The sequence below is a fragment of the Nostoc sp. genome (genome assembly GCF_036917155.1).
Classification (GTDB): Bacteria; Cyanobacteriota; Cyanobacteriia; order Cyanobacteriales; family Nostocaceae; genus Nostoc.
The window spans coordinates 1-57,671 of sequence record NZ_JBALDZ010000014.1; the positions used below are offsets into that span (position 1 = coordinate 1).

Here is a 57,671-nt window from a genome sequence, read left to right on the forward strand (position 1 = left end):
TTGTTCATCAATTCATCAAAAAGATGGATATAGTTATGGTTTTTAAAGACGTGACGGCGAATAAATTCGCCTGCCCCTTGCCCCCACGGATGAATTCGGGGGCTTCCACGGGGCGAGGTGTTTGGTGATTATTCAATGAATTTCATCGATTTACGAGATTTATTGCAAAAATTCAGATTTAGGGGAGCATCCCAATGCAAGCAAATTTATCAATATGATAGATTGTCATTGCGTATTCTTTCGGAGAACCCTTTGGCGCAGCCTCTCGTAGAGAAGGGCTAAACTAAATTGCAAAATACTTCTCTAAACCTGATCAATCTAGTTTAGTTTAAGGTTGACCTATAAGTGCGAACTTTACGGTTCAAAGCTTGTAGTGGTTGATAGATGGTTCCCAAGTAGCAAAACCTGCTCGAATTGTAGCAGTAAAAAAGAAACACTTTCCTTGAGTGAGAGAGTGTTTGAATGTGAGCATTGCGGTTTGGTGATTGATCGTGACTTAAATGCCGCAGTGAATTTGTCAAGAGTCGCCAGTTAGGTGATGCTAGCCTATGGACTGGTGAGTGCCGACACCGCCAGAGTGAAGTAGGAAGTAAACGCTAAAGCTGTCTACAATCTTTCTCGCAAGAGTTTGGTTTTGTCAAAACGGTATGAAGCAAAGCGGAATAAAGCGATCGCAAAGTCTAGATGTTGTGATCGCAACTCTTGAAGACGCTACGAGAACACTCCATTTCATTACGTACTGGCATGGCAAGCAAAAAAATTGTGCATTAGACGTAGGTTGGGTGGAGCGGAGCGCAACCCAACAGATATCAGGATGTTGGGTTACGCCAAGCCTCCAACGCCACTTGCTACAACGCTCTTAACCCGCGCAACGCAGTGGCTCCCCAACCGACAATTTTTTTGCAACATTTTAGCCTTAACACGCCAATTTCTTTGCATTCTTCTCTTTGGAATGCTTCTCTAAGAGAGGCTTTGGGTAGCCTGCTTCCAGATAAAAGTATGTCTATATTTCTCTTAAAGTATGAACGAGTTACTTACTGCAATTACTACAGGGGCGATTACGTTCATTGCCACTAATATTGATGATATTGTCATTCTATTGTTGTTTTTTTCCCAAATAAATCCTAACTTTCGACCCCGGCATATAGTTGCTGGTCAATTTCTAGGTTTTACAGTTCTGTTAATTTTGAGTCTTCCTGGTTTATTTGGTGGGTTAGTATTCTCAAAAAGCTGGATTGGATTACTTGGTTTACTACCAATGTCTATAGGTATCAGTAGCTTAGTGAACCGGGAAGAAGATTCATCAAAAGAAGTTATAGATACAACGGAAGCAGATGAAGAGTCAACAATTACTAGTTTTTTTTCTCCCCAAGTTTATAGTGTGGCAGCTGTGACAATTGCCAATGGTAGCGATAATATTAGCGTCTATGTTCCTTTATTTGCTAGCTGCAACTTAGAGAGCTTTTTGGTAATTATCGGATTATTTTTTCTCTTGTTAGGAGTTTGGTGCTACACCGCATACAAATTAACTAACAACAGAGTCATAGCTGAGATATTGACTCACTACGTTAATAATATTGTGCCTTTTGTTCTTATCGGATTAGGCGCTTTTATTGTATTAAAAAGTGAAGCTTTAAGTCCAATAAAGCTAGCTGCTAGTAGTGTCTGTTTGATGATTTTAGTGAAAAATCATGAAAGTGCCGATGAAATTCGCGAAAATTCTAGTAGTTGACCAAGCCAGTTTTAGATTTTGATTTAGATCTTGCACCTAGCCCTAGCGATTAGAAATCGCGGCTATACAAACTCTCTTCCGCCTATCGCGCTTGCACTGCGCTTCTCTACGAGAGGCTTCTCTACGAGAGGCTTTGCCAACGCCAACGCGCACCACGCAAACTAACGCAAAACCAAGGCTTTTCAACCTGCGGAGGCAGGTAAAGTCGCGGCTACACGAGACTTCTAGTCGCTTGGTGCAAGATATAAGAATCTAAAATCCAAAATCGGTATGGAGAATTAAACTTTACTCAACCACTCATTCTCTTCTGGGTCTTTGAACAATGAAGTACTGAGGTAGCGTTCGCCGAAGCTAGGTTGTATCATGACAATTAGGCGACCTGCATTTTCTGGTCGTTGTGCCACTTGAATAGCCGCGTATAAAGCAGCGCCAGTAGAAATCCCCGATAGCAATCCTTCTTCTTTGGCGAGGCGACGGCTATAAGCGATCGCTTGTTCATCAGCTACCTGAATCACTTCATCTACTAGTTCTGGACGGTAAATTGCTGGGACAAATCCCGCGCCGATACCCTGAATTTTGTGAGGCCCTGATTTACCACCTGTTAATACCGGACTGCTGCTTGGTTCAACTGCGATCGCTTGAAAACTCGGCTTCCGTCCTTTAATAACTTCTGCAACTCCCGTAATCGTCCCACCAGTACCCACTCCCGCCACGAGAATATCTACTTCTCCATCGGTGTCATTCCAAATTTCTTCGGCTGTAGTTTCGGCGTGAACTTTCGGGTTAGCCGGGTTGCGGAACTGCTGCAACATATAAGCATTGGGCGTTTGAGCTACAAGCTGCTCTGCATGAGCGATCGCTCCTCGCATCCCTTCTACCCCTGGCGTTAACTCTAATTGAGCGCCATAAGCTTTGAGCATAGAGCGTCTTTCGTGGCTCATTGTGTCAGGCATCGTTAGAATGAGATGATAACCCTTAGCGGCTGCCACCATCGCCAGCGCAATTCCTGTATTTCCAGAAGTCGGCTCAACCAAAACAGTTTTTCCGGGGTGAATCAAGCCTGCTTCTTCTGCCGCTTCCACCATACTCGCGCCAATCCGGTCTTTCACAGAAGATGCTGGATTCATGCTTTCTAGCTTCACCACAATTCGAGCAACCGCTCCTGAAGCTTGGGGAATCTTATTTAATTGAACTAAAGGAGTTCGACCGATTAACTCTGTGATATCTTTCGCTATCCGCATGGGGGTACTCCGTCGTGTCTAAATATAATACATTGGACTCTGTTGGGCGCGAGTTTCTCTTTCGTCGCACAAGTTTTGGAGTGTATAACGACCCAAAACTTCTATTGAGGCAGCATTAGCTTGCTCCCAAACTTCATAAACCAGAGTCTTTTCCAGAGTCGGAGAGTCAGAGGTATCTTTCTCTTTCCGCTCACCTTCTACCAGAGTGACAATTTCAAGTATTGTAATCTGCCAAGGTTCACGAACTAAAACGAAACCTCCTTTAGAACCGCGTTGACTCTGCACTACACCCGCACGCCGGAGGTTGGTCAAAATTTGTTCCAGATAGCGCTCAGGTATAGGTTGCTTGGCAGTGATCTCGCTCATGGTTAAAGGAAGTTTTTTTCCGTGGTGGCTTGCCAGTTCTAAGAGTGCCAGCAGTGCGTATTCCACTTTGGAAGACAGATCCAAGAGAGCGTAGTTTTGGCTATTCAAGACTGTACTCAATATACTACGGTGATTTGAGGGACTTATCGCAGTTTATGCGAAATTAATTTTTTTCAACTGTGGAATGTGATAGCATCCCACTTGTTACCCACAAAAACACTATACTCTATCGACTTACCGTAGATTATGATCTGACACAATTCCCATAAATTACTTGAATCTTTTTGTGGGAATCATCCTGAGTTTCTGTTTTCAGAACCTCACCTACCAACAAAAATCTCAACAGAGTATGCTACTAACTGATTTGCGAACCATTTTTGAGCGTGACCCAGCAGCCCGTAACTGGCTAGAAGTATTGTTCTGTTACCCTGGACTCCAAGCCTTAATATGCCATCGATTGGCACACTGGCTATATAAAATTGGCATTCCCTTTATACCAAGATTCATCTCTCATCTTAGTAGGTTTTTAACCGGAATTGAAATTCATCCTGGGGCATTAATTGGCCAGGGAGTGTTTATTGACCACGGGATGGGAGTAGTGATTGGCGAGACTGCGATCGTGGGTGACTATGCTCTGATTTATCAAGGTGTCACCCTTGGCGGCACTGGGAAAGAAAGCGGCAAACGCCATCCTACTTTAGGCTCTCATGTGGTTGTGGGAGCGGGTGCGAAGGTATTGGGAAATATTCAAATTGGCGATCGCGTCCGTATCGGAGCCGGTTCAGTAGTGCTACGAGATGTCCCCAGTAACACTACTGTAGTTGGGATTCCAGGGCGCGTGACTCGTCAGAACAACTTAAATAGCAATGTTCTGGATCATGATAAAGTCCGCGACGTAGAAGCTGAAGTCATCCGCGCTTTATTTGAACGCGTCAAGTCTCTAGAGAAACAGTTCGAGCAGTTGTCAGATCAATCAAGTTTGGCCCCAACTGAACTTGATGAAAAATCAATCAACAAACCTAAGAGTAAAAATTCTGATGGGATGATTGAAGATTTTCTCGATGGTGCGGGAATTTAATTTAGGGAATTGGGAATTGGGAATGGGGCATTGGGCAAATAACTCCTAACTCCTAACTCCTAACTCCCTTCTTTAAAATACCCAGATGTTCTTAGAACCTGATATAAATATAATACTACGGCTAGTTTATCGGGGAATAGTGTTATAATATGGTGTCTTTGTACACAAGCTTCTCTAGTTCAAGCAGTAATAATACTAAGCAAATTTTTGCCCGTAGGTCATTTCTGCCAGAGCATCAAAACGGCCTTTGGAAGATTGAAACGGGTTTTGTCAGGACTTTTACTTATCTGGAAGATGGTACAACCGTCGCTCTGGGATTGTGGGGCCCTGGAGATATCGTTGGTAGAACTTTGTCAAAATTAGAACCTTATCAGATGGAATGCTTAACTAAAGTAGAGGCGACAGTCTTACCTTTAGAAGAGTGGACTGAACTAACAGAAACTCTACTTGCCCATATCCAACAGGCTCAAGAATTGATGATCATTCGTAGCCATAAAAAAGTGGATACTATGCTCATCAAGCTATTAGCATGGTTATCTAAAAAGTTTGGTTCGGAAGTTGAGAAGGGACGTTTAATAGATATGCGTCTGACTCATGAAGACCTGGCAGAAATGCTCGGTTCAACTCGTGTGACTATCACTCGTGTTCTTGGGCAGTTTGAGCAAGAGGGCTTGATTGATCGTCTCTCCCTACATCGAATTGTCCTAAAAGAAGAAGAAATTTGGTACTACGAAATTTAGATTATTTCAGTAACACCAGCTATCGCCGTCAGCATTGGGCTTGCCTACAATTCTAAGATTTAGAGATTCCAGGTAAGCTAAACCGCTAGAAATTTGTGGTACTGTTCCCCGCAGTTCAATGTCAAAGCATCCTTCGCCATCTGTATTTGGTTGTAGCATAGCCTTGGTAATATTAACTACTAAACCGTAAGTAGAAATTAACTGCGAAATTACGGGCGCTTGCAGATAGTTTTTGGGAATATGTATTCGCAGACGAATCTGAGTGACTTGGCTTTTTTCATAAACTGAAGAAACCAGTGATAATCTGTTTTGGGAATTGGTTTTTTGGTTATTTCGTGCTGCCATTGGATAATGATGATTTTTTTAATTAGCGTAGGCGTAGCCCGTCGTAGACATCGCTACCGAGACAAATTCAGCCAAATTGTCCTTCAATTACGAATTAAGAACTACGAATTATTAACTTAGCGATCGCTATAAACGCTAGACAAATCCACCCAAATCGGTAGTCCCAGTTTTTCTAAATAACTCAGGCTAGAGTAAAGTTGCTTTGTTCTCCCCCACAAATCCAAGTCAAACCAGCCGTCATCTTCGGTATCGGGTTGAAGTATGGCACTGGTAATATTGACTGTTAGTCCATAACGAGAAACTAACTCAGAAATCACTGGTTCTTCGTAATAAGATTTTAAGACGCACAGTTGCAAGCGCAATCGATTGGTTTGACCCAGAGAAATCCATTGCTGGAATTGTTGTTGCCATTGATTTGTCAGCCATGCAGAATCTTTGAGACTCAGTTTGCTAGCTGGATTTGGGAAAGGTAAAGAGTGCTGATTGGGTTGAATTTGGTTAGCGATGGCTAGTTGCAGCAAATTCACTCCCAATCCTTGCAAGTAAGATAGGCTATTTGTCAGTTTTTGAGGATTTCCTGAAAGTTCTAAATCAAACCAGCCATCGCTGTCACTGTCGGATGTCAGGGATGCAGCTTTGATATTGACAGTTAAACCATAACGAGACACCAGTCGAGAAATTACAGGTTGCCTGTGATACCGTTGAGGCACAAGGATTCGACTGTGGACTGAAGCGGGTTCTAAAGATTTACTCTCAGACATCAGATTAATTCCCAATCGCGATACCTACAGTGGGCTACGCCTACGCAATTTTTGGGTTCGGCAGAAAATCTTGCTGATGCTGTACCTGGTTGAATGTCAGTCTCATCAAGATTTTCATATTTCTGGTTTTGACAAAAAACGGTAAATCTATCGGTTTAGCGCATTTAATTATTATGTAAAGGAGATTCTCACAAAGACCACAAAAAGACAATGAGTAAATTTACGTAAATTATGCTCACTTCATGTAGATTAATACCAATTTGAAAAATAATCGCGACAGATGGTTTCACACAACCCAGACACAGAGAGCGATTCCCAATCTAAAATCTAAAATTCAAAATGGTATAACTTGAGATTAAAGCGGTAGTACATAAATCAATATGGTTCAGTTAATACCAATTCTGTATGAAGATGCACATAACCCGGATTTCTCACCACATCTCTCAAAACCTTGTGCTCTTGAGCAGAGGGGCAGAGGGGCAGAGGGGATTGAACTTGGCACATTGAACTCTCCCCTGCTCCCCTGCACCTCTGCATTTCAAGCTTGTGAGAAATGCGGGATAATAATACCCCCCTGTAGTCCCCCCAAGGCATCGGGGGGACGGCAATAGCCGGGGGGTGAATTATATGCAGCTTCACAAAAAAACGGTATAAGGGTTATTGGTGTAGATAATTGGTCTTTGAAGACGCGGATAAATCGCGTCTCTACATCAGGGTTTTGTTGCTCATTCTGAACTGTATTAGTACATAAATTTGACATATCACTAACACAAAACTGACATAAACTAAATTAAACCTTTTGGAAAAGCCAGCAGTCTAAATTTATAAATCAGTTAAATTACTGAAAACGAACTCACAAAGAATTTAACTGACTTAATCCAGATAGTTGAACAAAGGAAAAGTAGTTATGAAACGGATGCTTGCAGGTGTATTAGTTGCTTTACCACTGTTCATTGCTGCTATGCCAAAACAGGCATCAGCATTAGTAATCGAGCTTGGTGGGCATCATCATCAAAGGTGGATTCCTGGGCATTGGGAGAGAATACATCACCAGGAGGTATGGATTCGCGGTCACTATGAACGTTAGGAATAAGAATTAAATAACATAAGACTTCTTGCAGAAGTGGGGAAAAGGGTAAGGGGTAAAGGTATGAAATTTTCCCTTACCTTTTAACCTTTAACCTTTCCCCAACATCTTGCAAAAGTTACTTTTGCAAGATGTCTATACAATTTATGTCCCTGGTTTACCTCACCCTCAATCCCTCTCCTTATACTGAACCACTATTAATCTCTTGTGTCCTTTGGGAACATGAAGGACATCATTTACCCCAACTAGATGCACTAGTTGGGGTGATTTTTTTGTGGTAGTGATAGGCGCAAGTACCGAGTTGCTGTGAATCAGCAGCAAAATACAACTTAACAGTGCAGTTGTCTATCTGTAAGCAATGCAATCATAACAATAATGATAATCATTCTTTAATAATCTTGTCTCTTGCTTTTCTTGGAATAATTTATTCTTTGGAAGTCCCTCAATGCCTTATATAGTCCTAGTGCAAAATATTCACCAACTATTTGAAGCTGCAAGATGACCTGGAAAGGCTTGATTTTCCTCTGCAAACAACGGCTCTTTTGATTTTGATGTAGCAATTTTTCAAACCCACACAGTATAGGGGTTTTCAGAGCATCTTGCCGGACATTACACAGTTCTCGGTTAAATGCCTAATATTCCTACGCTGTCAAAAGCTGCGGCAATCGCTCCCAGCTTTTTCTGCTTCTCATTAGAAGGATTTCGACGAAATAGAGTTTTCGCAATACTCTCAATAACTGAACGGCTATCACTGAAACCAGATTGTTTCCCTGCACCTTTCGCCTAAAGCTGTTATCGGATAGTCTTCACACGAGGTAGCTTGGACACTAATTCTCCCGTATGAGCATCAATTACATAGTCTACCATTTCTTGCATCGATTCAAATACTTGACAAACGTTAGTTTTATCAATTTGATTTTCGACTAAGTATACTAGCCGCCATTGTCCGGCTTGAGGTTTGTTTTCTTTATCTTGAGACTGTGTGGAGTCAAAGTAATAGTAAAGAGTGGATTTGAAAACCGATTTTTTCAAGTCACGCTTGGTCATTTTCTGAATTAAGTCTTTAAGTTCATTAGACTTAATCTTGGGGTTCTCATCAATATCAATGGGAATGCCAATGGCTGAGTTGATTGCAAGTAATTCGTTCTCCTCGTCAATTTCCACATTTACCTGAGCACCATACACAGGAATATCTTTATATTTCTGGTGGAATTTAATTGTATGTGTATTAGCTAGCTTCCAAGTTTCAATAGCTACACTTTCCAACTTAGTCTCGTGAGTTGACACTTTAGATGACAAAGAATCAGATTGAACAAAACCTCGTCGAGACTCATCTTCCCATCCCAATACAGCTATTAATAACCAGTCTGCTACTTCCTTAAACTTATATACCAAATCATCTGTAACTCCAGCTTTTCCAGACTCTTTAATTTTTCCAGATTTTCTAGCTATCTCAGCCTCTTTGGCTATCTTGGAGACATCGGCTTTTTTTAACGCCTGAGCAAGCCGATGATGTTTCATGCTTCCGTCTTCGGAATGAAAAGTCAAGATACTCATACCATTCCTCTGGGTCAAACTAGAATTGTGGTTATTTTGTAAAGGGTTATGCACTTATTAATTTTTTTGTTAACTACGAACTAAGGCAACATGTAAAAATAAGTTGTACAAATTTGATTTGGAATGGTTTGCCAAATATTAGCTTTCACATAAAAATTGTTCAAATTATTTTTACATGCTGCCCTAATAGTGTTTGGTCCAAAAATATAAGATGTACAATTAGTACAAATAATTTATACAAGTATTATAATATCTGAGTACAATCTATATGTCAATCTACATACAATTTGTACAGTGTGACTAATGAAAAAATAACCGCTCAGATCACTAAAATCTATTGCGACAAAGCTGTAAAACTTTGTAAGACTAATAATCTTAGATAAATAGGTATTATGCAAGCTGATGTATTTCATTTTTTAAAACTCCCTAATGTAGCTTGTTATTAATCCAATAATTACTAAAAAGCGTGTACAACATGTACAATTATAATTACCTGCAAATATAATAACTGTACAATTTGTACAAAAAAACTAATCTGGTTAGAAACAGACTATACAGAACCAAGGCTTAAGGTATGCAGAAGCAGAATAATCACTCTGAAAGCGAGAAAAGCTCACCTAACTCTGAATCATGGGAAAGTAAAGATTCTTTAAGTTGTCAGCACCGTCGTTCTGGCGATCCATACAGAGCTACAAGGGTGTATAAATATTTACTTGATCATTTAACCGATCTAGGCATAAATGAAAAGGAGGATATTGTTAAGCCTAATGAAAGTAGTATTGCTAATCAATGGAATCAGAAAAATAATCGGATTTTTATTAGACGTGTTTTACGCTCAGTACTTCCTGAATACTATATTGAAAAAGAAAGAATTTCTGTAGTTCCAGGACTAACTCTTGGAAAGTTGGTAGAAATTTTAGAGGGAATTCAAGAATACCGGGCTGCAAAAAGATTGGAAACACCAAAATCCAAAATATCACGAATCTTAACTAGAGCAGAAAAATTAAGGGTATTTCGTATATTTTATCAATTAACTTTGGAAGAGAGGGAAGTATTAAAGCTTCCCATACATCCCGGTGAAGCTATACTACAAGAATTTTTATCAACTGTTACAGATCCTAACAAAGGTTTAAAAACGGAAGATACTATACTTTTTTACAAACAAATCACGGGTATCTTTTATAATTCCTTCAATAAATTAGACTTAAAAAATACATTAAATATACCTTTCTCAGCCAGAGATATAATTCAGAATAATATTGAGATTCTCCTAGAAGAACTTTATCAAGGGATAGATGCAGATTTAAAAGGAGAAAAAATTAAAGAGCTTGTCAGTAAAGTTTACTGTCAAATCAGTCGGATTGAATTACAATCCGGCTTGAGACAATATAAATCTATGTTTAAAAATGAAATTATTCCTGATGATGTCCAAGAGAATATTAGTCTATTACCTCATAATTTTATAGAGCATTTAACTCGCTGTATTGTAGAGAATGAAGCACTAAGTGACGATTTTCCTATTCATTTAAAGCATTTGGAAATTGAAAAAATACATCCATTGCCGCTTTATTTGAAAACAGAAGAGCAGAAGTTCGGTTTACTCAATCCACTCTTGTTAGAAGATGAAGAAGATGAGGAAGATGTTGTAGCTTTAAAAAATCAATTTGCCTACAAAATAAGAGTACATTTTTATATAAAGATTCCAGATAATTATCAAGCTTGGATTACAGGGAAATATCATCAAATTAGTTTTTTTAATCAAAATGAAAATAAATTAGAATTTTTTGAGGAAATTTCTGGTATTGGCAGTCCTATCCATAATATTGTTGCGGCAATCAATAGAGTCTTTTAGCATAGTTTAAATTAAGGTAACTTTGCTGAATAAATTAAGTTGTTAGTAAGGACTTTAGAAGAATAGACAAATTTAAGGCATATCGTTGAACTAAAAATCGAACGTGTCTTTATATCTGAGAGGATGTTTGAAAAGTGGTTGGCTATGATTTTAATTACTTCTATATCCCCCTAGTACCGCAAGGTGGAAGTCAAAAGTCAAAAGTCAAAATGAATACAGCGTAAGAGTTTCGTTGATTTGAAATGGGTGGTTTATTTACGCCGTGCTGTACTAGTCCCACTTAAAAAGGGAACCAGAATCAAAGTCCTCCAATTTACCGGGGGATTTAGGGGGATATAAAACATTTTTCTACCGACAAGAAGACTTTTCAAACAACCTCTAAGAGCGTAAACCTCCCTTACCAATCACTTGCTTTATTATCATCCCAGACTTCTAATTCCAAGTTGCGGAGATAGGTTAACCCGCTCTGAATTTGTGCATCTGTTCCTTGTAGTTCAAGGTCAAACCAACCATCACCGACAGCATTGGCTCCCAAAATTGCTGCCGTGATATTCACAGTCAGTCCATAGTCAGACACCAGGCGAGAAATGACAGGTTCCTGGTGATAATCTTTTGGAATTCTGAGTCGAATCCGTTTATTGGTAAGTGTATTATCAGTAGTCATATCTGAATTATTTCAATCCCTGATTGGGATTGGTACAGAACTACCCTTAATCCTAATGGTAATTTCCTAATAGGTACTAGGTAGGTTGTACCATGTCCCATAATTTGCTTGTATCCTATCCAAAGGATAACTATAATCTCTGGATTTTTCTATTCAACCTCTTTAATGCGGGTTTTCCGTTCCAGAATTTCCTTCAGCACTAGGGTTACGACTGCTAGCAACGCTAACAGTACAGCCGCAGAGAAAGCAGCTTCAGTTTCGTATTGTTTGTAAGCGTCTTCTACAAATAGTGGTAGGCTTTGGGTTTGGTCAGCAATGTTGCCAGATACTACTGAAACTGCTCCGAATTCACCCATTGCTCTAGCATTGGTCAAAATTAAACCGTAGAGTAAGCCCCAACGGATGCTAGGTAGGGTGACGCGCAAAAATATCTGCCAATCTTTTGCACCTAGAGTTCTAGCAGCTTCTTCTTGATCCTTACCAAACTCTTCTAAAACAGGAATCACTTCCCGCGCCACAAAGGGCATACTCACGAAGGCTGTAGCCAATACCATACCTGGAAAGGCAAAGACAATCTTGATATCATGGGCTTGGAGCCAAGGGCCAAACCAGCCATTGCGTCCGTAAAGTAGCACAATCATCAATCCTGCAACTACCGGCGAAATCGAAAAGGGTAGGTCAATAATGCTCAAAACTATGGCGCGTCCAGGAAATTTATGACGAGCGATCGCCCAAGCTGCACATAAACCAAATACTGTATTTAAAGGTAGAGAAATCACAGCCAGCAATAGCGTTAACCAAGCTGCATGGAGAAAAGCTGGCCGCGTCAAGTTGGACAGGAATGGCCCAACACCCTTGCTAAAGGCTTGGACAAATACGTTAATTGCCGGGATATATTGAACTAGGGCTAAATAGGCGATCGCTATCCCAATCAAAACTATTGGTATCCAACTATTCTGCTCTTTAGATTTGGCTGTAGATTGAAAACTTGGCTTATCTAGTGTCATATCGCCTTGCCCATGCTTGTAAGAAATTAATTGCCAATAGTAGTACCAACGAAATTGATAGTAGAACTATGCCAATTACTGTTGCACCAGAATAGTCATATTGCTCTAATCGTTGGAAAATCAGTACAGGTGCGATCAAATCTTGGAAGGGCGTATTGGAAGAGATAATTACAGTCGAACCATACTCTCCAACTGCACGGGAAAAACCCAAGGCAATACCAGTCAAAATTGTGGGAAATAAAGGTGGCAAAATCACTTTCCAGAATGTCTGCCATTGAGAAGCACCTAGACACCAGGAGGCTTCTTCAATTTCATGTTCCATTTCTTGAAGTACGGGTTGCACAGTTCTCACGATAAAAGGTAGTGAGATAAAGATCATTGCTACCGCTACTCCTGTGCGAGTAAAGGAGACCTTAATTCCCAGTGGAGCTAGTAGTGAACCTATCCAACCGTTATCGCTGTAAACTGTTGCCAAGGTTAACCCTGCTACCGAAGTTGGTAATGCAAAGGGTAAATCTACTGTGGCGTCAATCAAGCGCTTTAAGGGAAAGTCGTAGCGGACTAGAACCCAAGCAATCAAAGTTCCAAATACGCCATTGAGTAAGGCAGCAAATATTGCTGTGAAAAAAGTGACGTTGTAGGTTGCTAATGCGATATCACTGGTGGCGATCGCCCAAAATCTCGCCGGAGTTTCCGTACTTGCTTTCAGGAACATGGCAGCTATGGGGATAAACAACATCACAGTCAAGTAAACAATGGTGATTCGCCAAGTCCAAGGAACCTGCCCCAATCTCTTCCAGAATGGCGTTTTGCGTTCAACTTCCACAGATGAAGATACAGTCACGTCGCTTCGCTCCGAATTCAAAATTCAAAATTCAAAAAAAGTTTTTTGTCAGTATTCGTAATTCGTAATTATTACCGCACAACAGTTCGCACAGCATGTTGTAAGCAAGTAGTTGCTCTGTCCTTCAATTACGAATTACGAATTACGTTAGCGTAGTGGGGCGTTCGCTTTTAGCGTCTGTCTGCGATACGATGCGCGAACGCAGAGAAGCCCATTACGAATTACTTTTTCTTGGCTTGAATTTGATCAAAAATCGCTCCATCTGCGAAGAACTTCTTATTGATTCCATCCCAACCGCCGAAGTCTGCAACTGTACCCAAAGTTTTCACCTTCGGAAATTTGTCTGCAACTTCCTTACTTAGGGTCAAAGTATCATCCACTGGTCGGAATCCTAATTTTGCAAACTCTTGTTGAGCCTCTGGAGTATAGAGATATTTGACAAAACCTTCGGCAACTTCACGCGTACCGTGCTTATCAACATTTTTGTCTACCACTGCGATGGGATTATCGATAGAGATATTGACATCAGGGATAATTGCAGTCAATTTTTCACCCTTTTGTTCTGCCAAGATAATCTCATTTTCATAGTTAATCAGGGCATCACCTTGACCCTGTTTGAAAAATGCATCAGTAGCCTCACGAGCATCTTTAGTCAACAAGGGTACATTTCTGTACACTTTGGTAACAAACTCAGTTGCTTTCGCATCATCTCCACCAGTTTTAATCACTGAATTCCAAAGAGCTAGGAAATTCCAGCGAGCAACCCCTGATGTTTTTGGATCGGCGGTAATTAGTTTTATACCGTCTTTAGATAAATCTTGCCAGATCTTGATATTTTTAGGATTTCCTGGACGGGTGACTAATGCTGCTACCGATTTGGAGACAATACCATTGTTGGGAACTTTTTTCTCCCATCCTGGTTGAATCAATCCAGCTTTCTCAATCTTTGAGGTATCTCCAGCTAGAGCCAAGTGAACAACATCTGCTTCTAAACCGTCGATAACAGCGCGAGTTTGGGAACCAGAACCGCCATAGCTTTGCTTGAAGACGACAGTTTGATTATGATCTTTCTTCCACTGTTCTATAAACTTAGGAATAATTGCTTCGTGAGCTGCTTTGGTGACAGCAAAGGAAACTAGAGTTAATTCAACATTATCTTTGCTTGCAGCCACAGGAGTAACATTAACATTAGGGGTTTCAGAGGAAGAAGTATTCCCAGTTCCTCCACCAGAGCAGGCAGCAAGGGCTACACTCAATACAGTCCCTACCAAAAAGAGTGATACAAAGCCTTTGAGCGAATTGAGTCTGAAGCGATACGTTGTATGTTCAGCATAGATGCGTTGGCGAAGCCTCTCGTTCGCGCAGCGTCTCCGATAGGAGAAGAAGAGAAGCAGATTGTCGTAAGACATCGCTTGTAATTTTTTCAGTGAGCGTTGCCATAAACTCATTCCATTTCCTCCACGTAATCTACAGATAATTGATTGGAATACAGTTATACACTGTTTATAATACTGGATGATTCCATGTATCTAGTTCTAAACACTAAAAAACCCCATATTCTTTATCAAGAATCTGAAAGTCCCAATCCTAAAACGCAAATCCAGATGTCCCGTACATACACAATTAAAGTTCGCGATCGCGCCACTGGCAAAACATACACCCTAGAAGTGCCAGAAGACCGCTACATCCTGCATACTGGCGAAAAACAAGGGGTAGAACTACCATTTTCCTGCCGCAACGGGGCATGCACCGCTTGTGCTGTGAGAGTGTTGTCAGGAGAAATTTATCAACCAGAGGCGATCGGCTTATCGCCAGATTTACGTCGCCAAGGTTATGCCTTGCTGTGTGTGAGTTATCCCCGTTCTGACTTGGAAGTGGAGACACAAGACGAAGATGAAGTCTACGAACTCCAATTTGGACGCTATTTTGCTAGGGGGAGAATTAAAGCGGGTTTACCCTTAGATGAGGAATAAACAATTCAAAATCACCGAATTTCTGATGCCTTTACATTTTGGTGGCTGGGTGCGAAAAATAGCTATTTTGGGTTGCTTATTGCTCTTGGTGAGTTGCCAAGCTAAAAACCAACTGCCGAACAGTGAAGCCCAGGTGAAAGTAGCACGGGTAGTTAGTGGGCAAAGCTTGGAAGTTTTAGGCATGGCTGAACAACCAAATTTGATTTCCCAAGTGCGGTTAGTTGGTATTGATGCTCCAGATTTGCGACAGCGCCCTTGGGGGGAAGCAGCAAAAGAACAGTTAGAGAATCTAATTGGTGGTGTAGAACAATTGGTAACGCTGGAGTTTGATTTAGAAGCAAAAGACAAAATCGGACGAACTCTAGCTTATGTGTGGAAAAATAATGTGTTGTTAAATGAAGAACTAGTCAAACAAGGGAATGCAATGTTTGTGGGGCGATCGCCCAACCACAAGTATGATCAGCGTTTAGAACGTGCCCAACAATGGGCGAGACTCATGGGCCAAGGAATCTGGAACCCAGAAAAACCCATGCGCCTCACTCCCCCCGAGTTTCGCCGCCAAAATCTTTGAAGATTGGGGACTGGGGAGCAAGGAAGAAGAGTTTTCCCTCCACACCTCTGCCCTTTTTACCTAATGACTAATGACTAATCTACAAATTTTTCTAGATATTGCTACAGAAGCAGCCTTAGCTGCTGGTGCTATTTTGCAAGGTTACTTGGGTAAGTTAGAAGACGCAATTATTGAAAAAGGACGCCCTGGTGATTTAGTCACCGCTGCTGATAAAGCCTCAGAGGAGTTGATTTTAGAAATTTTGCGTCGCCATTTTCCCCAGCACTCTATTCTTGCTGAAGAATCAGGGAAATTAGGTAATCAAGAAAATGAATACCTCTGGGCAATAGATCCTCTAGATGGCACAACCAACTACGCTCATCAATATCCATTTTTTGCTGTTTCCATCGGGTTGTTAATTAATGGTGTTCCCCAAGTTGGTGTCATTTATGACCCCTTTCATAATGAGCTATTCAGTGCTGCTGCTGGCTTAGGAGCAACGCGTAACCGTCAGCCCATCAAGGTTTCAGCAACATCTGAACTGGGTAAAAGCCTACTAGTAACAGGATTTGCCTACGATCGCCGTGAAACCTCTGATAACAACTACGCAGAATTTAGTCACCTCACCCATCTTACTCAAGGAGTCAGACGTAGCGGTTCCGCATCGCTAGATTTGGCGTATGTTGCCTGTGGACGTGTTGATGGTTACTGGGAACGGGGACTTTCCCCTTGGGATATTGCCGCTGGAATAATTTTGGTACAAGAAACTGGGGGCAAAGTCACCGCCTACGATGGCACTGCCGTCAAAATTGAGTCAGGTAGAATTCTCGCCACAAATGGTTATATTCACGACTCCCTCAGTAGCGAACTTTTACGAGTTCCACCACTGTCAGCCTGGGTGTAGTAGGTGGGGGCTTTCCCTCCGACTTTGGGTAAACTAAGAGGAATCGAACTGCTCCTTTGGTGTAAAACCTCTATATGTCTTTTAAAATAGACCGCGGACTATTTAAATATGATTTCATAGATCATCACGCAGTATTGTGCGTTCCAGTTGATGCGGATGTCAAAGAGATTCGCAAACGCTATCTCCAAGTCGCTCGCCGTTTGCATCCAGACAGTAGCTTTACTGAAACGGCTGCTCAAAAACAGCTAGGTAACGAATTGTTATCAAAGCTGGTTAACCCAGCTTACGAAAAACTTGTCGGCGATCGCACCCGCACTGAATATATTCTAATTTTGTCGCAAATTGGCAAGCGCCTCGTACAAGAGTCTACTTCGATAACTCTAAACACTGACTTGGCTAAACAGCTAGTTGAGGCGGCTAATACCGATCATTTCTATAAAACTGCGATCGCGAAACTAGCCCAAACCCAATATGATTCTTTAGACCAAGCGCTGCAAGTCATTGCCCAAGCTAGCGAGTTGAATTTAGTGTATTTAATGCGGAGTGTGAGCAAATCACCCACAGCACCGCCACCGGCTCAACCCAAAGTCCAATCATCTACGCCTCAGCCAAATACACCAAAAAATCCCTTACCAGCGCCAGCACCAGCGCCAGCAAAAGATGGCTTGGTTGTAGAACAGTATGTTCGTCGCGCTCAATCTTTGATTGAGAAAAACCAGTTTGCCCAAGCCAAAGTAGAGTTGCAAGAGGCCCTAAAGCTAGAACCTAAAAATAGTCGCTGCCATAGCTTAATTGCAATGGTGTATTTGAAGCAAAATCAGCTAAAAATGGCAAAAATCCACTTTGACAATGCTTTAAAATTAGACCCCAGTGACGAAACGGCTCTGCAATGGAAACCTAAAATAGATAAGGCTTTAGGACAACAAATTAGCGATCATAAGGTGACTTCATCCCCCAATAATGGAGATAAGCAACCAGATAAATCTGGTAGTGGTGGTTTGTTCGGTGGTTTGTTTGGTGGGAAGAAAAAATAATGGTGTATCAACCAGCAGCGGGAGCCAGGGATTTATTACCCTTGGATGTGGAGAAAAAACGCTGGATTGAAGAGCGGTTACAACAGGTGTTTCATCGTTGGGGATATCACAGGATTATCACCTCGACTTTAGAGCGGATGGATACCCTAATGGCAGGGGAAGCAATTCAGCGTCAGATGGTGATTCAACTACAACAAAATAGCGAAGATGATGAGTTAGGGCTACGTCCAGAATTAACAGCCTCTATTGCTCGTACTGTTGTCACTCGGATGGCAGGTCTGCGTTATCCACAACGGTTGTACTACAATGCCAATGTGTTTCGCCGCACTTGGGAAAGTAGACACAATCGCCAACAAGAGTTTTATCAAGCTGGGGTGGAGTTGCTAGGTGCTGGCGGATTGCTAGCAAACGCCGAAGTCCTGCTGTTAGTAGCAGATTGTTTAGAAGCACTGGGTTTGCAGGGATGGCATTTAATTTTAGGTGAGGCGGGAATTACGCGATCGCTCCTGAGTGCCTTTCCTGACAATCTCCAAGATCAAGTTCGCAGTGCGATCGCTCATCTTGATCGCATTGCCATAGATAATTTACCCCTCAGCGATAAACTCCGCGATCGTGCCCAAATCATCCTGGATTTACGCGGGCCAAGTGCAGATGTGTTGCAAAAAGTCAGTAGTTTGGATCTTGATGAAGAACAGCGAGAGGCAGTGAATAACCTTAAATCCCTAGTAGAATTACTAGAATCCGAGAAAAAACTACCGTTAATCCTCGATCTCAGCCTGATCCAAACTATAGATTACTACACTGGTATCGTCTTTGAGGTTGTCAACGATACCGAATCCCAAGCCAGAGTTTTAGGGCGTGGTGGTCGCTATGACCAGCTTTTGGGGCTATATCATCCTCAAGGAGAAAACATTCCCGGAATTGGTTTTGGACTGAATATCGAAGATTTATACCAGGTTTTGTTATCTACTCAGCAATTACCACAGGTAACTCCAGCGAGTGACTGGTTAGTAGCACCAGAGACAGCCAGTGCTAACGCCGCCGCTTTTGCCTACGCGCAAAAACTCAGAGATTCCACTGATTTGGTGCGGGTAGAAATTGATTTAGGAGGAAGGGATGCTGATGCTATTCGCCAATATGCAGGCGATCGCAGCATAGCTCAAATTGCCTGGATCAAAGCTGATGGCTCACCAAAAATAGAACCATTGCTTTAGTGGGCATTGGGCATGGGGCATGGGGCATCGGTTATTCTTCTTGTCTCCCCCTGCTCCCTGCCCCCTTGCTTCTTCCCCAGTCCCCAATCCCCAGTCCCCTGCTAGGCTAGAAATAGCCGATACAGAAAAGAGGGAATCGAGAACATGCCGCACACAATTGTTACAGAAGTCTGTGAAGGCGTTGCTGACTGCGTAGATGCCTGTCCAGTAGCTTGTATTCATGATGGCCCAGGTAAAAATGCCAAGGGAACTGATTGGTACTGGATTGACTTTGCCACTTGCATCGACTGTGGTATATGTCTCCAAGTTTGCCCAGTAGAAGGGGCGATTCTTGCAGAAGAACGACCAGAGTTGCAAAAAACCCCACAATAGTCCATAGTCAACAGTCAATAGTTATGTTTGACTGTTGACCAATGACAAATGACCAATGACCAATGACAAATGACTATTTACTAGATGTTCAAAATGTTCACGCTGGATACATCAAAGATGTAGATATCCTGCAAGGTGTGAATTTTCAGGTTGCACCAGGGGAATTGGTGACAGTGATTGGCCCCAACGGTGCGGGGAAATCTACTTTAGCAAAAGCAATTTTTGGGCTTTTGATTCCCCACACAGGCACAATTACCTTCAAAGGTGAAAATATCGTGGGGCTAAAGTCCAATCAAATTGTCCAACGAGGAATGTGCTACGTACCACAAATCGCCAATGTCTTCCCCTCCCTCAGTGTTGAAGAGAACTTGGAGATGGGTGCTTTTGTGCTTAATGTTCCCCTGAAGCCAATTAAAGATAAAATATTTACCATGTTCCCCAGACTAAGCGATCGCCGTCGTCAACGCGCTGGTACTCTCTCTGGAGGAGAGCGTCAGATGTTAGCGATGGGCAAAGCTTTGATGTTGGAACCTGGTTTGCTGATTTTAGATGAACCATCTGCTGCTTTGTCGCCGATTTTGGTGACACAAGTGTTTGAGCAGATTAAACAAATTAATCAGGCTGGTACTGCGATCGTATTAGTAGAACAAAATGCCCGTAAGGCTTTAGAGATGGCTAATCGTGGATATGTATTAGAGTCGGGACGTGATGCGATCTCCGGCCCTGGTGAAGAATTGTTGAATGACCCGAAAGTGGGTGAGCTATATCTGGGAGCGGGTAAGAGACATTAATTCTTTTTAATCACTCTTGCCCCATTCAACATAACACCAGTTTAATATAGGAGCTTCACTAGGCGATAGCGATGCCTAGCTTAGGCTGTGCCTACGCTATTCTATAACTAATATAAATCCTGCCACTGCCGCGACCGTCGTTTTCGATGCTCAAAGAATTCTCCCCAATAATCCTTGCGTTTCTAATCACATCTACAGCTAGTCAAAAGACAAAACAGGACATTCATTCAGAAAAAATTGACCAAAACGTAAATTACTCCCATTTGCCAAAACCCTCATTAGCAATTTGTAATTATGTTGAGTGCTTTTGGCAATTTGGCATCCAAAATTTTTTTGTTGCAGTTTTAATTGATATATCAGCAGGGTTACAGGGACATTGAGAAAATTCTACAAGGGATTAATTCCCATCTCAAAATCCCACCCAATGGCCAGTTGTTGACGCTGACGCTCTCCGAACCACCTTAAGGTGGATGCAGCGCCAACGTCACCGCTTCACTACAACTGGCTAGAAATCAAACAGAAAACACATAGTACAAATGGACTTATACCATTTCAGGAAATACCTGATATGGATGTAGGGGCCTACAGCCGATTCATTCTGTTGTAAATATTTTTGGCGGAGATATTAACATACCCAAGCGATCGCTACCATTTATTTAATCTGTAATTGTCTTAATTTATTATTTGCTGATAGTAGTAATTCTTGAGCTTTCAAATAGGTTGTTGTGCCATTTTGTACCTTTTCTAATTGATGAATAATACTTTGCAATTGGCTCAATACACGATTGCGCTCCCCATCATGAGCATCCGTAGGAATTGAAGCCAACAAGCTTTCGATTTCTCGTTGCGCTGCCTCCAAAGCCTCCACGGCATCTGTCTCGGCTTGCCGTCTAACCTTAACTTGACCTAAATTAGCCTCATAAATTGCTAATAACTTCTGTGCCTCGGTATAACCTGCTACATCTTTTGAAGGAATTTCCTTCAACCGTTCAATTGCCTCTATCCACAAATTTTCTATCTGTCGCCATTCAGTAACAGTGTGCGGCGGATTTTGACCAGCTTTAGCAGCTTGCCAAGAAAATTGTCGCGCTGCGGTGATTAAGGCACTGATGCGATCGTTCCCCGCTGCCAATCCAACAACTTCCTGAAACTCACGCTTATAATTATCTAGTTGATTTTGTATAGTTTTTCCTGCCAGAGTTTGACCAGGAATCTGCTCAAATTGATTCAGGGCCGTTTGCCAAGCAGCGATTGCAGTCTGTTTATCAATTGCTGTTGTCGCCCGTTCATATTGCTGTTTTGCATTCAAGAAGGTCTGCATATTATCGGTAAGTAACGACTGAGCATTCTTTTCTTGAAAAACCTGAGCTTCTAGCTGCCCAACTTTACTCCGAAATGCATTAAAACCATAGATACTGAATCGCGAGTCATACCACCAATATCTATACTGTGGCCAATCGTTGACAAAGGAAGTTGGTAACTGATCTAAATGTTTTTGTGTTTCTTGTAGCTTCTGTTCTCCCAAAGCCAAATCAGCGGGACTGGTAGCTTTTTCAATCAATTGTTCAGCTTGCTCAACTGATACCAACGCCTGCCGATAGTGATTATCCATGCTGATGTAGCTGGGTAGCAACAAAAAAGGTGCATGGAGCATCACCGGACGGCGAATCACTGGGTAAGGCTGGTTCGCCACCCAAATTACACCACTGGGAATGCCTATAAGTATTGCTATCCAAATAAGTCTATTACCTATACCCCGCTTGGCTTTACGATGTAGTTGCTGAGGGGATATTTTGAGAACCCGCCTCTCTAACTCCATTTCATGCTCTAATTCAGCAAGGTTTTTAGGGGTTGATGATGTCGCAGGTTGCTTTTGCACTAAAGGTTGTGAACTGGGAGCAGACGGAATTATCCCAGAGCTATTTGGAGCATTTTTACGTAGTAAATTCCAGTTTATTTTGTTTAAAAAAGCCATATCTATAGCCAGTACTCTGTTAAGTATTCCCAAAAATACAGGAAATACAAACAATAGAGGGTTTTACCCGCATTTCTCACAAGCTCCCCTGCTCCCTTCGCGGGTGAAGTAATGAGTAATGAGTAATGAGTAAAGAATCTTACTTATTACTTATTACTCATTACTTATTTAATTAATGAGATGTGGTGAGAAATCCAGGTTTAGCTTTTGACAGAAATTATACTTTTTCGTCACTAGATGATGATGTATTAGAAAAACTATCCTATTTCTGGCTAACCCTAGCTTTCAATTTGACAAATAATATGGAATTTACTTGACGCATATAACAGTCAATCTGTATGGTAGATAGGTTTTAAAATCTGCTCTAACGTGAAGATTAAATGACTCTTAAATCGTGTAATAAGGTACTCCTACATCTTGCTTAAGTCTGATATCTTCTTGGGAACAGCTTTGTTGTTGTCAGGTAGATTGATGAGTCGAATTAATGGATTTTTAGGGCGGCGTGATTTCTTAAAATTCGCCAGTGTGGTAGGTATTGCAGCTACTAGTTTTGGTGATAGCTTTTGGAATTCAGAGCAAACTGCTGTTGCTGATATTCACCCAGTTAACCCTAATCAAATCAGTCCAGATGAAGCCGTCAGACGCTTGCTGGATGGTAATCAAAGATTTATTCAGCAAAAACGTCAATATCCCGATCAATCACTAGAACGTCTACGATTAGTTGCTAAAGCTCAGTATCCCTTTGCGGCTATATTGGGCTGTGCAGATTCTAGAGTACCTGCGGAAATCGTCTTCGATCAAGGGCTTGGAGATTTATTTGTCGTGCGAGTTGCTGGTAATGTCGTCAGTGACACGGTAATAGGTAGTCTGGAATATTCTACAGCAGTATTAGGTTCGCAGTTGATTGTGGTTTTGGGTCATCGAAGATGCGGTGCAGTAGCAGAAGCAATCAAAAACGAACCACTTCCTGGCAGAATTGGTTTAATTATTGAGGGCATCAAACCATCTGTAGAAAGGGTAAAGTTCAGCACAGGTGATAATATGCAGGATGTGGTTATAGCCAATATTCAGTATCAAACTGAAAAATTGCAAGAAAGCTCAACTATTTTAGCTGAATTTCTCCGTGACGGTAAACTAAAAATTGTTGGTGCTTGTTACGATATTGACACTGGTAAAGTCAACATTATTACTTGAATATCTCACAGCTTTTAAGATTTTCATAATTTTATAAAAAATCTTAGTATAAAATTATTTTTATTGATAATCTTGGAAATTAATTAAATTCATTGCTTGATTTATAAGTTTATATTGGTTCTTTAGCTGGTAATCTTGCCATGATTGACACCTCGCATCAAGCAATTGCTCCAGAAACTCAAGTCTGGCAATGGATAATGCGAGTGCTTGGATTGATTGCCACTGTTGCTGTGACTGTGTATGTCACAAAAATTGCTCAGAAAGAATTAGTTCAAAGTGTGGCAATAGAAGAAATAACAATTCATGAAAAAACTAACAATAATTCAGATATTTAAAAGTATTGATACCAGAAACTTGCAGAATTTTTTTAGCTTCAGTGTATTAATATTACTGATATTGGCGACTGCTTTTTCGTTAAACACAGACCCAGCTTTGGCACAAGAATCTGCAAATCTAAATTTTTTCAATCCCCAAGCAATTTTAAAAGATGCTTTGCACTGGATTGATAGCCTGGGTGCGGTGGGAGCCATAGCTTTTATTGGTTTTTATGTTATTGCTACCGTTGCTTTTTTCCCTGGTTCTATTCTTACCTTAGGATCTGGTGTAATTTTTGGTGCCGTTTGGGGTTCTCTCTACGTGTTTATTGGTGCAACTCTTGGTGCTACCGCTGCTTTTCTTGTGGGACGTTATTTAGCAAGAAGTTGGGTTGCTCAGAAAATCGCAGATAACAAAAAATTTGCCGCCATTGACCAAGCGGTTAGTAAAGAAGGATTAAAAATTGTCCTGTTAACGCGACTTTCCCCCATATTTCCTTTCAATTTGCTGAACTATGCCTTTGGCATTACAGGAGTTTCACTTCCAGATTACTTTATCGGCTCCTTGGGTATGATTCCTGGAACCATCATGTATGTTTATATTGGTTCCCTTGCAGGTAATCTTGCCATGATTGGTACTGAAGCTCAACCTAGCAACCCTACTTTACAATGGGCAATTCGCATTTTTGGTTTGATTGCAACAGTCACCGTGACGGTTTATGTAACCCGCATTGCACGCAAAGCTTTAGAAGAGGAATTGTAGAGGTGGACAGCTCCCTTATATCCTGTCTTCTGCCTCCTATTGTAAATTATTGGTTGCTGAAACGTTTATACACGAAAGCTGCAATTGTATCTGTCAATTCCCAAACGGACAAAACAATTCAAAGGCTGTATTCCTTATTAAACAAGCATAAAAAATAAAAGACTGAGCCGCCTAAATTGATTGGGATTCTTAATTTTAAAAGAGGTTTTGCCAATGACCAATTCAGATTTAGAAAGAGTCACAATTCGCCCAGTAGATGAGTATAATCAAAAGTTGCTGTCTTACGTCCATCCACCAAATTGGGTTAATCCTCAACCCACCGATGTTTACGATTTGGTAGTAATTGGTGCTGGTACGGCGGGATTAGTGGTGGCGGCGGGTGCAGCAGGTCTGGATTTGGGTTTAAAGGTGGCGTTGATTGAAAAGCATCTCATGGGTGGGGATTGCTTAAATGTTGGTTGCGTACCATCTAAAACTATTATTCGTTCTGCTCGCGTCGTTGGCGAAATCTTGAATGCCAAAAACTTAGGAGTTAATATTCCCCAACATAATATTGATGTTGATTTTTCCAAAGTTATGGCAAGGATGCGGCGGGTAAGAGCTGATATCAGCCATAATGACTCGGCGGAGCGGTTTCAAAACTTGGGTGTCGATGTCTTTTTGGGTAGCGGTCGATTTGCGAGTAAAAATACCGTGGAAGTTGGCGACAAAACCCTCAAGTTTAAAAAAGCTGTAATTGCTACTGGTGCAAGAGCTGCACAACTGTCGATTCCGGGAATTGAACAGGCGGGTTATCTGACAAATGAGACGGTTTTTTCCTTGATTCAACGGCCGGAACATTTGGCGGTGATTGGTGGCGGCCCCATTGGTTGCGAATTGGCGCAAGCTTTCCGGCGTTTGGGTTGTGAGGTGGTGCTTTTCCATAGTGGTTCTCATCTTCTCAATAAGGAAGACGCTGAGGCTGCTAAAATTCTCCAAAAGGTTTTGATTAGCGAAGGAATTCGGGTAGTACTGAATTCCAAGTTGGAAGAAGTGGTAACTGTCACCGAGGGAAAACGGCTTTACTTTTCTACCAATGGTCATCGAGATTCGGTGACAGTCGATGAAATTTTAGTCGGTGCGGGGCGATCGCCAAATGTGGAAGGTTTGAATTTAGAATCAGTAGGGGTGGAATACGACAAGCGCCAAGGTGTAAAGGTAAATGATTATCTCCAGACAAGCAATCCTAAAATTTATGCAGCTGGCGATATCTGTATGAACTGGAAGTTTACCCATGCTGCTGATGCAGCAGCGCGGATTGTAATTAAAAATACCCTGTTTTCTCCCTTTGGCTTGGGACGCTCGAAACTCAGTAGTCTGGTGATGCCTTGGGTAACTTATACTGACCCAGAAATTGCTCACGTAGGGTTGTATGAACATGAGGCGCAAAAATTGGGTATTGAGGTGACAACAATTCAGATACCTTTTAGTAGTGTAGACCGAGCGATCGCAGATGATGAAGAGTCAGGATTTCTCAAAATCCACCATAAAAAGGGTTCTGATGAAATTATCGGTGCAACTATTGTTGCCAGTCACGCGGGTGAGATGATCTCAGAGGTGACTACGGCAATTGTAAATAAAATCGGTTTGAGTAAATTAAGCAGTGTAATTCATCCTTATCCCACTCAAGCTGAAGCTATTAAAAAAGCAGCTGACGCTTATCGTCGAACACTCCTGAGATCAAATACAAAAAAATTGTTGGGATTTTTGACAAAGTTATCTTAAGCAAAATCAGTGAACAGTTATGCGACTGTTCACTGATACAGCAGTTTTCAACTAGATGAGGCATAAACCCGCATTTCTCACAAGTTTGAAATGCAGATGGGCAGAGGGGCGGAGGGGCGGAGGGGCGGAGGGGATTGAACTTGGCACATTGAACTCTCCCCTGCTCCCCTGCTCCCCTGCACAGGCTTTGAGCATTGGTGAGAAATCCGGGATAAAGTACAGGATTGAACGCACCCCATCTAAATCAGAGATTATAGATGGGGATTCTTGCGCTATGCAGCCTCTAGACTACGTAGCGTTCCCAGAGTTACTTCCTTCTTTCTACCTCCTGCCTCCTGCCCTCCTTCAGGTCATCACTAAACAGGTCGGAAGCGATCAATCTCGCCTCCGGTCAAGTTTGCATAGTACAAATTGCCATCGGGCCCAGTGGTGATTTGTGTAGGCAGCCCTAGATTAGGTCTATCTGTTTGGGAAGCAAATCGCTTAACTGAGACAACCTTGCCCTGACTATCTAATATCAAAGCATCGATAGTTCCTTGACTGAAATCACCAACAAATAAAGCACCTTGATAGATTGAGGGGAAAGTATTACCTGTGTAAAAATCACCCACGAGGATCGAATTAGAACCAAAATGTTTGTAAGTGTACAGTGGTGCTGTCGCAGCTGTGCCAGGATTGTATAAGTTTTGCGCGGCAGTAGGTAAGGAAGCGTAGGCTGGTTGTTTCAGGCTGACAGTATTACCATTTGCATCAAGGCCACCTTCATAGAATGGCCAGCCAAAGTTAGCTCCTGGTTTTCCGACATTTACCTCTTCCCAAGTAGAGAAGCCAACATCACCAATGTAGGGGGTATTGGTTCTTTTATCAATTGTGAAACGGAAGGGGTTACGCAGACCTAAGTCATAAACTTTGGAACTATTGCTATTGGGGTCGTTGGTTTCGTTGTAGAAAGGATTACTTGATAAGCCTTGACCAGTAATCGGGTCAATCCGCAGAATCTTACCGGACAAATTATTCTTATCCTGGACGCGAATTGCTCGGGGGTCTATCCCATTGTAGGAAGTACCATCTCCTACGCTAACAAACAGAGAACCATCAGTACCAAAGCGCACAGAACCAATTGAGTGAGATTCACTATCATTGGCTATAAAATTCTGGACATTTTGGACTTTATCAAGATTATTGAGATAATCCTGCAAGCTGGTAAAGGGCTTACCAGTAACTTTGTTGATAATTCCTGATGGTGCATAGCCAAGTGAGACATCTGTGCTATTTCCATCTGGATGGCTGATATTCGCCCAAGTACCATTTGTGCCTAGTAGCACAAATTCGCTGCCAGCAATAGCAGTAGTGTAACCAGTGTTGGGATCAGCTGTCACGCGACTTAGCCGTGCAGTACGATTCCCATTCTGGTCAGGATCGTCCAATGTGCTATTGGGATTGTTTTTAGCATTGTTTGGATTGGTTTCTGGTGGATCGTAGGTATACAACAGATAAACATAGTTGTTACCGTTTGGACTTTGACCAAAACCTGGGTTTACGGCAATGCCTAACAGACCGCGATCGCGCGTATCATTTACCTCTCCAGAAATATTGATAAATGGTGTTGCTAATAAAGTGCCGTTTTTCACAACTCGCACTGTCCCATCTTTCTGGGCAACGAACAGGGTATTGCCGTCAGGTGACCAGTCAAAAGCTGTAGGTTGATTCAAACCAGAAGCTACTGTATCTAAAGCAAAGTTACCAGAGTCATTATCAATAATAGTGATAGTTGACTGTGGATTAGTTAGCTGCACTCCAACTGCATTACTGTATCTCAAAGAAAATGTTTCATTTGATTCCCCAACGTTGTCATCAATAATGGGGATAACAATGGTCTTGGTAGTTTGTCCGACTGCAAAACTTAAGGTTCCAGATACAGCCCGGTAGTCAGTTCCAACTTTAGCAGTTCCATCTAGGGTTGTGTAGTCTACACTAGCGACCCCCGTAGCGTTACCTCGTGTAGCTGTCACCGTCGCAGAACCACCACCCTCATTAACTACTGGCTGGGAGAAGTCGATACTAGAGCGATCGTTGTCTTGAATCGTAATTCCGATAGTTCTTTGAACTCCTAGTGTTGCCCCCACTGCCTGATCGATGACAAAACTAAAGGTTTCATCTGGTTCCGGTAAGGAATCGTCAATAATCGGAATAGACACCTGTGTGCTGCTTTGTCCTGGTGCAAAAATAAGCGTTCCGGCGCTTTCCACACCTTCACTTCCGTAGTCAACTCCTGCTGTGGCAGTACCAGCTATAGTTGCATACTTGATTGAAGATGTGCCGCTTAAATCACCATTCCTGAGTAGAGTCACGGTAACACTACCACTGCCCTCATTCACAGTCGCGGAAGATGATCCTAATGTGATAGCGGTCTGAATAGCTGATGAATACAGTTGAGACTGAGGAATAATTTGCTTGGTTTGAGAGGCGCTTGACCAAGCCAGTTGGGAAAGGGCATAGTATTGATTTTCGTAGTATTCAAGTTTAATATCGTACTTCTGACCTGCAACCAGTGCAATTGAGCCAGTGGATTCTGTGGCTGATTGATCGACAAACTGATTGATGATTTGTTGACCATTCACCCACAACCGCACACCATCATCAGCAGTGGTGTAAAAATTGTAAGTTTCGCTGTACTCGGCTTGTACCTGACCTGTCCAACGCGCTGAGAAGGTATCTACACCGATGGATGGATCTGGAGAACCACTACCCCAGTTAAAGTTCACCGTCGCATCTGTGCGGGTTTGCTTCAGGTTGGTGAAGTCGATGTTGTCGTAGTACTGTCCTTGGAGTCCGTTGCCGTTACCAATTATAGGAGATGAAGGTGTAGGAGATGGAGGTGTGCTGGCACTACTATACAGTTGAGACTGAGGAATAATTTGCTTGGTTTGAGAGGCGCTTGACCAAGCCAGTTGGGAAAGGGCATAGTATTGATTTTCGTAGTATTCAAGTTTAATATCGTACTTCTGACCTGCAACCAGTGCAATTGAGCCAGTGGATTCTGTGGCTGATTGATCGACAAACTGATTGATGATTTGTTGACCATTCACCCACAACCGCACACCATCATCAGCAGTGGTGTAAAAATTGTAAGTTTCGCTGTACTCGGCTTGTACCTGACCTGTCCAACGCGCTGAGAAGGTATCTACACCGATGGATGGATCTGGAGAACCACTACCCCAGTTAAAGTTCACCGTCGCATCTGTGCGGGTTTGCTTCAGGTTGGTGAAGTCGATGTTGTCGTAGTACTGTCCTTGGAGTCCGTTGCCGTTACCAATTATAGGAGATGAAGGTGTAGGAGATGGAGGTGTGCTGGCACTACTATACAGTTGAGACTGAGGAATAATTTGCTTGGTTTGAGAGGCGCTTGACCAAGCCAGTTGGGAAAGGGCATAGTATTGATTTTCGTAGTATTCAAGTTTAATATCGTACTTCTGACCTGCAACCAGTGCAATTGAGCCAGTGGATTCTGTGGCTGATTGATCGACAAACTGATTGATGATTTGTTGACCATTCACCCACAACCGCACACCATCATCAGCGGTGGTGTAGAAATTGTAAGTTTCGCTGTACTTGGCTTCTACCTGACCTGTCCAACGCACTGAGAAAGTATCTGCACCGATGGACGGATCTGGAGAACCACTACCCCAGTTAAAGTTCACCGTCGCATCTGTGCGGGTCTGCTTTAGGTTGGTGAAGTCGATGTTGTCGTAGTACTGTCCTGTCAACCCATTTCCCTGGGATAGCACGCTGGCGCTAGCCCGGGAGACAAGACTAGGTGATGGATCTAGAGGAGATGTTGTAGCAGCAGTTTTTGTGGTTGCAGTTGTTGTAGTTGTTAATAGTTGATTGTTTAATTCACTCATTGAGATATATGCCTCACAATAGTTCTAAAACTAATCCCATAATTAATGCTTTGGGATTAGTTTTATGTTTAATGCTTTCAACAAAAAATGTGTATTGAGCATAGCTTAAGTATATTTATAAGAAAATCCTTATCTGCCTATTGATACACTTGTCTATATTGATACTATTTGACTCAACTGTTAATACAAATTATTGATTATGTATATTCTCCTGTGTTCATTTGCTTTACTAATTTGCTGCCTATTTGTATTAACACTAAAATAAAATAGTGTGACGCTAAAATATATCTTCCTATATCTTTACCTATTTTCAGATAAAGAAAATGTAGAAAAACGCGTATAGCAAAGATTAAAAAAGACTATCAAAAGGGCTTATTAGTCCTTACTAATCTCTGTTTTCTTTCGACAAATTTCTGAATTTTGGTGAATTTAATCAAAAATTATAAATTACCATTCTCTAAAGCTTCTAATCTTAATGATGTGCAGGTGCATAAAGTTTGAGACAAAGCAACATTTGATTAAGATAGATACATACTTAATTAGTTAAAAGTAATAATTTTACTTGTTCCACTTAAGTATTATTCTTGGATTAATCAACTACACATTTGACACTATATCTCGGTATTATGTCTATCTTTTTTGTGAATTTTTGTTTAAAAATTTACATTAGTATGTCCTTTTTTAAAGGAATATCAAAGTTTTGATGATCTTTAAATGAAAATTGCCAACTACAGGATAATCTCATACTTTTTATCCAGATGGTTATTAATTATATGAAAATTGCATAAAGAAAATTTTTTATATTTAAAGATTTTAAAAAGGTATTATTTATATATGCTTCATCTTGACTGTCAATTCATATCTTGGTTACAAGAAACAGCAAAGATATAGTTTACTTTTTAAGTAACTCTGTTGTAGGTAGACTATCCAGCAAATAGCCATGCGATAGCTTCTCTACGAAAGGGCTACGGCAAGAAGATGCTCTGCGATCGCTAGACGAAAGAAATTATCTGCGTCCGAAACCTTTACTGTCGCGTTATATTACAAAAGGTTTCAATTTATTTCAAATTTTAACAATTCAAAAATAAAAATTACAAGTACAACGTTGCCCATTCCCATCTTTCCCCTAGACTAGAGGCAGCAACCTAGTTCAAACTGGCTGAAGAAAGGGGACTTTGACTGAGACAAACAATTTAAACTCTAAGGACTCGTGTTTGATTTTTTAAATATTACGTAGGGTGCTAGAGGCATAACACACCATCTGAAGGCTTTGGTACGTTACGCTACTACACATATTCAGTACAAGTTACTGTAAAAGGGGTTCGGAAATATCGAGGGCTGATGTTGAGTTTCACTATGTACCCCTACGGGGATCTTGCTACCACTCAACCTACAAATGATTAAATTCCATACTCTTTTGTGGTGGACTGTACTTAGTACGATCGCTACTGTTTGGGCTTATTTTCTGTAAGGACGATTAGAAGTAGCGATCGCCCTCTTCACTAATGACCAGTGACCAATGACTAATCCTGGATTTCTCACAAGCGAGAAATTGAGGGGTGTGGGGGGTGTGGGGAGAATGAGGAGGAATTGAGAATGGGCGCTTCATATCGAGCACTTTGTGCAACGCAGCACCTCCCCACCCTATTAGTGAGAAATTCGGGTAATGACTAACTTTTACAATTCTGATTCCGTCTTTGGAGCAATAATTTCGCCAGTACCCAATTCTAGTATCAAGTCCTGTTCAGTAATCAATCCACTGAGTTCTTTCACTTGTAAATTCATTTCTTCACAAGCTTGTCTGAGTTCTTGTGCAAATTTGTTGAGGTCTTGACCATAGCCACATTGATAAGCAGCAGTTTCAATTCCTTGCTTGGCATTTGCTCTAGCACAATCTACTAATTCTGTGCCATGCAGTGGTGTAAGAGATGCCATATACGTAGTTATTATTTCTTAAATGTACGCTGTTAGATAGATTATCAATATTTCAACATTGACTCATCCCTCCAATGGAAGACGAGGAGGGTAGAGTTAAGAATTAATAAGTAAAAACTTATGACTCCAAATTCTAGCAATTTTAATTTTTTGATTTAAAATTTTGGATTAAAAGAAAAATCCAAAATCCAAAATTAAATAATTCCTAGCTATTCTACTTACCCATTGATAACTTCTCCACCATTAACATGTAGCACTTGTCCAGAGATATAAGAAGCATCGTCAGAGGCTAAAAATACGTAGCTGGGAGCAACTTCTTCTGGTTGTCCGGCTCGTTGCATTGGTACTTGCTTTCCAAAATTCTCAACTTTCTCTTCAGGAAAAGTTGAGGGAATTAAAGGTGTCCAAATTGGCCCTGGCGCGACAGCATTAACGCGAATTCCTTTTGACACTAAATTTTGTGATAGGGAACGAGTAAAGGCAACGATCGCACCTTTTGTAGAGGAATAATCTAGGAGATGTGGGCTACCTTTGTAAGCTGTTACCGATGTTGTATTGATAATAGAACTGCCCGCTTGTAAATGCTTGAGTGCAGCTTTAGTCATGAAAAACATCGAGAATATATTAGTGCGGAAAGTTCGCTCTAGTTGTTTTTCGGTGATTTCTTCGATACTTTCTTTCGGATGTTGTTCGGCGGCGTTGTTGACGAGAATATCGAGTTTGCCAAACTCACCAACTATTTGCTGTATGGCTTGCTGACAAAAAGTTTCATCGCCAATATCACCTGCAATGGTTACTGCGCGACGCCCTTGCTGTTCTACCAAATGTTTTGTTTCTTTGGCATCGTCGTGTTCGTTGAGATAAAAGATCGCCACATCTGCACCTTCTTTAGCAAATGCGATCGCAACAGCACGACCAATACCACTATCTCCACCCGTAATCAATGCTACTTTATCTTGTAACTTGCCACTACCCCGATACTGAGCATCATCTGCTTTGGGTTTTGGTATCATTTTTGATTCAGTACCCGGTGCTTCTTGTTGCTGTGGCGGTTGCAATTTTTTCTCTTTTTGCTCTTTTGATTTAGCCATAGTTTTTGTCTTGGTAATTGAATATTGAATTGGGTGCTGTTAATGGGTCATTCTCTCCCATTCACCATTTCAAAACTAAACCTTGAATCGAAAATTCAACCCAAGGTTTAGTTTTTGCTTTGACTCTCACTAGCAATTTGTAATTTTAGGCATTTATATCCTGGATGTTTGCCAAACTTACTTATTTCTAGCAACTGTATGCAGCTTACATGACAATGAAAAATAAGTACACAACTCTGATGTTATGAAAAGCTTATCTTTTCCATCTGCTTTCAAGTTAACCATTATGTTGCTGTAATCTATCGCTCCCTAGAGGTAAAGTAAACTGCAATTAGCTCAACCTTAAGACTGAAAATAAATTAAATAAGTGGTGGCTCTGCGGGTTGCTAGAGTTTGATTTATCCTTGCAGATTTTCTGAAATTTATTGCAAAACTAACTGAATCTTGACACGACAACTCTACATCTTCCAAAAGCTTGCGTGGTGCGCTACATTGAGATCATTAGAGGGCAGGGGTTATTTATGGCAACACTAAATATTTCCGAGTTAGAACAGGTTGAAAAGTTTCGCCACTTACAATTAACCCTGCGCGATCGCTGGAAAACTAGCGAGCTATTTGATAATAGTGAAGCAGACATTTTAATTATTCCCTCCATCAGTCTTGACCAGCGCGAACTCCAAAAGATCGAAGGCTGCGAACATTATGAAGAAAGATTACTATTTTCCTTAATTCGATTGCGGAATCCCCGAACTCGGCTGATTTATATAACATCAGTACCGTTGCATCCGAGTATCATTGATTATTATCTGCAACTGTTGCCAGGAATTCCCTTTTCTCATGCTCGCAATCGCTTGCTGTTACTTTCTACTTACGATTCTTCCCTTAAGCCTCTCAGCCAAAAGATTTTAGAACGCCCCCGCTTACTAGAGCGGATTCATCAATCTTTGAGGCTAGACAAATCATTTATGATCTGCTACAACTCTTCGCACTGGGAAGGCGAATTGTCTTTAAAATTAGGTGTACCACTGTATGCTGCTGCACCAGATTTACAGATTTGGGGGACAAAAAGTGGTAGTCGGCAAATCTTCGCCCAAAGTGGAGTACCACATCCAGATGGCAGCGAAAAAGTTTGGAACCACACGAGTTTGACAAAGGCTACCGTTGATTTGTGGGAACGACAACCGACATTACAACGGGTAGTAGTAAAACTCAACGAAGGTATTTCTGGAGAGGGAAACGCCTTGCTGGATCTTAGACCGATTGAGAATTTAGCACCAAGAAAAGCTACTCATGCTGAAAGGATAGCAGCAATTAGCGATCGCTTCTCAACAATGCGCTTTCAAGCAAAACAAGAGACTTGGGATAATTTTTCGGGGAGAATCCCGGAATTAGGGGCAATTTCTGAAGCATTTGTAGAAGGAAAAATTAAGCGATCGCCCAGCGTCCAAGGACGGATCACACCCACAGGTGAAGTAGAAATCCTTTCAACCCACGACCAAATTCTCGGAGGACCAGATGGTCAGATTTATCTTGGTTGTCGCTTTCCCGCTGATGAAAGATATCGATTGCAATTACAGCAATTGGGACTACAAGTTGGCAGAAAGTTAGCAGAGAAAGGCACTTTAGAGCGATTTGGTGTAGATTTTATCGCCGTTGACAAGGGTAACGGAGAGTGGGATATTCAGGCGATCGAAATCAACCTACGTAAAGGCGGTACAACTCATCCATTCATGACCCTGAAATTATTAACGAACGGACGCTATGACCTTTCCACAGGTTTATTTTATAGTCAGCAAGGTCGTCCCAAATACTACATTGCTACTGACAACCTGCAAAAAGAACGCTATCAGGGATTATTACCCAATGATTTGATGGATATCATTGCTCACCACAGACTGCACTTTGACAGCGGTACAGAAACGGGCACAGTGTTTCATCTTATGGGTTGCCTTTCGCAGTTTGGCAAGTTGGGATTAACCAGCATTGGTGATTCCCCGCAACAAGCACAAGACATCTATAACAAAGTTATCAAAGTTCTAGATGAAGAAACCCGTAGCGAAAATCATGATTTTTCCGCGTTTTCAGATTATTCCTTTCCCGTGGTTTGGGATGAATTGTAGTTAAGGATTGGGGACTGGGCAAGAAATTTCTTTAAAGCCTCTCTCCGGGACCTTAGCGTAGCTTGTTTCTCAGTTCGCGTAGAGTACCGAGGGAAGGAGTACTCTTTCCTTCAGTACATCCTGATATATGTTGGGTTGCGCTCCGCTCCGCTCCACCCAACCTACGTCTAATCCCGCATTTCTCACAAGGAGAGAAGGGATTGAACTTGGCAGATTGAACTCTCCCCTGCTCCCCTCACGGGCGAAGTAATAAGTAATAAGTAAGATTCATTACTCATTACTCATTACTTATTTAATTATTGAGATGTGGTGAGAAATCCGGGTAATGCACTATTTTAAGCTTTCATACCCTACGTGTATTTTAACAATCAGGAGTGCTATATACAATCAAGCTGCGTAACAGCTTATGAGCAAGATGCTTAAATTACTAATGCTTGCAATTAGACATAAAATCATAAAATAAACTTTACCTCTTATAAGGCTTTTTAATAGTAGTTTTTATCTTCAAAAAATCTAGTCTAATAGAAAATTTTTCTACAAATTAATACTCAAAAGCTGTTGCTTTTTAAAGCCGCCTCCAGCTATAAATAAAGTGAAATATTTAGATAAAAGACTTTCAGTTATTTATCTAGTGATGCGATATTTAGGACTATAGAATAGAGATATGCAAAATACAGATATAATTGTCATTGGTAGCGGTATTGGTGGTTTGAGTTGTGCTGCTCTTTTGGCACGGTATGGCTTTAATGTAATAGTCTGCGAAAGCCACTCTATCCCTGGTGGCGCCGCCCATAGCTTTGAGCGCAACGGTTTCAAATTTGACTCTGGCCCATCCCTCTACTCTGGACTTTCTTACAGCCCCTCTGCCAACCCTTTGAGACAAGTGCTAGATGCCATTGGTTCTGAACTACCATGCGTAACCTACGATACTTGGGGTTGTTGTCTACCAGAAGGTGATTTTGACACGTCAGTTGGTGCCGAACAATTTTGTGAAGTACTGATGAAATTCCGTGGTCATAATGCTGTAACTGAATGGCAGAAACTCCAACGTGTGATGGAACCATTTGCTAGTGCAGCAACTTCCATACCACCAGTGGCATTACGCTTTGATCTTGGTGCAGCTAGAACTGTCGGCCCCTTTGCCCCATCTTTGGTAAAACATCTGGCAGATATTATCAAGTTGACGGGCCCCTTCAGCCGGATTATGGATGGTGTTGTTAAAGACCCATTTACTCGAAACTGGCTCAATTTGCTATGCTTTTTGCTTTCTGGATTGTCCGCAGATGGTACTAGTGCCGCAGAGGTAGCATTTATGTTTGCTGATTGGTATCGACCAGATGCAGTACTTGAATATCCCATTGGTGGTAGTGGTGCTTTAGTTGACACCCTTGTACAAGGGCTAGAGCGTCACGGAGGGAAGCTGATATTGGGCGCTCATGTGGAGCAAGTGCTGGTAGAAGGCGATCGCGCCGTGGGTGTGCGTCTGCGCGATCGCCAAGAAATTCGGGCAAATAGGGCAGTGATTTCTAATGCTTCGGTTTGGGACACACTGAAGCTACTACCAGAAAAGGCAATACCCAAACAGTACTGCACAAAACGACAGGCAACGCCTGAGTGTGATAGCTTTATGCATCTACATCTAGGCATTGATGCTCAAGGATTACAGTCAAATTTGCGGTGTCATTACATCGTCGTTAATAACTGGGAATTGGGCGTGAGCGCACCTCAAAATGTTGTAGTAATATCAATCCCGTCAATTCTCGATCCATCCCTAGCACCACCAGGTAAACATGTGATTCATGTGTATACTCCTGGTAATGAGCCGTATGCTATCTGGCAGGGAATGGATAGAAGAAAGCAGGAATATGCCGAACAAAAGCGATCGCGTGCAGAATTAATGTGGCAAGCTTTAGAACGGATCATTCCAGATATTCGCTCTCGTTGCGAAGTCACACTTATTGGTACACCTCTAACCCATGAACGTTTTCTGCGCCGTCATCAAGGTTCCTACGGCCCAGCAATTCCGGCTGGTTCTGGCATGTTTCCTGGCCCTGGCACACCTCTAGCAGGACTGATGTGCTGTGGAGATTCGACATTTCCCGGTATTGGTTTACCAGCAGTCGCCGCCAGTGGAATGATTGCTGCCAATACCCTTGCACCTGTTCATAAGCATTTGGCTATGCTTCAGGATATCAAGTATATTTAATTTTTCTAGCATGAAATCGCTCAATTGTACCTGAGAGCCGAGTAAAGCCGTCCTCATCATTGAAGGTAAAGTGGTGATTAATGGTGGATCTGGCAATGAAAACCTTGTTGGCGGATTTGGCAACGATGCACATCTGAATAAATCCAAAATTACTAATCCTTACTCAGGCTCGATCGCACCGCCCAGGCATGAGAAAATCAGATAATACAATCGCAATACAAGCGATGAGCCAGGGAAGGAAAAAAGATGTCGGAGAATTTGAGAAGCCAAATTGTGACGCAAGGGGTGCAGCGATCGCCCAATCGGGCTATGCTGCGGGCAGTTGGTTTTAAAGATGAAGATTTCAACAAAGCCATTGTAGGCATTGCCAATGGCTACAGTACGATTACTCCCTGTAATATGGGGATAAATCAACTGGCGCTCAGAGCAGAGGTTGGGATTAAAACCGCCGGGGCCATGCCGCAAATTTTCGGCACAATTACCATTAGCGATGGCATTTCGATGGGAACTGAAGGGATGAAATATTCCCTAGTGTCGCGAGAAGTCATTGCCGATTCCATTGAAACCGTCTGTACTGGACAAAGTATGGATGGTGTACTAGCGATTGGCGGTTGTGATAAAAATATGCCAGGGGCAATGCTGGCGATCGCACGGATCAATATCCCTGCGATCTTTGTTTATGGTGGTACCATTAAACCTGGTCACTACAACGGACGCGATTTAACTGTTGTCAGTTCTTTTGAAGCTGTTGGCCAATACAGTGCTGGAAAAATTGACGAAAAGGAATTATTAGAAGTTGAAGTTAGGGCTTGTCCTGGCGCTGGTTCTTGTGGGGGAATGTTCACAGCTAACACCATGTCTTCAGCATTTGAAGCCCTGGGGATGAGTTTACCCTATTCTTCGACAATGGCGGCGGAAGATGCTGAAAAAGCCGATAGCGCTGAGAAATCAGCCTTTGTATTAGTCGAAGCGATCCGCAAACAAATCTTGCCTCGCCAAATTATCACCCGCAAATCTCTAGAGAATGCCATTTCTGTAGTCATGGCGGTGGGTGGTTCGACCAATGCAGTGTTGCATTTATTAGCGATCGCTCGTGCCGCTGATGTAGAGTTAACCATAGACGACTTTGAAACTATCCGTGGTCGTGTTCCCGTTTTGTGTGATTTAAAACCAAGTGGTAAATATGTCGCCACAGATTTACACAAAGCTGGTGGTATTCCCCAAGTAATGAAGATGCTACTCGTGCATGATTTATTACATGGTGATAGTCTTACCATTAGCGGTCAAACAATTACAGAGATATTAGCAGACATCCCAGCAGAACCATCGGCCAATCAAGATGTGATTCGTCCTTGGCATAACCCAATGTATCCCCAAGGACATTTAGCCGTTCTCAGAGGTAATTTGGCAACAGAAGGGGCTGTCGCCAAAATTACCGGGGTGAAAAAACCAGTGATTACCGGACCTGCACGAGTGTTTGAATCGGAAGAAGCTTCTTTAGATGCAATTTTAGCGGGTAAAATTCAACCTGGTGATATTCTAGTCATCCGCTACGAAGGGCCTAAGGGTGGCCCTGGGATGCGAGAAATGTTAGCTCCCACCTCTGCAATTATCGGTGCTGGTTTGGGTGATGCTGTGGGATTAATTACCGACGGACGTTTTTCTGGCGGTACTTACGGCATGGTGGTTGGTCATGTTGCTCCAGAAGCAGCAGTTGGTGGTGCGATCGCGCTTGTAGAAGAAGGCGATAGTATTACTATCGATGCACCCGCTCGTCTATTGCAATTGAATATATCTGAAGCAGAATTGGCCCGTCGTCGTGCCAATTGGCAACCTCCCGCTGCACGTTACACTAAAGGCGTGTTGGCGAAATATGCCAAATTGGTATCTTCTAGTAGTATTGGTGCTGTGACAGATTTGGACTTGTTTTAATTAACCTGACATAATTTCAACTGCCTACACTATACCGGACGGTACAGTGTAGGCTTATCAATTTATTCAAGGTGTGGATATAGAATATAATGCCCCAGAAATTCTGCGTGTGGGGTGAAATGACTGTGGAAATTATAACTTTAGATTCGGAGCGATCACCCCTGCTTCTACTAATTTCTACTTAAATTTTATGAGCTTTTGTAAAAATATTGAATAAATTTCAGGAAATTTACATAGCGGATATGATGTCAATAGAGAAATCACGACAATATATTTGACAGTCAATTGCCTAAAAACTGAAAAGGTTTTAAAGTCACTGCCAAGGCAAAATGCTGACGGGGTTCTTTACTTTGTAATGAAATTTCTCTTTGTAAAAAGTTTTTGGTATCTTCTTCGCTATTTGGGTCAAAGGTTAAATAACGCACAACTTTAGGATCGCTAGCGTATTGATGAACCGCTGGCCAATCTGATTCTACAAAGTCTCGTAGTATCAGACGTTGGGTTTCTAGTGGTAGATTCATTTGGGAAATTATGCACGTAATTGACTGATACCAATTCTGTATGAAGATGCGCCAAACTATATGAGGAACGTAGACGCAAAGCGGCTTGCCGCAGGCTACCACCATCGCAATACTGCTCGGTTAAGGAATTTCTTCGTTGAGGCAAGCAGGGGGAGCAGGGGGAGAAATGGAGGCAGGGGAAGAGTTTTGCCTCCCCTGCCTCCCCTGCTTCCCCTGCCTCCCCTGCTTATCCGAGCAGTATTGACCACCATCGCGCAGCGTCTCGTTACAGAAGGACGCCAAGGACGCAAAGAAAGAATGATATATACTAGACATCTCCGAAAATGAATGTAGAGACGTAGCAGTGCTACGTCTCTACAAGGACTCTGGATAACGCATATTTAATTTCTGGAGATGTCTACTGACTATCAAGGCAAGCAACATCTATGCTTGTTTAATTGTTCAGTAATCTTTTTGAACGGAGAGGGGGGGATTCGAACCCCCGTTGAGTTTCCCCAAAACGCATTTCGAGTGCGTCACCATGAACCGCTCGGACACCTCTCCAGCTATTTATTCAGACACTTGGGTATCTATATCCAGATTCAAATGCCATGAAGTTAGGGAAATTCTACTAAATTCCCTATAGTATTATAGCATTATTGCTTTTTTTGCGTTATGCAAAAAAGCAATAATTCCCAATCTGCTTTAGCTAACCCATGTTTTAGCTTGTAACCAGATTTGAACGCACCCCATCTAAATCAGAGATTATAGATGGGGATTCTTGCGCTATGCAACCTCTAGACTACGTAGCGTTCCCAGAGTTACTGGCGTTCTCAGTGTGTCGTTAGAACTTTTGCTTACGAACACTCTAGAAAAGGTTTTATCACCTTGAATTAGACAATACCAATATCTAGCACCGATGTTATAAGATGCTGATAAATCACAATTATATTGCTTGCCACTTTTAAAGACAGCAAGAGAATAATTATTTTTATTTCGTTTAACCTTACCGCTTCCATCAAAAGCATAAGCGCTGGTATATTTGGGATTGATAGCTTGAACTTGTCCTCCTAATTCAGCCCATCGATCTGTCAGTATATCAACAATTTTTGCATGACACCAGAGATGAAATTTCTGCTTGATAAGCGAACCATTATGCCCAGCTTTAGCCTTCCAACCAGCTAAACTCTCAATCACAATTACTTTGACATTATGAGTCTTTGCGAACTCAACAATACCTCTAGCCACTTGACGCGAAATTTCTAAATTAATGTTTGAGGACTTGCGGTAAAGTTCCTTACAGAACCCTTTTTCGCGTTGAGTTTTTGTAATATTTTGAGTCTGTTTAGACTTTTTAGCAATCATCATTCGGCGTTGATTACGACGGTCTATGTCTCTAGCGGGATTAAGGAATTTCCGCGCCTTTACAGTACCGTCCTTTCCTACTACCGCGCAGGTTGCTGCGTTATTAATGCCCAAATCAACACTCACTACATAATCAGAATCCTCTCGGTTAATTTTGTCAATTTTTACTGGCATCGAAAGTTGACATTTGTTCTTACTGACGACTAAAGCAGGCGAACATATTTCATTCCCCGAAGTTAAGTGGCGATTCCGCCCATGACCTTTTACCTTAATTCCACTAAGCCACACCCAATCAGTTCCACTCCAAACCTTAACAGCAACTGTTTGATAATTTAAGTTGTAGCGAATCTGCTGACCTTTATACAACACTGGGTATGTATTGCAGATTGCAGTCAGACGCGGTGGTTTTGCATCCTTTAAGTTAAATTTATTGTTAATTAATTGTGCCTTGAACCGTCAGGCATAATTGCCTCATGAAGGTTTATGCCACTGAGGTTAGCTCCCCTAAGGTCGGCTCCCCTCAGGTTAACTCCTCTGAGATTCGCCCCTGCTAAATTAGCGCTTCTGAGGTTAGTCCAACTTAAATCAGCTTGACTCAAGTCAGCTTCACTGAGGTTAGCTCGTAACAGATATGCACCAGCGAGGTGAGCCTTGTTCAGATTAGCTTTGTACAGGTCAGCTTTGTAAAGATAAGCCCCCAACACCTCCGCCTCGTATAAACTTGCCTCGCTGAGGTCAGCGTCAATCAAGTTAGCTTCAATGAGGTTGGCAAAAGAGAGGTTAGTCCGCATCAGCTTTGCTGCACCTAAATCGGCATCTCTCAAGTTAGCGCCTCTTAAATCGGTGCCAATTAGATTAGCAAATGCGATCGCAGCGCCTCTAAGGTCAACCCCACTCAAGTCAGCTCCAATCAAATTCGCATGACTCAAATCTGCATGTCTAAGTATAGCACCACTCAAATTAGCAACACTGAAGTTAGTCGCACTCAGGTTAGCTTCATTCAGGAAGGCTTTATAGAGGTTGGCACTACTGAGGTCAGCACCGCTGAGGTTTGCCCGCACGAGTAAAGCATTACCCAAATCTACCCTCCTCAAGTTTACCCCCTGGAGGTTTGCGCCTCTGAGATTATCGCCTTGCAGATTCGCGGCGCTGAGGTCTGGTTCAATCTGGGGATTTTTCTTTCTCCACTCAATCCATGTCACTGCACCTGCTTTGAGTAAAGTTAGATGCTCTCGATTTGCCATTTTCTCTCCTTTACTCCTGACGCCCACCCAAAGAATTTACCCGACCTGCCACACTTTCAATGGCCGTTAACGCTCCCGCCGCACCTGCTAGAATATCCTGTTCCTGTCCACCTAAGTAAAGCCGTCCAAAACTACCTACAGCTTGAACCTCAAGAATATTAATCCTCGCTGCTTTCTCCGCTTCATTGGCAGCCAGTGCGGCGTAAGCAGCAGGCTCCACTTCTAATACATATAGTGTTTGACCTGCTAGTAGTAGCTGTCCCCGGCGCGTGCGATTAATCAGTTGTGTTTGATAAGCATCGATGTTGCGGATAATCTGACTAGAAATAACACGCGGTTTGAGACATTCCTCTCTTTTGACTCCTAGTGCTGCCAAAATAGCTTGACCAGCTGCTCGCGTTTCGCCTTGGGAGCTAGAATGAACTTCCAATAGTCCGTATAATCGTTCAACTACCTGTACTCCTGGACGGACAGAGGCAGATTTCAGGGCTATATCCGTAATCTTATTAATTTCGATACCAGGAGAGATTTCAATCCACAGTGATGTATCTCCTGGTAATGGTAAGAAGCCTTGAGCTACTGTTCCCATATATGCTGCATGTTGAGGTTGCAGGTTGTCGAGAAATACGAAACTGCGTAATTCTATGCCCAAGATTTTGCTCTCCAGTCGTGAGGGTAAAAGTTATCTATATGCAAGATATAAGCGCCTAACTTGACAATATAGGGTATTGAGCAGCGCAAAATCCGTTTAATATATCTACACGTGTGTGTCAAATCGCAATTATAGAAGCCAATGCTTATTTAGAAGACCATCGTCGTCGTGGGATAAAATCTACTTTGATCAGACGACATAATTTTTGTTTAACACAGCTGCTTTGTAAATACCTTGACCATTTTACATTACCCCAGTTTTACTCCAAATATTTCCGAAACATATTACAATCGGAACCGCAAGGATTTAGATATCAATGAATATGGCTCTTTCTTGCTATAGTTATTCTTCCAAAACTCTTCCCACAAACGCCTGTAACTTCCTCTCCCTATCCTCCAAATCAGGCAAATAACTGCTAAACTAAGAGAATTAAAAAATATTAACCCCGACGAGTTAGTTTAATTATTTTGGCAACTACCTTGAGATAGATAGGGTAAACATTACGCGCTTTTTCATGAGGAATCTCTGGCTAGGAATGAAAAATCCCTACTACATATTTTATTGATTTTGTCAATATGTAATCCCTAGTATGGTCTAATAAATCAGCAAGGCCTTCTGTAGACTGAATCTATATTCATGCTTTTAGTAGATGTAGTTATGACTTTGCAAATGCAATGATATATATGTACTCGAACAATAAATAGTTGCTGTTGTTCAAATAAAAAAATCAGACTTTATCAGACTCCAGTAACTTTGGGTTTTAGCCAATTGTTTGATGTTTTGAGAAGGTAATACAATGAATAAAATCCTAAAACGCACACTTCTACCCAGCCTCATGGCTGCAAGTTTAGCTGGTGTCACCTTAGTTCCCGCCAAACCCGCTGCTGCTGACGACCAAGTACTGAGAGACGCAGGTATTGGTGCTGTTACCAACGTTGTCACCGGAGCTGTTAGGGGAAATGGTAGTGTATTAGGCAATGCTGTTAAGGGTAGTGTGACTGGTGCGGCCGTAAATGGTGCAAATGGTCTGAGAAACACTCGCGGTCGCCGTCACCGGAACCTTGGTCAAGATGTCGGAGTTGGTGCAGGGGCTAGCGCAGTCACAGGCGTAGTTACTGGCGATGGCAGAGATACCGTTGGCAATGCTGTTGATGGTGCCGCTGTCGGTGCAGCAATCCATCTATTAACCAATGGTAAATAATTCGTAAAGTCATCAGCTGAAATATTTTCCAACGGTTAACGAACCTATCCTTCCCTAGTTCCTCTCTCTCCGAAAAGGAGCAAGCCAACCTCCCTTCCTGACTAAGGAAGGGAGGTTGGCGGGTTAGATTTATATTGAGATATATGTCAACTGTCAAAATCGTATGATGTTAGACTTAATACACCTAATACTAAGACCTAGCCCTTCAACGCCTTTCTAAAGTTTCGACGATAGGATTGATTTGTAATAAACAAAGCTGGCCATAGCAAAGATAAACGAATACGATTGCTCAAGGCTGGATTAAAATTAGTCCGCTCAAACCCATTCCAAAACTTCAAAACGCCGACTCCGTAGGCGACTATCAAGGCAAAAATAATAAAGTTACCCATTCCCATCAACTCCGTTAGTAACTGACAGAATTTAAGTTAAGTTTTACCACACGAGGTAAGCACTTCATAACCAACATCGAGAAGGTATCAATAAACTCCTCAGTCTCTGACATCTAAGTTCAGTTAAATACACATTCTCTTATTCCAGTGTAGAGTAGCCTCACCCATTGCAACTAGTTATCAGTGGTGGCAAGCTAGTCAAAGGACGTAAAAACATCATTTCATCATTAGACATCTCCAGAAATTAAATATGCGTTATCCAAAACCCTTGTAGAGACGTAGCAGTGCTACGTCTCTACATTCATTTTCACCAGATGTCTATTGATATACTGAAACTGTAATCGCGCTAGTTGGAGGCTCAATACTTTGCACCTGTCGTCCAAAGGCTTGAGGCGGGCTAGATAGTAATGAAGTGGCCCTGATTATCCTTATGCTTCATCTACCCACCCAATAAAGATAATATAGTTCATCACTCGTCCAGCCTCTCTCAAAATCTTTGATTGGAACAATTTTCAAATCATTGCGGTTGACATTCAGTTTTTTATTTAAAATCAGCAAAATTTTCTTTTGCTCATCTTGATTCTTGAGGAGGAAATTAATTTGGCTTAATATCTCAGCTTGTTCGACATCTTGACGACCTTTTTTAAATAGGGTAAAGCTTCCCATTCTTTGAAGCTCAGGATAGTAAAACTTTCGATTATTTTCATCAAAAATATTGCCACAGATGCTATTAAAATCTGAGGTAAAACTTATTCATTTATCAAATAATCTCCTGATTCTTTAATTTTTCCCCATTTCTACTTATCGTAGCTTTCTGGTATACCTACTGGTGATAAACCTGCGATCGCTCGTAAATTTTGGCAACGAATCAACTCGGTAAAATTGAAACTGGCACGCCCTTCAATTTTGGCTACCGCTTCAATTGCAGATAATAGGTGCTGTGCTGCTTCAGCTTCCGAATGACCGCGCCGCTGTGCTATTTTAATTGCAGCAGCATCGGCATTTAACTCTGACTCTTGAGATTTATTAGTACGCCAGATCCGAAAAGCAGCGATCGCACTTAATCCCCCAGCTACAGCTACACCCACCACATCTGACTGTGCTGCTTCCAAGAATCCGCCTAACAACCCAGCTAACACCGCACCTTGATAAATGTCCGATTTAAACCACTTCACCCCCGTTAACCAGCTAACCATCTGCAACAGCAGCAAGTCTCGTTGCGGCTTTGTCAAGCGACGCCACAAATCGAAATTAATATATATCGGTCGCGCCTGATTCCAGGGTTGGGGAAAGGAGGCATCAATCACTTTTGGCTGCTCTGGCTTACTAACAAGTTTTGTCGTCATCCGACCAGAAGCAGGCATCACATCTAACAAACGGCGAATTTCAACATTTGGCTCCATAAATTTAATTATCGAAAATTTGGGTTTAAAACCCTGTCATTCTAGGATGGCTTTATCCGAGTCATGGTATCATAAAAAAGTGGTAATTTAAGGTCGAACCATGATTGTTTACGAGTTCAAGGTGAAAGGTAAAGATCAGCAATATCGCGCAATTGACGAGGCTATTCGGACATCACAGTTCATTCAAAATAAGTGCCTGCGCTACTGGATGGATAACAAGGATTCAAAAGTAGATAAGTACGCTTTGAATAAGTACTGTGCCGTATTAGCTGCTGAATTTCCCTTTGCTGATGAACTAAACTCAATGGCAAGACAATCTGCTGCTGAACGTTCTTGGTCAGCAATAGCTAGATTTTACAATAACTGTAAGAAAAAAGTTAAGGGTAAAAAGGGGTTTCCAAAGTTTAAGCAAAACTGCCGTTCCGTTGAATACAAAACATCAGGATGGAAGCTCTCTGAAACCCGTAAAGCCATAACTTTCTTAGGTAAAAAGGGTATTGGAACCCTGAAATTAAAGGGAACATACAACCTTAATTATTACGACATCAAACAAATTAAGCGTGTCCGCTTAGTGCGTCGCGCTGACGGGTATTATGCTCAATTTGCAATCGATGTTGATATTAAGGTAGAGAGTCAACCAACCAATCAAATAGTTGGCATTGATTTAGGGCTGAAGTATTTCATTGCCGATAGCAAAGGTAATGTGGAACCTTCACCCCAGTTCTATCGGAAATCTGAGAAGCAGTTAAACCGAGCTAATCGCAAAAAGTCCAAGAAATTTAGTTTAGCGAAGAAAAAGACTAAACAAAGACAATCTAACAATTACCACAAAGCTAGAAACAGATATGCCCGTAAGCATTTAAGGGTAAGTAGGCAACGAAAAGAGTATTGCTTAAGACTGGCATACTCCGTCATCCAATCTAACGATTTGGTAGCCTATGAAGATTTAAATGTGAAAGGGTTGGTAAAAAATCGACATCTAGCTAAATCAATTTCTGATACTGGATGGTACACTTTCCGCAGTTGGTTGGAATATTTTGGGCATAAATATGGGAAGGTGACTGTTGCTGTTCCTCCCCATAATACAAGCCAAAATTGCTCTCACTGTGGTGAGAAAGTGAAAAAATCTCTATCTACAAGAACCCATGTTTGCCCTCATTGCAACTACGTGGCGGATAGGGATGTGAACGCTAGCATCAACATTTTGAGACTAGGACTGAGTACGGTAGGGCATACCGGAATTTACGCTACAGGAGATTTGCCCTCTTGGGCGGTTGGTGTAAGCCTGCTGTCTAACGGCGAGTCTATGAATGTAGAATCCTCCTACCAATAGGCGCGAGGAGTGTCAATAGCCATAATGTGCATAGTAACTAAGTGTGTAAAAAATAAACTTTTCGTGTTAACCTTTGATTTGTGAGATGCGATCGCGGTCTTGAATAGATTCAAATCAAGACATGAAAATACTGATTAAGCAGTTTGATCGTGTGGCGGAATTCTATAGTATCCCTTTGCCGCCCAATTCAAAACCTCAAAGTTTTGGATCACCATTGAGACTACACTTGTAACTACATGGATGCTTTTGCTCCCCTCCCGCCTGAATGGACAAATCAGGCAGTACATGCATACAATTTTTGCTGTCCTAACTGCCACTCAAGTAGCCTAGAAGCTGAAAAAGTTTGGCTAAATCGGCGATCGCCTGTACTTACAGAAGACCGTCGTCGCAAATGGCAAGAGTTCTACTACTGTCAGTGTGGTTCTGCGTGGTGGGCTTGGAGTAGCGATCGCCCCCCAAAAGATATATCAAATCAGTCAGATTATAATCCCACATAGCTAATTTTCTTCCCAAACAAAACCCCACCTAAAAGTGGGGTTTTGTTTATCTAATTCCGAGCTTTAGATTTTATCACCAATTTTAGAAGGTGAAGGTAGTACGTAGAGTACCGACATATTCAGTATCGTTATTGTTGTTGTTCTCTGGATTGAAAATTACCAACAAACCAGGTGTGACTTGAATATTATCGGAAACCTTGTATTTGTAAAGACCCTCTAAGTGATAAGAGGTACCAGTGTCAAAAGGACTACCTGTTGTTACGCTGCCACCAGTAACTTTGGGTGCTTGACCAAAGATAATACCTAAAACGTTGCCTTCTTTGCCAAAGTCTCTCAAAGCAAGTGTTGCACCATAGTACCAAATCTCTGCATTTTGACTAGGGCCACTAAGAGTAGATGCAGTTGTGTAACCTCCCCAACCACTAAGAGCCAACTTCGGGCTAAATTGGAAGGTAGCTTCTACACCGTAATTGTTGGATTCAGCGCGAATACCAGCCACAGTCCCAAAGGGGCTGTTAGCAAAAGCGCTACCTGTACTTTGGAAGAAGTTGTTAGCAGCATTGCCAGCTAGGTAGGTGTGGGCATAGGTCAGACCAATATTGAAGGCTTTGTTGGGTTTGAAAGATAACTGTCCGAAGATAGTGCTATCACCATTGAATAGCCCGTTATTAGCGGCGGGATTATTAGCACCAAAGGCATTAATGATAGTACCGTTGTTACTACTCTGTGCTAAATAAGCACCACTCAAGCTAATAGGACCTTTAGGATTAAAAGTCACAGTCAAACCAGCACCATTTTGACCTTGACGGTAGATGGGGCTGAAACGTCCATACCGAGAGATAGCACCTGTACCACTGCTCTTAAAGTCAGGATTGAAAACGTCGACGTTTTCGTATAGCTCACTATTGCTAACATCAACTTTGACGCGTACTGCATCCTTAAGGTTGAAAGCATAGTTGATTTTATCTATGCTAACGCTGTTGTCGGAAGGATTTGTGTCATAGCCCAAGCGGGTCATGTTAGTACCGGTCACACCACTATTACTGATGGTATTCCCAGCTTGCAGACGGATTTGCAACTGGTCTGTACCAGTGAAACTGCTGTACAAGTTCAAACGAACTCGGTCACTAAAAGTCGTGTTGGAATTCAATTTGTTAGTAGAAGGAACAGCACTAGAAGTAGATGCTCTGTTGCCACCAAAAGCGTCAGACACGCTGAAAATTGCTTCCCCAACCAACTTGGTGGTAGTTGAGAATTGATGAGCTTCCAACTCAGAAGTGCGGGCTTCTAATCCATCTACACGACCGCGCAGAGTTGCTAGTTCAGCAGCATATTCTTCTTGTAAGCGCTGTAAAGTAGCCAGGTCTTGTTTGCTGACCAAATCGGCTGTAGCTGTAGCAATCAGTTCGTTAACCCGGTCTAAACAGGCATTCAAACCTGCGGCAAATTCATAACGGGTCAAAGCACGGTTCCCACGATAGGTACTGTTGGGATAACCTGCAATACAGCCATAGCGCTCAACTAGTGATTGCAAAGCTTGGAATGCCCAATCCGTAGGCTGTACGTCCGAAAATTGCGAAACTGATGTTACCTGATCAATATTGTTAGACTCTTGAGCTTCAGATAACTGGGAAACATTTGTATCGTTGACTTCAGCAGCTAAGGCACTATTTGCAGTGAAAAATGCAGCAGCTAAAACAACTGGACTAACCTTAAGAAGATTCCAGAACCGTTTTGTCATGTTATTTACTCTCACTCACACCTACTAATCCGATGATGGTAAAATGCTTAAAGCACCTTACTTTCAGGAATTTTACACACAATCACACCCACGATTATACATTTATCCTCTGAGAAATACAAGTCATTTAATATAGTGCTGAACTATAATTTTTAATGAATTTATTTGGTATGCACAAAATAATGCGGCGCTTGTGACGTAGAACTGTCCCTTCTTCCTCAAGCTCTTGTAGGAGTCGGGTAACTGTTACTCGCGTAGTATTTAACACTTCAGCAATATCTTGATGGGTAACATTTAAATCAATTAGCTTGCCCTTATCTACTTCACGTCCAAATTTTTCACTTAACCATACCAAAAATTGCCATAAACGTAGCGAAATTGGTTTTCGATGCACAATACTTAGTAGATCCTCTGCCTGTTGAATGTGAGACAACAAAGCATTAATATCTTGATGCCACAGATGAGGTGGCACAATGCTTACTTCTACGCCAGTGAGGCATTCAATTTGGTAAGGCTTGACCTTAGACAAAGGATAGCCAATAATATCCCCTAGTCCCCAATAACCGAGAGTGATGAATGTTCCATCTTCACTCCAAGTTAAAGTACGAACTGCACCATGCTCAATACGCCAAAGTACGTCATTTTGAGGTGGAATTACTTCCCGACGGGTAAATATCTGCTGGGGTAATTGTCCGCCCAAGGCAGAGCCATTTGACACGGCAGAGGAGTTTGAAGTAGGACTTGTGGAATACATCATTAACCGTAACTACACAATTATCAGGGAATCTCGCTATTGAGAATGATTAAGAAACTCTAATAATTTGTATCAGAATCTACCTGTATATTTAAAAGTCTATTCTTCTCAATCAGAGCGAAGGACTAACTCCAAATTTTCTGATGGCAACAACTTTTGGTTTAAGGTATCTATCAGTCAGATAGACCCGGAATTTTTTAGTTGTTTATCCGTTACTTTAATTGTGCAAGTTTAAGAAGAGGTAAGCTTTTAGTAAAATGTTTAACTAACTTAATTTTTAATAATTTGGTATTTTCTGAAGACTAAGTAAGTATGTAGGCACAAATAATTATGAAGATTAGGGTAGAAATGGTGCTGATTTCAGCTGGATTCAGATCCCCGACTTCTTGAAGAAGTTGGGGATCTGGGCAACACGTCCATTAAGAGCGTTGACCAGTGACAATATATGCTACTCTTTGACCAATATTAGTGGCATGATCTGCCATGCGTTCTAGACAACGAATTGCCAGTGCTAGTAGTACAATTGGCTCGACAACACCAGGTACATCTCGTTGTTGGGCTAAAGTCTGATAAACGCGATCGTAGGCATCATCGACAGTATCATCTAGGTGCTTTAAACGGCGTCCACCAGCTTCATCGAAATCTCCCAAGGCCTTTAAACTAGTTGCTAGCATCGCTTGGGCGTGAAGGGACATAGCTTCAATTTCTGGCAAAGACGTATGAGGCGCATAAGGAAAAATTTTAATTGCAATCTCAGCCAAATCTTCTGCATAATCGCCAATGCGCTCTAAATCTCGCACCAACTGCATAAAGGCACTTAAACAGCGCAAATCTTGAGCCGTAGGCGCTTGCAGCGTCATAATTGCCGTACAGTCTGACTCGATTTGTCTATAAAAGCGATCGATTTTTTTATCTAATCGGGGAAGTTCTTCAGCTGCTGTTAAGTTACGAGCAAATAACGCTTGGTGGCTGAGGCGAAACGATTGTTCTACCAAGGCACCCATGCGTAATACATCCCGTTCTAAGCGCCTAATGGCGCGTGCGAGTTGTGGTCTTTGAGGATTGGGACTATAATCGATAGCTTTCACACTTGTTGTCTCAAAGGTGAAGATATTACTAACTATAGTCTTGGCTTAGGGAGTTTGCCATAACTTCAGGAAATTGGAGCTGCATCCACGCACCACCGGTTTCTGGATGGTTCATCGCTTTGATTGAACCACCGTGGGCGATGAGAATTTGCTCAACGATCGCTAATCCTAATCCATTGCCAATGATCGCTCCGATGGAGTTACTATCTTGAGGGGAATGGGTTCGGGCTTTATCTCCTCGATAAAATCGCTCAAAAATATGGGGTAAATCTGCCTCAGAAAATCCGACTCCAGAATCAATCAGATTTATTTCCAAGATTGGGGAAACAGCATCGCTCTCATTATTAATTGAGCGGATTTTTGCTTGGACGTGAATGCTTGTATCAGGAGGACTGTACTTAATGCTGTTGTCTAGCAAGTTGAGAAAAACCTGGTAAATCCTGGCTTTATCTGCCTTAATCCAAATATTTTCGGGGCCAGAATAAGAAAAAGACAGATGTTGACGCTGTGCCAAGGGTTCTAGAGTTTCCCAAACAGATGTAATTAGCGATCGCAATTCTACAGCTTTGGCTTGCAATTGGATATTTGGGTTTGCTTCCATTTGGGTAAGATCTAACCAGCTTTGCACTAAGTTAATCAGCCGATCAACTTCTTGCATCAAACGGTTAACCCAACGATTTAAAGGTGGTTCTAAGCGGTTTTGTAAAGTTTCTACAACTAAGCGAATCGAAGTGAGCGGCGTTCTGAGTTCGTGTGCTAGATCAGAAAAAGAGCGATCGCGCACTTGATTTATATCTAATAGGGGTTGACGATTTTCCAAAAAGACTCCCACTTGTCCATTGGGTAAAGGCAAGCTAGAAGCCCGCAAAGCTAGAGATTTGATTGTTGCCATCTCTGCCGCATCATCACAAGATGGATGAAATATCCATTCTCCCCTTTGTGGTTTTTGCAAATCACGAGTTTGCTCAATTAAATGGTCGAGTTCATAAGACCGTACCAATTCCAATAATAAGCGCACCTGTTCTGGTTGCCACCTTTGCAGATACAAAATTTCCTGCGCCTGTCGATTGCACCACAGCAGTTGATTTTCCTCATCCACCTGCAAATATCCCACTGGTGCAAAATCTAGCAGGTCTTGGTAAGTTTGCAACGACTGCTGTAAATCTTGCCGCTGCTGCTTCACCATCGCTATTTCTTGCCGCAACCCAGGAATCAACAGCAGTCCCATCTTGGAAGAATGGGAGGTTAACGGTCGGAGTAAGCGCCCCAGGTAGCGGTTAAGTTGAACCTGTTGCCAAACCCAAAACCCAATGCCTACCGCTAAACCCAGAAAAAATCCCAATAAAAGCATTTGAGTTGTTAGTTTCTTGGTGACTATTAAAAACTAACAACTATCTAAACTAATTATCCAAACCTATAGCCAAAACCTCGTACAGTCACAATATATTCGGGATGGCTGGGGTCTTGCTCTAATTTTTCGCGCAACCACCGAATATGAACGTCTACAGTTTTACTATCGCCGACAAAATCAGGCCCCCAAACCTGATCGAGCAATTGTTCGCGTGACCATACCCGACGGGCGTAACTCATAAACAGTTCCAGCAAGCGGAACTCTTTGGGAGAAAGACTCACTTCTTGACCGCGAACCAGCACGCGACATTCTTGGGGATTCAAGGAGACATCCTTAAATTTTAATACTGGTATTTGGGGTAAATTACTTAGGCGTTGGCGACGGAGTAAAGCCCGACAACGAGCCACTAATTCACGCATACTAAAGGGTTTGGTCAGATAGTCATCAGCGCCCACCTCTAACCCCAAAACCCGGTCAGTTTCACTACCCTTAGCACTAAGCATTAAAATAGGTACTGGGTTGCCTTGATGACGCAGCAAACGGCAAATATCTAGCCCATTGATTTGAGGTAGCATCAAATCTAGAATGACCAGATCGAAGGGAAGTTCCCCTGAATTGGTTTCAAAACTTTTGAGATACTCGATAGCAGACCGCCCATCGGGGGCAGTTATCACCCCATAACCTTCTTCTTCCAGAGCTACAGCTAGCATTTCCTGGATTAATTCTTCATCTTCTACTACTAGAATACGGCTGGTTTGTCCAATGTCCGTTCTAGCAGAATATTTGGTCGATTCAGTGGTGTACATTGATATCACAAAAGTCTAGGACTGTGCTTGTATCAATTAGGATTATTGAGTCTATTATCCCGCCTTACTGTAACCGCGCTTCTACTAAGGTTAATTCTTTTAGATTTTCTTTACAAAAAGTAACATATACCACAGTAGTCTGATCAAACAGGAGTCAGAATGGGCTACGCCCCGCTGCGCTAACAGAATTCAGAATACTCTACCCATAAAGGGATAGAGTTTTCAGGCGAGAATATTGTAATTTTTTTCGCCCACCAGGGGCGAAAGCGCGTAGCGGGACGTTCGCGGTAGCGTCTCTAAGAGTTGTACGGTTTTAACCAATATTCATTAGACATCTCCAGAAATTAAATATGCGTTATCCAGAGTCCTTGTAGAGACGTAGCACTGCTACGTCTCTACATTCATTTTCACCAGATGTCTATTACCCACTCGTACAGAATTCATACTGAATTCTGACTCCTGAGTTCTGAATTCTTCTTATAAATCGTCAATCACTATGGCTGCAAGCTTCTAAGAATTTGTCTTGACAAGAGGAGATTCGGTTAGGTATATTTGTTTTAGTACAGAAGTACTATTGAGTCTCAAAGGGAAAACTATACCTGAAAAACAGAAGGACACATCTGTGGAAAATTCGTACCCACTTAAGTGTTGGATGTTGATCATTTCAGTATTTCCACTGCGTTAAAAATGTTAATTCAAAGGCTACTCTGATGTCTGCATAGGGTAGTCATTAGTATGGCTTGCTACCCAATAAATCATTTGCCTATTGAAGGGAGTTGGAAGATGACTACAGTTGGAGTCAAGGACAGCAAACAACAACTAATGCAAGCATTTCAACAAATTATTATCCAAAGAAAAAAGCTGGAATCTAAAATAGCAACCAAACAAGAGGAAGCAGAAAAGGCAAAAAGTCAAGAGATTCTGCAAGCAGCTTCTGCATATACAGTTGATAGTATTGTCAAAGGTTTAGCTGATTTGCAATTGGAGTTTGGCAGTATTCTTAACGCATTATCTGAAAAATTAGCTCAAGAAAATTCTAAGTTAGATGAATTGAACCGAGCTATAGAAATTGAAACTCAACGCCTACAAGAACTGCAACAAATCAGAGTTGTTGCAGATACTCTAGACGTTTTGAGTCAAGAACACCAAGAAAAATTAAAAATTCTTGAACAAGATACTATTAGTAAAAGGGAAGCACTAGAGAAAGAAATTACAATTAGGCGGAAGGAATGGCAAAAAGAGCAAGCGGAGTATGAAGAAAAACTCCAGGCATATAATGAGTTATTAGCCAAAGATCGCCAGCAAGAACAAGAAGAATCTCAGTATAAGTTAGAAACTACTCGTAAACTCAATAGAGACAGCTACGAAGCGATAAAGCGCCAACAACAAAGGGAAATACAAGAAAATTCTCAAAAGAAAGAGAAAGATTGGGCAGAACGAGAAAAAATATTTGCTGAACGCCAACCACTCTTTGCAGATTATGCACAAAAAGTAACTGCATTTCCTAACGAACTGGAAGAAGCTGTTAAGAAATCTAGAGAAGAAGCAATTAAAGAAACAAGCCAAAAAGCTAAAATTGAGGCTGATTTATTTGAAAGAGAATGGGAATCTAACAAACAGAGCTATGAACAAAAAATTCAATCTCTGGAAGAAACAATTAAGAAACAGTCTGAGCAAATAGAAGGCATTTCTGCTCAATTGCAAACTGCATTAAAACAAGCACAAGACTTAGCTATGAGGGCTTTTGGTAGTTCTAATCCTAAATAGTTGTGAGTCTATAGCATCTTAATCATCTTTAATTCCTGAAGAGGAGGTTTGTTGTGGTGGGGAAAAAACCGACTGATAAGAATACTAAAGTAGAAATTCTTCAGGCGTATGAGGAGTTAGCTAAAGAAAAAGCAGCGCTAAAATCGGAACTCGATCAAGTTGCCAAAGAAAACCAGTCTGGAACTAAAGAACAGCCTAAATTAGAACAAAAAACAGCTATGAATCAGCTTTCTAGTGTCCAACAAAAGATGAATAATACAATTGAAAGCTTGGCGAAGATTCAATTAGGTTTTGGCAGTGCTGCTAATGAATTATCAGAACAGCTAACCACAAAATCCTCTAAGTTGGAAGAAATTAGGCGAACTTTAGAAGAAGAAATTCAACAATTAAGGCAGTTGCACAATTTAGAAATTTCTGATGATATCTTGGATACTCTCATCCAAGCCTATGAAGATAATACTAAAGCTTATGAGGAAGAATATACCCGACGTTCTGAAGTGTTATTTCAAGAAATACTAGAGCAAAGGAATGCTTGGGGAAAAGAACAGGAGGAACAGCAACGGACGATAAAAGAACGGAATGAAAACTTGAATAAAACTAGACAACGCGATGCTTCAGAGTATAAGTATAATTTAGAACTCCAGCGGCAACTGCAAAATGACGAATACGAACAAGAGCAGAAAGGGCTATATAAGCAACTGGAAGAATTACTACAAGAGACAGAAAAGCAATGGGCTGAACGGGAGAAAGCAATTTCTGAACGAGAGAAACAATTTGAAGAGTTAAAAGCTAAGGTAGAGGCTTTTCCGAAAGATAAAGAAGCAGCCATTAAAAAAGCTACGGAAGAGGGCAAAGGCATTGCTCACTACCAAGCTAAAATAAAATCAGATTTATATTCTAAGGAAGTGGAAGGGCAAAAGCGTTTCTATGAACAAAGACTGCAATCTCTAGAACAAACTATTACTAATCAAGAAACGCGAATTCAAAATCTTTCTAAACAACTTGAATCCGCTCTCAAACAAGTTCAGGATTTGGCTGTTAAAGCTATTGAAGGTACTTCAAATGTTAATTCATATCAGGCAATCAAAGAAATAGCTTTAGAACAGGCAAAGACTCAAGCAAAAAATAAATAAGCTGATTGATTTTTGATGGTAATTGTAGAGACTTAATTTAATTTAAGTCTCTATCGCAATCCTGAATTATTGGCGAACACCAAAATCCCCAACTTATTAAATTAAGTCGGGGATTTGCTGGTTACTGTGCTGAGTGCTGAGTGCTGAGTGCTGAGTACTCTCAGTACTCAGTACTTTTGCACTATGGTAAAAGCCCCGCCCGAAGTCAAGCGGAATCAACAATTCGTTTGGAGGTTGATACCCCGCTCGCAAGTGGCGCGGTCTTTCAACTCAGCACTCGGTACTCGGTACTCAGCACTCTTCATTATACAAGTAACTGTGATACTTTTATTCGGTTTTCTTTGGTTTTTTGATATCTGAGGGAGGTTGTATTTTCTTCTTCTTTGTTCCGCTAGCCTGTGTTTGATTTGATGCTTTGTTGGAATTTTGTTCTTGACTAGACATAATACTAAGTTGTAAAATCTAATGCAATATTATCTACATCACGGGTGTTCTTGATTACATCAATATATCACAGAGAATTTAAGTTTAACTAAAAAAAGTTATTAGATAATGTTGCTTAAAGTAGCTAAAGTCCACGCAGAAATTAGTGATGCGCGAAATGATTTTATTCCCTTCGGGACGCTTCGCGAACACAAGTTAACGACTCGATTGGTACGTGAAAACCAAACGATTGCTGTTGAGGACTTAGCTGTGAAGAATATGGTTACAAATAGAAAACTTGCTCTCTCTATTAGTGACGCTAGTTGGGGTGAATTGGTCAGACAGCTTGAATATAAATGCGATTGGTATGGTCGTACTTTTGTCAAAATTGACCGATGGTTTCCTAGCTCTAAGCGATGTGGACATTGTGGACATATTGTAGATAAATTACCTTTAAATATCAGAGAGTGGGATTGTCCAAAATGCAGCACACATCACGATAGAGATGTCAATGCTGCTAAGAACATTTTGGCTGCGGGACTCGCAGTTTCAGCGCCAGTCACTCATGGGGGAAACCCCCATCGCCCTTGGCGTCTCCCCTTGGGAGAAGACCGCGCTGGCTTGTCTGTGGAGCGAACATAAGACCCGATAGAGATATCTCTAAAAGGCAGTTGCAAAAAACCAGCAATGGAAAGAAACAGAAACCTAAGTCG

At 41.7% G+C, this 57,671-nt stretch carries 50 protein-coding genes, 1 tRNA gene and 1 pseudogene; 26 read left to right on the top strand and 26 right to left on the bottom strand.

Annotated elements, in window-relative coordinates:
• Positions 1 to 334 precede the first annotated feature (334 nt).
• Both V7K67_RS01760 and V7K67_RS01765 read left to right on the top strand, forming a co-directional pair.
• Positions 335 to 535, top strand: a complete 201-nt coding sequence (locus tag V7K67_RS01760; protein ID WP_334733866.1) for a transposase — start codon at positions 335 to 337, stop codon at positions 533 to 535.
• Between the two features lie 486 nt (positions 536 to 1,021).
• Positions 1,022 to 1,732 carry a cadmium resistance transporter gene (locus V7K67_RS01765; protein WP_334733868.1) on the top strand — a complete coding sequence of 237 codons (711 nt, stop codon included), beginning with the start codon at positions 1,022 to 1,024 and terminating at the stop codon, positions 1,730 to 1,732.
• 278 nt (positions 1,733 to 2,010) lie between these two features.
• Here the strand turns inward: V7K67_RS01765 and cysK are convergent, their stop codons facing one another.
• The gene (cysK, locus tag V7K67_RS01770) at positions 2,011 to 2,973 is read right to left on the bottom strand and encodes a cysteine synthase A (protein ID WP_334733869.1); all 963 of its coding nucleotides are present in this window, start codon (positions 2,971 to 2,973) and stop codon (positions 2,011 to 2,013) included.
• Positions 2,974 to 2,991: 18 nt separating this feature from the next.
• Entirely contained in the window at positions 2,992 to 3,447 is a 456-nt protein-coding gene (locus V7K67_RS01775; protein WP_256875020.1) for an RrF2 family transcriptional regulator, read from the bottom strand.
• Positions 3,448 to 3,688: 241 nt separating this feature from the next.
• Between V7K67_RS01775 and cysE the strand changes: the two genes are divergently transcribed.
• Both cysE and V7K67_RS01785 read left to right on the top strand, forming a co-directional pair.
• The gene (cysE, locus tag V7K67_RS01780) at positions 3,689 to 4,417 is read left to right on the top strand and encodes a serine O-acetyltransferase (RefSeq protein WP_375493439.1); all 729 of its coding nucleotides are present in this window, start codon (positions 3,689 to 3,691) and stop codon (positions 4,415 to 4,417) included.
• Between the two features lie 149 nt (positions 4,418 to 4,566).
• On the top strand, positions 4,567 to 5,157 hold the full coding sequence (locus V7K67_RS01785) for a Crp/Fnr family transcriptional regulator (RefSeq protein ID WP_334710982.1): 591 nt from the start codon (positions 4,567 to 4,569) through the stop codon (positions 5,155 to 5,157).
• Positions 5,158 to 5,163: 6 nt separating this feature from the next.
• On the opposite strand, the gene V7K67_RS01790 is transcribed toward V7K67_RS01785, so the two are convergent.
• Positions 5,164 to 5,502, bottom strand: coding sequence for an NIL domain-containing protein (locus V7K67_RS01790; protein WP_334733870.1), 339 nt, complete (start codon positions 5,500 to 5,502; stop codon positions 5,164 to 5,166).
• Between the two features lie 116 nt (positions 5,503 to 5,618).
• Positions 5,619 to 6,263, bottom strand: a complete 645-nt coding sequence (locus V7K67_RS01795) for an NIL domain-containing protein (protein WP_334733871.1) — start codon at positions 6,261 to 6,263, stop codon at positions 5,619 to 5,621.
• Between the two features lie 907 nt (positions 6,264 to 7,170).
• On the opposite strand from V7K67_RS01795, the gene V7K67_RS01800 reads away from it, so the two are divergent.
• A complete protein-coding gene (locus V7K67_RS01800; RefSeq protein WP_334710986.1) occupies positions 7,171 to 7,350 on the top strand; it encodes a hypothetical protein in 180 nt (59 codons plus the stop codon).
• 792 nt (positions 7,351 to 8,142) lie between these two features.
• Here V7K67_RS01800 and V7K67_RS01805 read toward each other — a convergent pair.
• Complete coding sequence (locus V7K67_RS01805; RefSeq protein WP_335165029.1) at positions 8,143 to 8,907, bottom strand: hypothetical protein; 765 nt, start codon at positions 8,905 to 8,907, stop codon at positions 8,143 to 8,145.
• 574 nt (positions 8,908 to 9,481) lie between these two features.
• Here V7K67_RS01805 and V7K67_RS01810 point away from each other — a divergent pair.
• Positions 9,482 to 10,759, top strand: coding sequence for a hypothetical protein (locus V7K67_RS01810; RefSeq protein ID WP_335165031.1), 1,278 nt, complete (start codon positions 9,482 to 9,484; stop codon positions 10,757 to 10,759).
• Positions 10,760 to 11,156: 397 nt separating this feature from the next.
• On the opposite strand, the gene V7K67_RS01815 is transcribed toward V7K67_RS01810, so the two are convergent.
• From V7K67_RS01815 to V7K67_RS01830, 4 genes are all read right to left on the bottom strand, one after another.
• The gene (locus V7K67_RS01815) at positions 11,157 to 11,423 is read right to left on the bottom strand and encodes an NIL domain-containing protein (protein WP_334694419.1); all 267 of its coding nucleotides are present in this window, start codon (positions 11,421 to 11,423) and stop codon (positions 11,157 to 11,159) included.
• Positions 11,424 to 11,572: 149 nt separating this feature from the next.
• Positions 11,573 to 12,430 (bottom strand): sulfate ABC transporter permease subunit CysW, encoded by an 858-nt coding sequence (cysW, locus tag V7K67_RS01820; RefSeq protein WP_335165033.1) that lies wholly within the window; start codon positions 12,428 to 12,430, stop codon positions 11,573 to 11,575.
• Positions 12,417 to 13,274 carry a sulfate ABC transporter permease subunit CysT gene (cysT, locus tag V7K67_RS01825; RefSeq protein WP_334731928.1) on the bottom strand — a complete coding sequence of 286 codons (858 nt, stop codon included), beginning with the start codon at positions 13,272 to 13,274 and terminating at the stop codon, positions 12,417 to 12,419. Before cysT ends, cysW begins: the two co-directional genes overlap by 14 nt.
• Positions 13,275 to 13,495: 221 nt before the next feature.
• A complete protein-coding gene (locus tag V7K67_RS01830; protein WP_335165035.1) occupies positions 13,496 to 14,722 on the bottom strand; it encodes a sulfate ABC transporter substrate-binding protein in 1,227 nt (408 codons plus the stop codon).
• 156 nt (positions 14,723 to 14,878) lie between these two features.
• Here V7K67_RS01830 and V7K67_RS01835 point away from each other — a divergent pair, with 156 nt between their 5' ends.
• The 7 genes from V7K67_RS01835 to V7K67_RS01865 all read left to right on the top strand — a co-directional run bounded on the left by V7K67_RS01835 (position 14,879) and on the right by V7K67_RS01865 (position 20,112).
• Positions 14,879 to 15,247, top strand: coding sequence for a 2Fe-2S iron-sulfur cluster-binding protein (locus tag V7K67_RS01835; protein WP_179063903.1), 369 nt, complete (start codon positions 14,879 to 14,881; stop codon positions 15,245 to 15,247).
• Positions 15,237 to 15,818: a thermonuclease family protein gene (locus V7K67_RS01840; RefSeq protein ID WP_442943737.1), complete on the top strand. Its 582-nt coding sequence runs from the start codon at positions 15,237 to 15,239 to the stop codon at positions 15,816 to 15,818. The genes V7K67_RS01835 and V7K67_RS01840 overlap by 11 nt, the downstream gene beginning before the upstream one ends.
• Before the next feature lie 70 nt (positions 15,819 to 15,888).
• Positions 15,889 to 16,701 carry an inositol monophosphatase family protein gene (locus tag V7K67_RS01845; protein ID WP_334706667.1) on the top strand — a complete coding sequence of 271 codons (813 nt, stop codon included), beginning with the start codon at positions 15,889 to 15,891 and terminating at the stop codon, positions 16,699 to 16,701.
• Between the two features lie 74 nt (positions 16,702 to 16,775).
• Complete coding sequence (locus V7K67_RS01850) at positions 16,776 to 17,735, top strand: J domain-containing protein (RefSeq protein ID WP_334706668.1); 960 nt, start codon at positions 16,776 to 16,778, stop codon at positions 17,733 to 17,735.
• A complete protein-coding gene (locus V7K67_RS01855; RefSeq protein ID WP_334731930.1) occupies positions 17,735 to 18,949 on the top strand; it encodes an ATP phosphoribosyltransferase regulatory subunit in 1,215 nt (404 codons plus the stop codon). The genes V7K67_RS01850 and V7K67_RS01855 overlap by 1 nt, the downstream gene beginning before the upstream one ends.
• A gap of 144 nt (positions 18,950 to 19,093) precedes the next feature.
• Positions 19,094 to 19,321: an indolepyruvate ferredoxin oxidoreductase subunit alpha gene (locus tag V7K67_RS01860; RefSeq protein WP_292717925.1), complete on the top strand. Its 228-nt coding sequence runs from the start codon at positions 19,094 to 19,096 to the stop codon at positions 19,319 to 19,321.
• A 62-nt stretch (positions 19,322 to 19,383) separates the two neighbouring features.
• Positions 19,384 to 20,112: an ABC transporter ATP-binding protein gene (locus tag V7K67_RS01865; RefSeq protein WP_334706673.1), complete on the top strand. Its 729-nt coding sequence runs from the start codon at positions 19,384 to 19,386 to the stop codon at positions 20,110 to 20,112.
• Positions 20,113 to 20,764: 652 nt separating this feature from the next.
• On the opposite strand, the gene V7K67_RS01870 is transcribed toward V7K67_RS01865, so the two are convergent.
• Complete coding sequence (locus V7K67_RS01870; protein ID WP_335165038.1) at positions 20,765 to 22,087, bottom strand: hypothetical protein; 1,323 nt, start codon at positions 22,085 to 22,087, stop codon at positions 20,765 to 20,767.
• Positions 22,088 to 22,558: 471 nt separating this feature from the next.
• On the opposite strand from V7K67_RS01870, the gene V7K67_RS01875 reads away from it, so the two are divergent.
• The 4 genes from V7K67_RS01875 to V7K67_RS01890 all read left to right on the top strand — a co-directional run bounded on the left by V7K67_RS01875 (position 22,559) and on the right by V7K67_RS01890 (position 26,122).
• The gene (locus V7K67_RS01875; RefSeq protein WP_334731932.1) at positions 22,559 to 23,281 is read left to right on the top strand and encodes a carbonic anhydrase; all 723 of its coding nucleotides are present in this window, start codon (positions 22,559 to 22,561) and stop codon (positions 23,279 to 23,281) included.
• A 140-nt stretch (positions 23,282 to 23,421) separates the two neighbouring features.
• Complete coding sequence (locus tag V7K67_RS01880) at positions 23,422 to 23,616, top strand: hypothetical protein (RefSeq protein ID WP_334731933.1); 195 nt, start codon at positions 23,422 to 23,424, stop codon at positions 23,614 to 23,616.
• Positions 23,585 to 24,358 carry a TVP38/TMEM64 family protein gene (locus tag V7K67_RS01885; protein ID WP_334731934.1) on the top strand — a complete coding sequence of 258 codons (774 nt, stop codon included), beginning with the start codon at positions 23,585 to 23,587 and terminating at the stop codon, positions 24,356 to 24,358. Before V7K67_RS01880 ends, V7K67_RS01885 begins: the two co-directional genes overlap by 32 nt.
• 213 nt (positions 24,359 to 24,571) lie before the next feature.
• A complete protein-coding gene (locus V7K67_RS01890; RefSeq protein WP_334731935.1) occupies positions 24,572 to 26,122 on the top strand; it encodes a mercuric reductase in 1,551 nt (516 codons plus the stop codon).
• 356 nt (positions 26,123 to 26,478) lie between these two features.
• On the opposite strand, the gene V7K67_RS01895 is transcribed toward V7K67_RS01890, so the two are convergent.
• The 3 genes from V7K67_RS01895 to V7K67_RS01905 form a co-directional block, all read right to left on the bottom strand.
• Positions 26,479 to 30,027, bottom strand: coding sequence for a PA14 domain-containing protein (locus V7K67_RS01895; RefSeq protein ID WP_334731936.1), 3,549 nt, complete (start codon positions 30,025 to 30,027; stop codon positions 26,479 to 26,481).
• Between the two features lie 1,677 nt (positions 30,028 to 31,704).
• A complete protein-coding gene (locus tag V7K67_RS01900; RefSeq protein ID WP_334711192.1) occupies positions 31,705 to 31,962 on the bottom strand; it encodes a hypothetical protein in 258 nt (85 codons plus the stop codon).
• 218 nt (positions 31,963 to 32,180) lie between these two features.
• Complete coding sequence (locus tag V7K67_RS01905) at positions 32,181 to 33,053, bottom strand: SDR family oxidoreductase (RefSeq protein ID WP_334731937.1); 873 nt, start codon at positions 33,051 to 33,053, stop codon at positions 32,181 to 32,183.
• Positions 33,054 to 33,574: 521 nt separating this feature from the next.
• Between V7K67_RS01905 and V7K67_RS01910 the strand changes: the two genes are divergently transcribed.
• The 3 genes from V7K67_RS01910 to ilvD all read left to right on the top strand — a co-directional run bounded on the left by V7K67_RS01910 (position 33,575) and on the right by ilvD (position 39,311).
• Positions 33,575 to 35,173: a peptide ligase PGM1-related protein gene (locus tag V7K67_RS01910; RefSeq protein WP_334711190.1), complete on the top strand. Its 1,599-nt coding sequence runs from the start codon at positions 33,575 to 33,577 to the stop codon at positions 35,171 to 35,173.
• Positions 35,174 to 35,837: 664 nt separating this feature from the next.
• The gene (locus V7K67_RS01915; protein WP_334731938.1) at positions 35,838 to 37,379 is read left to right on the top strand and encodes a phytoene desaturase family protein; all 1,542 of its coding nucleotides are present in this window, start codon (positions 35,838 to 35,840) and stop codon (positions 37,377 to 37,379) included.
• 246 nt (positions 37,380 to 37,625) lie between these two features.
• Positions 37,626 to 39,311, top strand: a complete 1,686-nt coding sequence (gene ilvD, locus V7K67_RS01920) for a dihydroxy-acid dehydratase (RefSeq protein WP_334731940.1) — start codon at positions 37,626 to 37,628, stop codon at positions 39,309 to 39,311.
• 305 nt (positions 39,312 to 39,616) lie between these two features.
• On the opposite strand, the pseudogene V7K67_RS01925 reads toward ilvD, so the two are convergent.
• The 5 genes and pseudogenes from V7K67_RS01925 to V7K67_RS01945 form a co-directional block, all read right to left on the bottom strand.
• Positions 39,617 to 39,832 (bottom strand): annotated as a pseudogene (locus V7K67_RS01925) (GNAT family N-acetyltransferase); the annotation flags it as partial.
• A 458-nt stretch (positions 39,833 to 40,290) separates the two neighbouring features.
• Positions 40,291 to 40,375, bottom strand: a tRNA-Ser gene (locus V7K67_RS01930).
• A 222-nt stretch (positions 40,376 to 40,597) separates the two neighbouring features.
• Positions 40,598 to 41,545 carry a transposase gene (locus V7K67_RS01935; protein ID WP_335165042.1) on the bottom strand — a complete coding sequence of 316 codons (948 nt, stop codon included), beginning with the start codon at positions 41,543 to 41,545 and terminating at the stop codon, positions 40,598 to 40,600.
• 68 nt (positions 41,546 to 41,613) lie between these two features.
• Positions 41,614 to 42,420, bottom strand: a complete 807-nt coding sequence (locus V7K67_RS01940; protein WP_334732747.1) for a pentapeptide repeat-containing protein — start codon at positions 42,418 to 42,420, stop codon at positions 41,614 to 41,616.
• A 10-nt stretch (positions 42,421 to 42,430) separates the two neighbouring features.
• Positions 42,431 to 43,072 (bottom strand): hypothetical protein, encoded by a 642-nt coding sequence (locus tag V7K67_RS01945; protein ID WP_104908762.1) that lies wholly within the window; start codon positions 43,070 to 43,072, stop codon positions 42,431 to 42,433.
• 796 nt (positions 43,073 to 43,868) lie between these two features.
• Here V7K67_RS01945 and V7K67_RS01950 point away from each other — a divergent pair.
• Positions 43,869 to 44,273, top strand: a complete 405-nt coding sequence (locus tag V7K67_RS01950) for a hypothetical protein (RefSeq protein WP_334706629.1) — start codon at positions 43,869 to 43,871, stop codon at positions 44,271 to 44,273.
• A gap of 197 nt (positions 44,274 to 44,470) precedes the next feature.
• Here the strand turns inward: V7K67_RS01950 and V7K67_RS01955 are convergent, their stop codons facing one another.
• The 3 genes from V7K67_RS01955 to V7K67_RS01965 form a co-directional block, all read right to left on the bottom strand.
• Positions 44,471 to 44,662 carry a hypothetical protein gene (locus tag V7K67_RS01955; RefSeq protein WP_334706630.1) on the bottom strand — a complete coding sequence of 64 codons (192 nt, stop codon included), beginning with the start codon at positions 44,660 to 44,662 and terminating at the stop codon, positions 44,471 to 44,473.
• Positions 44,663 to 45,097: 435 nt separating this feature from the next.
• Complete coding sequence (locus V7K67_RS01960; protein WP_334706631.1) at positions 45,098 to 45,328, bottom strand: hypothetical protein; 231 nt, start codon at positions 45,326 to 45,328, stop codon at positions 45,098 to 45,100.
• A gap of 131 nt (positions 45,329 to 45,459) precedes the next feature.
• Positions 45,460 to 46,065, bottom strand: a complete 606-nt coding sequence (locus tag V7K67_RS01965) for a DUF3318 domain-containing protein (protein ID WP_334732748.1) — start codon at positions 46,063 to 46,065, stop codon at positions 45,460 to 45,462.
• A 100-nt stretch (positions 46,066 to 46,165) separates the two neighbouring features.
• Between V7K67_RS01965 and V7K67_RS01970 the strand changes: the two genes are divergently transcribed.
• Together V7K67_RS01970 and V7K67_RS01975 are read left to right on the top strand one after the other, a co-directional pair.
• Entirely contained in the window at positions 46,166 to 47,398 is a 1,233-nt protein-coding gene (locus V7K67_RS01970) for an RNA-guided endonuclease InsQ/TnpB family protein (protein WP_335165045.1), read from the top strand.
• Between the two features lie 236 nt (positions 47,399 to 47,634).
• Complete coding sequence (locus V7K67_RS01975) at positions 47,635 to 47,895, top strand: hypothetical protein (RefSeq protein WP_335165047.1); 261 nt, start codon at positions 47,635 to 47,637, stop codon at positions 47,893 to 47,895.
• A gap of 82 nt (positions 47,896 to 47,977) precedes the next feature.
• On the opposite strand, the gene V7K67_RS01980 is transcribed toward V7K67_RS01975, so the two are convergent.
• The 5 genes from V7K67_RS01980 to V7K67_RS02000 all read right to left on the bottom strand — a co-directional run bounded on the left by V7K67_RS01980 (position 47,978) and on the right by V7K67_RS02000 (position 53,635).
• Positions 47,978 to 49,636: an iron uptake porin gene (locus V7K67_RS01980; protein WP_334732751.1), complete on the bottom strand. Its 1,659-nt coding sequence runs from the start codon at positions 49,634 to 49,636 to the stop codon at positions 47,978 to 47,980.
• Positions 49,637 to 49,763: 127 nt separating this feature from the next.
• Complete coding sequence (locus tag V7K67_RS01985; RefSeq protein WP_334732752.1) at positions 49,764 to 50,393, bottom strand: Crp/Fnr family transcriptional regulator; 630 nt, start codon at positions 50,391 to 50,393, stop codon at positions 49,764 to 49,766.
• A 416-nt stretch (positions 50,394 to 50,809) separates the two neighbouring features.
• The gene (gene phoU / locus V7K67_RS01990; protein WP_334706636.1) at positions 50,810 to 51,478 is read right to left on the bottom strand and encodes a phosphate signaling complex protein PhoU; all 669 of its coding nucleotides are present in this window, start codon (positions 51,476 to 51,478) and stop codon (positions 50,810 to 50,812) included.
• Positions 51,479 to 51,506: 28 nt separating this feature from the next.
• Positions 51,507 to 52,829 (bottom strand): sensor histidine kinase, encoded by a 1,323-nt coding sequence (locus V7K67_RS01995; RefSeq protein ID WP_334732753.1) that lies wholly within the window; start codon positions 52,827 to 52,829, stop codon positions 51,507 to 51,509.
• Positions 52,830 to 52,882: 53 nt separating this feature from the next.
• Positions 52,883 to 53,635 (bottom strand): winged helix-turn-helix domain-containing protein, encoded by a 753-nt coding sequence (locus V7K67_RS02000; RefSeq protein WP_179065367.1) that lies wholly within the window; start codon positions 53,633 to 53,635, stop codon positions 52,883 to 52,885.
• A gap of 783 nt (positions 53,636 to 54,418) precedes the next feature.
• Here V7K67_RS02000 and V7K67_RS02005 point away from each other — a divergent pair.
• The 3 genes from V7K67_RS02005 to V7K67_RS02015 all read left to right on the top strand — a co-directional run bounded on the left by V7K67_RS02005 (position 54,419) and on the right by V7K67_RS02015 (position 57,600).
• On the top strand, positions 54,419 to 55,402 hold the full coding sequence (locus V7K67_RS02005) for a hypothetical protein (RefSeq protein ID WP_334732754.1): 984 nt from the start codon (positions 54,419 to 54,421) through the stop codon (positions 55,400 to 55,402).
• A gap of 53 nt (positions 55,403 to 55,455) precedes the next feature.
• The gene (locus V7K67_RS02010) at positions 55,456 to 56,535 is read left to right on the top strand and encodes a hypothetical protein (protein ID WP_334706639.1); all 1,080 of its coding nucleotides are present in this window, start codon (positions 55,456 to 55,458) and stop codon (positions 56,533 to 56,535) included.
• 552 nt (positions 56,536 to 57,087) lie between these two features.
• Positions 57,088 to 57,600: an RNA-guided endonuclease TnpB family protein gene (locus V7K67_RS02015; protein ID WP_335165049.1), complete on the top strand. Its 513-nt coding sequence runs from the start codon at positions 57,088 to 57,090 to the stop codon at positions 57,598 to 57,600.
• Positions 57,601 to 57,671 lie beyond the last annotated feature (71 nt).

What these genes read in the sequence shown, in the direction of transcription:
- V7K67_RS01765 (WP_334733868.1), top strand. Translation starts at nt 1,022, where the DNA reads ATGAACGAGTTACTTACTGCAATTACTACAGGGGCGATTACGTTCATT.
- cysK (WP_334733869.1), bottom strand. Translation starts at nt 2,973, where the DNA reads ATGCGGATAGCGAAAGATATCACAGAGTTAATCGGTCGAACTCCTTTA.
- cysE (WP_375493439.1), top strand. Translation starts at nt 3,689, where the DNA reads ATGCTACTAACTGATTTGCGAACCATTTTTGAGCGTGACCCAGCAGCC.
- V7K67_RS01785 (WP_334710982.1), top strand. Translation starts at nt 4,567, where the DNA reads ATGGTGTCTTTGTACACAAGCTTCTCTAGTTCAAGCAGTAATAATACT.
- V7K67_RS01790 (WP_334733870.1), bottom strand. Translation starts at nt 5,502, where the DNA reads ATGGCAGCACGAAATAACCAAAAAACCAATTCCCAAAACAGATTATCA.
- V7K67_RS01795 (WP_334733871.1), bottom strand. Translation starts at nt 6,263, where the DNA reads ATGTCTGAGAGTAAATCTTTAGAACCCGCTTCAGTCCACAGTCGAATC.
- V7K67_RS01800 (WP_334710986.1), top strand. Translation starts at nt 7,171, where the DNA reads ATGAAACGGATGCTTGCAGGTGTATTAGTTGCTTTACCACTGTTCATT.
- V7K67_RS01805 (WP_335165029.1), bottom strand. Translation starts at nt 8,907, where the DNA reads ATGAGTATCTTGACTTTTCATTCCGAAGACGGAAGCATGAAACATCAT.
- V7K67_RS01810 (WP_335165031.1), top strand. Translation starts at nt 9,482, where the DNA reads ATGCAGAAGCAGAATAATCACTCTGAAAGCGAGAAAAGCTCACCTAAC.
- V7K67_RS01815 (WP_334694419.1), bottom strand. Translation starts at nt 11,423, where the DNA reads ATGACTACTGATAATACACTTACCAATAAACGGATTCGACTCAGAATT.
- cysW (WP_335165033.1), bottom strand. Translation starts at nt 12,430, where the DNA reads ATGACACTAGATAAGCCAAGTTTTCAATCTACAGCCAAATCTAAAGAG.
- V7K67_RS01830 (WP_335165035.1), bottom strand. Translation starts at nt 14,722, where the DNA reads ATGAGTTTATGGCAACGCTCACTGAAAAAATTACAAGCGATGTCTTAC.
- V7K67_RS01835 (WP_179063903.1), top strand. Translation starts at nt 14,879, where the DNA reads ATGTCCCGTACATACACAATTAAAGTTCGCGATCGCGCCACTGGCAAA.
- V7K67_RS01840 (WP_442943737.1), top strand. Translation starts at nt 15,237, where the DNA reads ATGAGGAATAAACAATTCAAAATCACCGAATTTCTGATGCCTTTACAT.
- V7K67_RS01845 (WP_334706667.1), top strand. Translation starts at nt 15,889, where the DNA reads ATGACTAATCTACAAATTTTTCTAGATATTGCTACAGAAGCAGCCTTA.
- V7K67_RS01850 (WP_334706668.1), top strand. Translation starts at nt 16,776, where the DNA reads ATGTCTTTTAAAATAGACCGCGGACTATTTAAATATGATTTCATAGAT.
- V7K67_RS01855 (WP_334731930.1), top strand. Translation starts at nt 17,735, where the DNA reads ATGGTGTATCAACCAGCAGCGGGAGCCAGGGATTTATTACCCTTGGAT.
- V7K67_RS01860 (WP_292717925.1), top strand. Translation starts at nt 19,094, where the DNA reads ATGCCGCACACAATTGTTACAGAAGTCTGTGAAGGCGTTGCTGACTGC.
- V7K67_RS01865 (WP_334706673.1), top strand. Translation starts at nt 19,384, where the DNA reads ATGACAAATGACTATTTACTAGATGTTCAAAATGTTCACGCTGGATAC.
- V7K67_RS01870 (WP_335165038.1), bottom strand. Translation starts at nt 22,087, where the DNA reads ATGGCTTTTTTAAACAAAATAAACTGGAATTTACTACGTAAAAATGCT.
- V7K67_RS01875 (WP_334731932.1), top strand. Translation starts at nt 22,559, where the DNA reads ATGAGTCGAATTAATGGATTTTTAGGGCGGCGTGATTTCTTAAAATTC.
- V7K67_RS01880 (WP_334731933.1), top strand. Translation starts at nt 23,422, where the DNA reads ATGATTGACACCTCGCATCAAGCAATTGCTCCAGAAACTCAAGTCTGG.
- V7K67_RS01885 (WP_334731934.1), top strand. Translation starts at nt 23,585, where the DNA reads ATGAAAAAACTAACAATAATTCAGATATTTAAAAGTATTGATACCAGA.
- V7K67_RS01890 (WP_334731935.1), top strand. Translation starts at nt 24,572, where the DNA reads ATGACCAATTCAGATTTAGAAAGAGTCACAATTCGCCCAGTAGATGAG.
- V7K67_RS01895 (WP_334731936.1), bottom strand. Translation starts at nt 30,027, where the DNA reads ATGAGTGAATTAAACAATCAACTATTAACAACTACAACAACTGCAACC.
- V7K67_RS01900 (WP_334711192.1), bottom strand. Translation starts at nt 31,962, where the DNA reads ATGGCATCTCTTACACCACTGCATGGCACAGAATTAGTAGATTGTGCT.
- V7K67_RS01905 (WP_334731937.1), bottom strand. Translation starts at nt 33,053, where the DNA reads ATGGCTAAATCAAAAGAGCAAAAAGAGAAAAAATTGCAACCGCCACAG.
- V7K67_RS01910 (WP_334711190.1), top strand. Translation starts at nt 33,575, where the DNA reads ATGGCAACACTAAATATTTCCGAGTTAGAACAGGTTGAAAAGTTTCGC.
- V7K67_RS01915 (WP_334731938.1), top strand. Translation starts at nt 35,838, where the DNA reads ATGCAAAATACAGATATAATTGTCATTGGTAGCGGTATTGGTGGTTTG.
- ilvD (WP_334731940.1), top strand. Translation starts at nt 37,626, where the DNA reads ATGTCGGAGAATTTGAGAAGCCAAATTGTGACGCAAGGGGTGCAGCGA.
- V7K67_RS01940 (WP_334732747.1), bottom strand. Translation starts at nt 42,420, where the DNA reads ATGGCAAATCGAGAGCATCTAACTTTACTCAAAGCAGGTGCAGTGACA.
- V7K67_RS01950 (WP_334706629.1), top strand. Translation starts at nt 43,869, where the DNA reads ATGAATAAAATCCTAAAACGCACACTTCTACCCAGCCTCATGGCTGCA.
- V7K67_RS01955 (WP_334706630.1), bottom strand. Translation starts at nt 44,662, where the DNA reads ATGGGTAACTTTATTATTTTTGCCTTGATAGTCGCCTACGGAGTCGGC.
- V7K67_RS01960 (WP_334706631.1), bottom strand. Translation starts at nt 45,328, where the DNA reads ATGGGAAGCTTTACCCTATTTAAAAAAGGTCGTCAAGATGTCGAACAA.
- V7K67_RS01965 (WP_334732748.1), bottom strand. Translation starts at nt 46,065, where the DNA reads ATGGAGCCAAATGTTGAAATTCGCCGTTTGTTAGATGTGATGCCTGCT.
- V7K67_RS01970 (WP_335165045.1), top strand. Translation starts at nt 46,166, where the DNA reads ATGATTGTTTACGAGTTCAAGGTGAAAGGTAAAGATCAGCAATATCGC.
- V7K67_RS01975 (WP_335165047.1), top strand. Translation starts at nt 47,635, where the DNA reads ATGGATGCTTTTGCTCCCCTCCCGCCTGAATGGACAAATCAGGCAGTA.
- V7K67_RS01980 (WP_334732751.1), bottom strand. Translation starts at nt 49,636, where the DNA reads ATGACAAAACGGTTCTGGAATCTTCTTAAGGTTAGTCCAGTTGTTTTA.
- V7K67_RS01985 (WP_334732752.1), bottom strand. Translation starts at nt 50,393, where the DNA reads ATGATGTATTCCACAAGTCCTACTTCAAACTCCTCTGCCGTGTCAAAT.
- V7K67_RS01995 (WP_334732753.1), bottom strand. Translation starts at nt 52,829, where the DNA reads ATGCTTTTATTGGGATTTTTTCTGGGTTTAGCGGTAGGCATTGGGTTT.
- V7K67_RS02000 (WP_179065367.1), bottom strand. Translation starts at nt 53,635, where the DNA reads ATGTACACCACTGAATCGACCAAATATTCTGCTAGAACGGACATTGGA.
- V7K67_RS02005 (WP_334732754.1), top strand. Translation starts at nt 54,419, where the DNA reads ATGACTACAGTTGGAGTCAAGGACAGCAAACAACAACTAATGCAAGCA.
- V7K67_RS02015 (WP_335165049.1), top strand. Translation starts at nt 57,088, where the DNA reads ATGTTGCTTAAAGTAGCTAAAGTCCACGCAGAAATTAGTGATGCGCGA.